51 protein-coding genes, 1 rRNA gene and 3 pseudogenes (1 of these 55 only partly in view) are annotated in these 57039 nt (G+C 71.2%); 42 read left to right on the top strand and 13 right to left on the bottom strand.

The window, feature by feature from the left end; translation table 11 throughout:
* The 3 genes from rrf to ACZ3TS_RS30345 form a co-directional block, all read left to right on the top strand.
* Nucleotides 1–92 (top strand): 5S ribosomal RNA (gene rrf, locus ACZ3TS_RS30335); the annotation flags it as partial.
* A gap of 220 nt (nucleotides 93–312) precedes the next feature.
* Nucleotides 313–1503 carry a hypothetical protein gene (locus ACZ3TS_RS30340; protein WP_467624291.1) on the top strand — a complete coding sequence of 397 codons (1191 nt, stop codon included), beginning with the start codon at nucleotides 313–315 and terminating at the stop codon, nucleotides 1501–1503.
* On the top strand, nucleotides 1395–2165 hold the full coding sequence (locus ACZ3TS_RS30345; RefSeq protein ID WP_467624276.1) for a tetratricopeptide repeat protein: 771 nt from the start codon (nucleotides 1395–1397) through the stop codon (nucleotides 2163–2165). The genes ACZ3TS_RS30340 and ACZ3TS_RS30345 overlap by 109 nt, the downstream gene beginning before the upstream one ends.
* Nucleotides 2166–2233: 68 nt before the next feature.
* Here ACZ3TS_RS30345 and ACZ3TS_RS30350 read toward each other — a convergent pair whose 3' ends face one another.
* The gene (locus ACZ3TS_RS30350; RefSeq protein ID WP_467624186.1) at nucleotides 2234–3535 is read right to left on the bottom strand and encodes a DUF1015 domain-containing protein; all 1302 of its coding nucleotides are present in this window, start codon (nucleotides 3533–3535) and stop codon (nucleotides 2234–2236) included.
* Nucleotides 3536–3606: 71 nt separating this feature from the next.
* On the opposite strand from ACZ3TS_RS30350, the gene ACZ3TS_RS30355 reads away from it, so the two are divergent.
* The 4 genes from ACZ3TS_RS30355 to ACZ3TS_RS30370 are packed head-to-tail and all read left to right on the top strand — an operon-like array spanning nucleotide 3607 to nucleotide 7622.
* Nucleotides 3607–4635: an HAD hydrolase-like protein gene (locus ACZ3TS_RS30355; protein ID WP_467624188.1), complete on the top strand. Its 1029-nt coding sequence runs from the start codon at nucleotides 3607–3609 to the stop codon at nucleotides 4633–4635.
* Between the two features lie 52 nt (nucleotides 4636–4687).
* Nucleotides 4688–5731, top strand: a complete 1044-nt coding sequence (locus ACZ3TS_RS30360) for a FecCD family ABC transporter permease (RefSeq protein WP_467624190.1) — start codon at nucleotides 4688–4690, stop codon at nucleotides 5729–5731.
* Entirely contained in the window at nucleotides 5728–6765 is a 1038-nt protein-coding gene (locus ACZ3TS_RS30365) for a FecCD family ABC transporter permease (protein WP_467624192.1), read from the top strand. The genes ACZ3TS_RS30360 and ACZ3TS_RS30365 overlap by 4 nt, the downstream gene beginning before the upstream one ends.
* Nucleotides 6762–7622 (top strand): ABC transporter ATP-binding protein, encoded by an 861-nt coding sequence (locus tag ACZ3TS_RS30370; RefSeq protein WP_467624194.1) that lies wholly within the window; start codon nucleotides 6762–6764, stop codon nucleotides 7620–7622. Before ACZ3TS_RS30365 ends, ACZ3TS_RS30370 begins: the two co-directional genes overlap by 4 nt.
* A 33-nt stretch (nucleotides 7623–7655) precedes the next feature.
* Here ACZ3TS_RS30370 and ACZ3TS_RS30375 read toward each other — a convergent pair whose 3' ends face one another.
* Nucleotides 7656–8003 carry an alkyl sulfatase C-terminal domain-containing protein gene (locus ACZ3TS_RS30375; RefSeq protein WP_467624196.1) on the bottom strand — a complete coding sequence of 116 codons (348 nt, stop codon included), beginning with the start codon at nucleotides 8001–8003 and terminating at the stop codon, nucleotides 7656–7658.
* Between the two features lie 42 nt (nucleotides 8004–8045).
* Here ACZ3TS_RS30375 and ACZ3TS_RS30380 point away from each other — a divergent pair, with 42 nt between their 5' ends.
* From ACZ3TS_RS30380 to ACZ3TS_RS30405, 6 genes are all read left to right on the top strand, one after another.
* Nucleotides 8046–8420, top strand: a complete 375-nt coding sequence (locus ACZ3TS_RS30380; protein ID WP_467624197.1) for a hypothetical protein — start codon at nucleotides 8046–8048, stop codon at nucleotides 8418–8420.
* Between the two features lie 7 nt (nucleotides 8421–8427).
* Nucleotides 8428–9243 carry a TlyA family RNA methyltransferase gene (locus tag ACZ3TS_RS30385; RefSeq protein ID WP_467624199.1) on the top strand — a complete coding sequence of 272 codons (816 nt, stop codon included), beginning with the start codon at nucleotides 8428–8430 and terminating at the stop codon, nucleotides 9241–9243.
* The gene (locus ACZ3TS_RS30390) at nucleotides 9240–10145 is read left to right on the top strand and encodes an NAD kinase (RefSeq protein ID WP_467624201.1); all 906 of its coding nucleotides are present in this window, start codon (nucleotides 9240–9242) and stop codon (nucleotides 10143–10145) included. The genes ACZ3TS_RS30385 and ACZ3TS_RS30390 overlap by 4 nt, the downstream gene beginning before the upstream one ends.
* Nucleotides 10146–10298: 153 nt before the next feature.
* Complete coding sequence (gene recN / locus ACZ3TS_RS30395; protein WP_467624278.1) at nucleotides 10299–12017, top strand: DNA repair protein RecN; 1719 nt, start codon at nucleotides 10299–10301, stop codon at nucleotides 12015–12017.
* Between the two features lie 25 nt (nucleotides 12018–12042).
* Complete coding sequence (locus ACZ3TS_RS30400; protein WP_467624202.1) at nucleotides 12043–12903, top strand: hypothetical protein; 861 nt, start codon at nucleotides 12043–12045, stop codon at nucleotides 12901–12903.
* A 182-nt stretch (nucleotides 12904–13085) separates the two neighbouring features.
* On the top strand, nucleotides 13086–14228 hold the full coding sequence (locus tag ACZ3TS_RS30405; protein WP_467624203.1) for a glycosyltransferase family 4 protein: 1143 nt from the start codon (nucleotides 13086–13088) through the stop codon (nucleotides 14226–14228).
* A gap of 8 nt (nucleotides 14229–14236) precedes the next feature.
* Here ACZ3TS_RS30405 and ACZ3TS_RS30410 read toward each other — a convergent pair whose 3' ends face one another.
* The 3 genes from ACZ3TS_RS30410 to ACZ3TS_RS30420 all read right to left on the bottom strand — a co-directional run bounded on the left by ACZ3TS_RS30410 (nucleotide 14237) and on the right by ACZ3TS_RS30420 (nucleotide 19217).
* The gene (locus ACZ3TS_RS30410; protein WP_467624206.1) at nucleotides 14237–15883 is read right to left on the bottom strand and encodes a PucR family transcriptional regulator; all 1647 of its coding nucleotides are present in this window, start codon (nucleotides 15881–15883) and stop codon (nucleotides 14237–14239) included.
* A gap of 49 nt (nucleotides 15884–15932) precedes the next feature.
* Nucleotides 15933–17315 (bottom strand): FAD-binding oxidoreductase, encoded by a 1383-nt coding sequence (locus ACZ3TS_RS30415; protein WP_467624207.1) that lies wholly within the window; start codon nucleotides 17313–17315, stop codon nucleotides 15933–15935.
* A 99-nt stretch (nucleotides 17316–17414) separates the two neighbouring features.
* A complete protein-coding gene (locus ACZ3TS_RS30420) occupies nucleotides 17415–19217 on the bottom strand; it encodes a glycoside hydrolase family 15 protein (protein WP_467624209.1) in 1803 nt (600 codons plus the stop codon).
* 468 nt (nucleotides 19218–19685) lie between these two features.
* Between ACZ3TS_RS30420 and ACZ3TS_RS30425 the strand changes: the two genes are divergently transcribed.
* The 16 genes from ACZ3TS_RS30425 (at nucleotide 19686) to der (ending at nucleotide 37422) form a co-directional block, all read left to right on the top strand.
* Nucleotides 19686–21362, top strand: coding sequence for a CTP synthase (locus ACZ3TS_RS30425; protein ID WP_467624280.1), 1677 nt, complete (start codon nucleotides 19686–19688; stop codon nucleotides 21360–21362).
* A gap of 86 nt (nucleotides 21363–21448) precedes the next feature.
* Nucleotides 21449–22090 carry an NUDIX domain-containing protein gene (locus tag ACZ3TS_RS30430; RefSeq protein ID WP_467624212.1) on the top strand — a complete coding sequence of 214 codons (642 nt, stop codon included), beginning with the start codon at nucleotides 21449–21451 and terminating at the stop codon, nucleotides 22088–22090.
* Nucleotides 22091–22293: 203 nt separating this feature from the next.
* Nucleotides 22294–24363 (top strand): tetratricopeptide repeat protein, encoded by a 2070-nt coding sequence (locus tag ACZ3TS_RS30435; RefSeq protein WP_467624214.1) that lies wholly within the window; start codon nucleotides 22294–22296, stop codon nucleotides 24361–24363.
* A gap of 135 nt (nucleotides 24364–24498) precedes the next feature.
* Nucleotides 24499–25623, top strand: a complete 1125-nt coding sequence (gene ald / locus ACZ3TS_RS30440; RefSeq protein WP_467624215.1) for an alanine dehydrogenase — start codon at nucleotides 24499–24501, stop codon at nucleotides 25621–25623.
* Nucleotides 25624–26031: 408 nt separating this feature from the next.
* Nucleotides 26032–27165 (top strand): ParA family protein, encoded by a 1134-nt coding sequence (locus ACZ3TS_RS30445; RefSeq protein ID WP_467624218.1) that lies wholly within the window; start codon nucleotides 26032–26034, stop codon nucleotides 27163–27165.
* Complete coding sequence (locus ACZ3TS_RS30450) at nucleotides 27150–27716, top strand: hypothetical protein (RefSeq protein WP_467624219.1); 567 nt, start codon at nucleotides 27150–27152, stop codon at nucleotides 27714–27716. The genes ACZ3TS_RS30445 and ACZ3TS_RS30450 overlap by 16 nt, the downstream gene beginning before the upstream one ends.
* 434 nt (nucleotides 27717–28150) lie before the next feature.
* Entirely contained in the window at nucleotides 28151–29239 is a 1089-nt protein-coding gene (locus ACZ3TS_RS30455) for a segregation and condensation protein A (protein WP_467624283.1), read from the top strand.
* Nucleotides 29236–29907, top strand: a complete 672-nt coding sequence (gene scpB / locus ACZ3TS_RS30460) for an SMC-Scp complex subunit ScpB (RefSeq protein ID WP_467624220.1) — start codon at nucleotides 29236–29238, stop codon at nucleotides 29905–29907. The genes ACZ3TS_RS30455 and scpB overlap by 4 nt, the downstream gene beginning before the upstream one ends.
* Entirely contained in the window at nucleotides 29907–30974 is a 1068-nt protein-coding gene (locus ACZ3TS_RS30465; RefSeq protein WP_467624222.1) for a pseudouridine synthase, read from the top strand. The genes scpB and ACZ3TS_RS30465 overlap by 1 nt, the downstream gene beginning before the upstream one ends.
* 131 nt (nucleotides 30975–31105) lie before the next feature.
* Nucleotides 31106–31834, top strand: coding sequence for an NUDIX hydrolase (locus ACZ3TS_RS30470; protein WP_467624223.1), 729 nt, complete (start codon nucleotides 31106–31108; stop codon nucleotides 31832–31834).
* On the top strand, nucleotides 31831–32853 hold the full coding sequence (locus ACZ3TS_RS30475) for an ADP-ribosylglycohydrolase family protein (protein ID WP_467624225.1): 1023 nt from the start codon (nucleotides 31831–31833) through the stop codon (nucleotides 32851–32853). The genes ACZ3TS_RS30470 and ACZ3TS_RS30475 overlap by 4 nt, the downstream gene beginning before the upstream one ends.
* 114 nt (nucleotides 32854–32967) lie before the next feature.
* Nucleotides 32968–33330, top strand: coding sequence for a chorismate mutase (aroH, locus tag ACZ3TS_RS30480; RefSeq protein ID WP_467624227.1), 363 nt, complete (start codon nucleotides 32968–32970; stop codon nucleotides 33328–33330).
* Nucleotides 33327–34421 (top strand): prephenate dehydrogenase, encoded by a 1095-nt coding sequence (locus ACZ3TS_RS30485; protein ID WP_467624228.1) that lies wholly within the window; start codon nucleotides 33327–33329, stop codon nucleotides 34419–34421. The genes aroH and ACZ3TS_RS30485 overlap by 4 nt, the downstream gene beginning before the upstream one ends.
* A 109-nt stretch (nucleotides 34422–34530) precedes the next feature.
* Entirely contained in the window at nucleotides 34531–35226 is a 696-nt protein-coding gene (gene cmk, locus ACZ3TS_RS30490) for a (d)CMP kinase (RefSeq protein ID WP_467624229.1), read from the top strand.
* Between the two features lie 56 nt (nucleotides 35227–35282).
* Nucleotides 35283–35870, top strand: coding sequence for a lysophospholipid acyltransferase family protein (locus tag ACZ3TS_RS30495; protein ID WP_467624285.1), 588 nt, complete (start codon nucleotides 35283–35285; stop codon nucleotides 35868–35870).
* Nucleotides 35871–35943: 73 nt separating this feature from the next.
* Nucleotides 35944–37422, top strand: a complete 1479-nt coding sequence (der, locus tag ACZ3TS_RS30500) for a ribosome biogenesis GTPase Der (protein ID WP_467624231.1) — start codon at nucleotides 35944–35946, stop codon at nucleotides 37420–37422.
* Between the two features lie 65 nt (nucleotides 37423–37487).
* On the opposite strand, the gene ACZ3TS_RS30505 is transcribed toward der, so the two are convergent.
* Entirely contained in the window at nucleotides 37488–37880 is a 393-nt protein-coding gene (locus tag ACZ3TS_RS30505) for a hypothetical protein (protein WP_467624233.1), read from the bottom strand.
* A 195-nt stretch (nucleotides 37881–38075) separates the two neighbouring features.
* A complete protein-coding gene (locus tag ACZ3TS_RS30510; RefSeq protein WP_467624234.1) occupies nucleotides 38076–38849 on the bottom strand; it encodes a hypothetical protein in 774 nt (257 codons plus the stop codon).
* Between the two features lie 541 nt (nucleotides 38850–39390).
* Between ACZ3TS_RS30510 and ACZ3TS_RS30515 the strand changes: the two genes are divergently transcribed.
* The 3 genes from ACZ3TS_RS30515 to ACZ3TS_RS30525 all read left to right on the top strand — a co-directional run bounded on the left by ACZ3TS_RS30515 (nucleotide 39391) and on the right by ACZ3TS_RS30525 (nucleotide 42216).
* Complete coding sequence (locus ACZ3TS_RS30515) at nucleotides 39391–40047, top strand: transglycosylase family protein (protein WP_467624236.1); 657 nt, start codon at nucleotides 39391–39393, stop codon at nucleotides 40045–40047.
* Between the two features lie 630 nt (nucleotides 40048–40677).
* Nucleotides 40678–41685, top strand: coding sequence for a helix-turn-helix transcriptional regulator (locus ACZ3TS_RS30520; RefSeq protein WP_467624237.1), 1008 nt, complete (start codon nucleotides 40678–40680; stop codon nucleotides 41683–41685).
* 315 nt (nucleotides 41686–42000) lie between these two features.
* A complete protein-coding gene (locus tag ACZ3TS_RS30525; RefSeq protein ID WP_467624239.1) occupies nucleotides 42001–42216 on the top strand; it encodes an I78 family peptidase inhibitor in 216 nt (71 codons plus the stop codon).
* A 110-nt stretch (nucleotides 42217–42326) separates the two neighbouring features.
* On the opposite strand, the gene ACZ3TS_RS30530 is transcribed toward ACZ3TS_RS30525, so the two are convergent.
* Nucleotides 42327–43349 (bottom strand): phosphatase PAP2 family protein, encoded by a 1023-nt coding sequence (locus ACZ3TS_RS30530; protein ID WP_467624241.1) that lies wholly within the window; start codon nucleotides 43347–43349, stop codon nucleotides 42327–42329.
* A 238-nt stretch (nucleotides 43350–43587) separates the two neighbouring features.
* On the bottom strand, nucleotides 43588–44802 hold the full coding sequence (locus ACZ3TS_RS30535; protein ID WP_467624243.1) for a hypothetical protein: 1215 nt from the start codon (nucleotides 44800–44802) through the stop codon (nucleotides 43588–43590).
* Between the two features lie 259 nt (nucleotides 44803–45061).
* Between ACZ3TS_RS30535 and ACZ3TS_RS30540 the strand changes: the two genes are divergently transcribed.
* Together ACZ3TS_RS30540 and ACZ3TS_RS30545 are read left to right on the top strand one after the other, a co-directional pair.
* Nucleotides 45062–46675: an MFS transporter gene (locus tag ACZ3TS_RS30540; protein WP_467624245.1), complete on the top strand. Its 1614-nt coding sequence runs from the start codon at nucleotides 45062–45064 to the stop codon at nucleotides 46673–46675.
* Nucleotides 46676–46798: 123 nt separating this feature from the next.
* Complete coding sequence (locus ACZ3TS_RS30545; RefSeq protein ID WP_467624246.1) at nucleotides 46799–47989, top strand: acyl-CoA dehydrogenase family protein; 1191 nt, start codon at nucleotides 46799–46801, stop codon at nucleotides 47987–47989.
* Nucleotides 47990–48029: 40 nt separating this feature from the next.
* Here the strand turns inward: ACZ3TS_RS30545 and ACZ3TS_RS30550 are convergent, their stop codons facing one another.
* Nucleotides 48030–48467, bottom strand: a complete 438-nt coding sequence (locus tag ACZ3TS_RS30550; protein ID WP_467624247.1) for a cell division protein SepF — start codon at nucleotides 48465–48467, stop codon at nucleotides 48030–48032.
* A 465-nt stretch (nucleotides 48468–48932) separates the two neighbouring features.
* On the opposite strand from ACZ3TS_RS30550, the gene ACZ3TS_RS30555 reads away from it, so the two are divergent.
* The gene (locus ACZ3TS_RS30555; RefSeq protein ID WP_467624286.1) at nucleotides 48933–50225 is read left to right on the top strand and encodes a nitrate- and nitrite sensing domain-containing protein; all 1293 of its coding nucleotides are present in this window, start codon (nucleotides 48933–48935) and stop codon (nucleotides 50223–50225) included.
* On the opposite strand, the pseudogene ACZ3TS_RS30560 reads toward ACZ3TS_RS30555, so the two are convergent.
* A pseudogene (locus ACZ3TS_RS30560) lies at nucleotides 50158–50304 on the bottom strand (ABC transporter substrate-binding protein); the annotation flags it as partial. The gene ACZ3TS_RS30555 and the pseudogene ACZ3TS_RS30560 sit on opposite strands and share 68 nt — an antisense overlap.
* 3 nt (nucleotides 50305–50307) lie before the next feature.
* On the opposite strand from ACZ3TS_RS30560, the pseudogene ACZ3TS_RS30565 reads away from it, so the two are divergent.
* The 7 genes and pseudogenes from ACZ3TS_RS30565 to ACZ3TS_RS30595 all read left to right on the top strand — a co-directional run.
* Nucleotides 50308–50484, top strand: a pseudogene (locus tag ACZ3TS_RS30565) (FAD/NAD(P)-binding protein); the annotation flags it as partial.
* Nucleotides 50456–50638 (top strand): annotated as a pseudogene (locus tag ACZ3TS_RS30570) (F420-dependent methylene-tetrahydromethanopterin reductase); the annotation flags it as partial. The pseudogenes ACZ3TS_RS30565 and ACZ3TS_RS30570, both read left to right, overlap by 29 nt.
* Nucleotides 50639–50642: 4 nt before the next feature.
* The gene (locus ACZ3TS_RS30575; protein WP_467624249.1) at nucleotides 50643–51425 is read left to right on the top strand and encodes a DUF1684 domain-containing protein; all 783 of its coding nucleotides are present in this window, start codon (nucleotides 50643–50645) and stop codon (nucleotides 51423–51425) included.
* Nucleotides 51426–51635: 210 nt separating this feature from the next.
* The gene (locus ACZ3TS_RS30580) at nucleotides 51636–52538 is read left to right on the top strand and encodes a S1 family peptidase (protein WP_467624250.1); all 903 of its coding nucleotides are present in this window, start codon (nucleotides 51636–51638) and stop codon (nucleotides 52536–52538) included.
* Nucleotides 52539–52717: 179 nt separating this feature from the next.
* A complete protein-coding gene (locus ACZ3TS_RS30585) occupies nucleotides 52718–53632 on the top strand; it encodes a slipin family protein (protein ID WP_467624253.1) in 915 nt (304 codons plus the stop codon).
* Nucleotides 53633–53908: 276 nt separating this feature from the next.
* Nucleotides 53909–54988: a S1 family peptidase gene (locus tag ACZ3TS_RS30590; RefSeq protein ID WP_467624256.1), complete on the top strand. Its 1080-nt coding sequence runs from the start codon at nucleotides 53909–53911 to the stop codon at nucleotides 54986–54988.
* Between the two features lie 359 nt (nucleotides 54989–55347).
* On the top strand, nucleotides 55348–55950 hold the full coding sequence (locus ACZ3TS_RS30595) for a nucleotidyltransferase family protein (protein WP_467624258.1): 603 nt from the start codon (nucleotides 55348–55350) through the stop codon (nucleotides 55948–55950).
* Between the two features lie 82 nt (nucleotides 55951–56032).
* Here ACZ3TS_RS30595 and ACZ3TS_RS30600 read toward each other — a convergent pair whose 3' ends face one another.
* Nucleotides 56033–56569: a GNAT family N-acetyltransferase gene (locus ACZ3TS_RS30600; RefSeq protein WP_467624260.1), complete on the bottom strand. Its 537-nt coding sequence runs from the start codon at nucleotides 56567–56569 to the stop codon at nucleotides 56033–56035.
* Nucleotides 56570–56821: 252 nt separating this feature from the next.
* On the bottom strand, nucleotides 56822–57039 hold the 3' portion of the coding sequence (locus tag ACZ3TS_RS30605; RefSeq protein WP_467624262.1) for a hypothetical protein. Its footprint extends 661 nt past the window's final position; only the last 218 of its 879 coding nucleotides appear in the window; its start codon lies off the right edge, out of view; the stop codon is at nucleotides 56822–56824.

The following is a 57039-nucleotide window of genomic DNA, read 5'->3' on the forward strand; positions in this document are numbered from 1 at the left end:
CGCCCGGTTACATTCCGAACCCGGAAGCTAAGCCTTACAGCGCCGATGGTACTGCAGGGGGGACCCTGTGGGAGAGTAGGACACCGCCGAACAATCTTTGGAGGACCCCTGGTCCCAGCGACTCGCTGGGGCCAGGGGTCCTTTTCGTTTTTCCGAAGCGCGTCGGGTACCCCGCTGCGCGAGAATGACTTGCAGTACCGAAGACAGGAGTCACCATGTCCACCAACTCTCCCGACGAGCGTCCTGAGCGCGACCAACGCCGCCGGGACAGTGGTGACCGGGGCGGCTACCGCGGAGGGACGCGCCGCGGTGATGAGCGCGGTGGCCACGGCCGGCGCGACGACGACCGCGGTGGCCACGGCCGCCGTGACGAAAACCGTGGCGGGTACGGTCGCCGCGACGACCGACGTGGCGACGACCGTGGTTTCCGCCACGACGACCGCCGCGACGACCGCCGCGACGACCGCCGTGATGAGCGTCGCGACGATCGGCGCGAGGACCGGCGCGACGGCGACCGCGGCGATCGTGGCGGCTTCCGCCGGGACGACCGCGACCGCGGCGGACGTCCGCCCTTCCGCCGTGACGACCGTTCTGGCGGCCCGCGCCAGGACGACCGCGACCGCGGCTTCCGGCGCGAGAGTGACCGCCCCGCCCACCGGCGCGACGATGACCGCGGTGGCTACGGCCGCCGTGATGACGACCGCGGTGGCTACGGCCGCCGGGACGATGACCGGGGCGGTTACGGCCGCCGCGAGGAAGCCCGTGGCGAGCGTCGTGACGACCGCGACCGCGGTTTCCGGCGCGATGACCAGCGTGGTGGGTACGGTCGGCGTGACGACCGCCGTGGCGACGACCGCGGCGGCTTCCGGCGTGACGACAGGCGCGACGACCGCGGCGGTTACGGCGACCGTGGCGGATACGCCCGCCGTGAGGATCGCCGTGACGACCGCCGTGACGGCGACCGGGGCGACCGGGGCGACCGGGGTGGCTACGCCCGCCGTGAGGATCGCCGTGACGACCGCCGTGACGGCGACCGGGGCGACCGGGGTGGCTACGCCCGCCGTGAGGATCGCCGTGACGGCGACCGGGGCGACCGGGGTGGCTACGCCCGCCGTGAGGATCGTCGCGACGACCGCCGTGACGGCGACAGGGGCGACCGCGGTGGCTACGTCCGTCGCGACGACCGCCGTGAGGATCGCCGTGACGACCGCGGCGGCTTCCGAGGCCGTGACGACCGCGGCGCGCGTGGCCCCCGTCGTGACGACCGCGGCGGCCGCCCGGGCGGCTTCCGTGGACGCGATGACCGGCGTGGCGACGACCGGCGTGGCGACGACCGGCGCGGTGGCGGCCGGTTCCGTGAGGAGCGGGACCGCGACCGCGAGCCCATCAAGCGGCTGCCGATTCCCGAGGATGTCACCGGCGAGGAGATCGACAAGGACGTACGGCAGGAGCTGCAGAGCCTGCCGAAGACTCTCGCCGAGGACGTCGCCAAGAACCTGGTGATGGTCGCCAGGCTCATCGACGAGGACCCGGAGGGCGCCTACGGGTACTCCAAGGTGGCGCTGCGCCTCGCGTCCCGTGTCGCCGCGGTGCGCGAGGCTGCCGGCTTCGCCGCGTATGCCAACCAGAGGTACGGCGAGGCGCTCGCCGAGTTCCGGGCCGCCCGGCGCATGACAGGGAACATCGACCTGTGGCCCGTGATGGCCGACTGCGAGCGTGGTCTCGGCAGGCCCGAGAAGGCGCTGGACATGGCGGGTGCGCCTGAGGTGCACAAGCTCGACAAGGCGGGTCAGGTCGAGATGCGGCTCGTCGCGGCGGGTGCGCGCCGGGACATGGGGCAGCTGGACGCCGCGATCGTCACGCTGCAGAGCCCGGAGCTGGCCTCCAACGCCGTACAGCCGTGGACCGCGCGCCTGCGCTACGCGTACGCCGACGCGCTCCTCGCGGCCGGGCGACAGAGCGAGGCGCGGGAGTGGTTCGCCAAGGCCGTGGAGGCCGACAGGGATGGCAGCACGGACGCCTCCGACCGGCTTGCCGAGCTGGACGGAGTGGAGTTCGTCGACGTGCTCGACGAAGGGGCGGGCGACGAGGGCGAGAACGACACGTCCTCGTCGGAAGTGGTCGCCGAGGACGGCAAGGACGGTGGCTCCGACGACGAGAGCTGACTCGCGTGCCTGACTGACGGGGCGGGATTCCTCGAGGGATCCCGCCCCGCCGCGTGTCGGAGCGTCTTTCAGAGCGCCTCAGGTGGCGCCAGTGCTCGCAGTACCAGCCCCGACGCCGGCTTGGGACCGAACGACGTCGACTTGCGCGGCATCGTCACACCCTGCCGGGCCAGCTCCCGTACGACCTCCTCGCGGACCGGATGCATCAGTACGGCCGTGCCGCCGTCGCGCTCGGCCTTCTCGACAGTGGCGGCAGTGTCGTGGATGTACGCGATGTGCTCGGGCGAGTCCTCGGGGATGTGCCAGACGTGTTCGAGGAGCGCGGCGTGCAGGACCGTCGCGTCCAGGGTCCGCCAGGCCTGCGGACGGTCCGCCGGGACCGTGCGCGCAAGGAGGTCGGGGGACGGCCGGTCGACCAGATGGAAGGCGCCGTCGCCCGCCAGCAGGAACGCGTTGCCGGCGCAGGCCGCCTCGGCCAGCGTCTCCAGGGCCTCGGCCGGCGGGACGTGCAGGTCGCGCACGCGGAACAGGCCCGTGAGGGCGGCCAGTGCGTCGGCGACCGGGAGGCGGTGCAGGAGGCGGTGGATCGCGCGCACCCGGAGCGGATAGCGGGCGGTGTCCACCAGGAGGACCAGGCCGTAGTCCCAGGGGCTGGGAGAGACGTGCTCCGCGCGCAGACGAAGATATGTGGCCCAGCGGTGGTGGCCGTCGGCGATCAGAGCCTGGTGCCGGGCCAGGTCCGTCTGGATCTCGGTGAGGTCGGCCGGATCCGTGACCGTCCAGAGGCGGTGGCTGAAACCGTCCTCGGTGGTGGTGCACAACAGCGGTAGGCGTTCGACGGTGCGTTCGATGACGGCCGTCGCGCCGGCCGCGGAGTCGTTGCCGCGGTAAGTGAGCAGCAGGGGTTCGAGATTGGCGGAGGTCGCGCGCATCAGGGCCGCACGGTCGGCGATCACATGCGGCATGACGTCCTCGTGGGGGAGAACCACACCGTCCGACGGCTGCGACACGCGCAGGGCGCCGATGAGGCCGCGCTGCAGCAGACCGCCGCCACGCTGTTCGTATACGTACAGGCCCGGTTCGGCGTCGGTCGTCAGAATGCCCTCGGCGAGCCAGCGGCGCAGTGTCTGTGCCGCCTGCTTGTTGCGTGCCGCCGGTGTGGACGCCTGGGGGAGGATCAGCCGGACGATGTTGTGCGGATCCGACGATTCGAGGTGGAGCAGCCCGTCCGGGCGTACGACGACGTCGTACGGCGGCGAGGTGACCGCAGCGAGGCTCCCGACGCGGTCGGGGTCGTAGCGCAGGCCCCGGAAGGGGGTCAGCTCAAGGCCCATGTGCGCCGGTACGTCCCCGGGACCTGCAGTGTTCATTGTTGCATCGTAAGTGTGCCGGAGCCATGCGGGATGATCGGGGAAAGCGAACGAACGAGGAGCGATGCGTAATGAGCCAGACCGTCAGGACGCGGCCCGAGGGCAGTGCGCGACCCCTGAGCAAGGCGTATGACACGGCGCTGCTCGACCTGGACGGGGTGGTGTACGCGGGCGGGAACGCGATCGCGTATGCCGTGGAGTCGCTCGGTACCGCCCGTTCGGGGGGAATGCATCTGGCGTACGTCACGAACAACGCGCTGCGCACGCCGGACGCGGTGGCCGCGCACCTCACGGAACTGGGGATACCGACGGGGGCCTCGGACGTCATCACGTCGGCGCAGGCGGTCGCCCGGCTCATCAGTGAGCAGGTGCCCGCCGGGTCGCGTGTGCTGGTCGTCGGCGGCGAGGGGCTGCGCGTCGCACTGCGGGAGCGGGGACTCGTTCCCGTCGAGTCGGCCGACGACGATCCGTCGGCCGTGGTGCAGGGGTACGGCGGCCCGGAGCTGCAGTGGGGCCGGTTCGCGGAGGCCTGTTACGCGGTCGCCCGCGGGGTGCCGTGGTTCGCGTCGAACACGGATCTGACGATCCCGAGCGCGCGCGGGATCGCGCCGGGCAACGGAGCGGCCGTCGAGGTCGTCCGGATCGCGACGGGTGCCGAGCCGCAGGTGGCGGGCAAGCCGCTGCCGCCGATGCACCGGGAGACGATCCTGCGTACCGGCGCGGAGCGGCCGCTGGTGGTCGGGGACCGGCTGGACACGGACATCGAGGGCGCGTTCAACGGCGGGGTCGACTCGTTGCTCGTCCTTACGGGTGTGACGGACGGCGCCCGGTTGCTCGCCGCGCCGCCGCAGCACCGGCCGACGTACGTCGATGCGGACCTGCGGGGGCTGCTGACCGGGCAGCCGGAGGTCGTCGTGGCGGGCGACGGCTTCCGCTGCGGCGGCTGGACGGCGACGGCGGGTCAGGAGCGGCTGGAGCTGGTGGGCGAGGGGGAGACGCCGGACGGGTTGCGGGCGCTGTGTGCGGCGGCCTGGACGGCGTCCGGCGAGGGTTCGTGCGAGCTGGACGGCGGGAAGGCGCTGGCGCGGCTGGGGCTGTGAGTCGGGACGGCGGTCTTCACACAGTTTAGCGAGGGTAGGCTAACCTAACCGGGTGTTGGTCGACAGTCCTCCCGAACCGCGCGCGGAGACCGCCCCCGCGCCCCCGCCCCGCCGGGCGATACGGGCCTTCGGGCTCCTTGTCTCCGTCGTGATCCTGGCGCTCGTCGCGCTGGCGAGCATCGCGATCGGGGCGAAGGGCCTGGCGGCGTCCCAGGTCTGGCACGGCCTGTTCCACGACTCGGGGACGTACGCCGACGTCGTGGTCGGTGACCGGCTCTCGCGTACGGTCCTCGGGCTGCTCGCCGGTGCCGCGCTCGGGCTTTCCGGCGCCGTGCTCCAGGCGCTCACGCGCAATCCGCTGGCCGACCCGGGACTGCTCGGCATCAACGCGGGCGCGTCCGCCGCGGTCGTCACCGCCATCACGTACTTCGGCGTCACGAGCCTGAGCGGCTATGTGTGGTTCGCCTTCCTCGGCGCGGCAGCCGTCGGGGCCCTGGTGTGGTTCCTCGGCGGCAGCCGGGGCGCCACCCCGGTGCGGCTCGCGCTCGCCGGCACCGCGATCAGCGCCGCGCTCTACGGATATCTCCAGGCCGTGATGATCATGGACGATGCCGCGCTCGGCAAGATGCGCTTCTGGACCGTCGGTTCGCTCGCGTCGGCCACCGACGCGACCATCACCCAGGTCCTGCCGTTCCTCGTGGCCGGCACGGTCCTCGCCCTGGTCCTCGCCCGTCCGCTGAACGCCGTGGCGATGGGCGACGACACCGCCCGCGCGCTCGGCGCGAACCTCAACCGCACCCGCGCCCTGTCCATGGCCGCGGCCACCGTGCTGTGCGGGGCTGCGACCGCCGCCTGCGGACCGATCGTGTTCGTCGGGCTGATGGTCCCGCACGTCGTGCGGTCCTTCACCGGCCCCGACCTGCGCTGGATCCTTCCGTACGCGACCGTCCTGGCGCCCGTGCTGCTGCTCGGCGCCGACGTCATCGGCCGCATCGTCGCCCGGCCCGCCGAGCTCCAGGTCGGCATCGTGACCGCGGTCCTCGGCGGCCCGGTCTTCATCTTCCTCGTACGACGGCGGAGGACGGCGCAGCTGTGAAGACCACTCGCACCCTTCGCACCCCCGGCGGGCTCTCTGTGCGCCTGGACGTCCGGGCGGTCACCGTCGTCGTCCTGCTCCTGGTCACCGCGCTCGCCGCGAGCGTCGTGCTGATCGGCACCGGCGACTTCCCGATCCCGGCCGGGGACGTCCTCAGGACGTTGCTGGGCAACGGCAACCCGGGGCAGGAGTTCATCGTCACCGAGCTGCGCCTGCCGCGCGTTCTCGTCGGTCTGCTGGTGGGCGCCTCGCTCGGGCTCGGCGGTGCGCTGTTCCAATCCATCTCCCGCAATCCGCTGGGCAGTCCGGACGTGCTCGGCCTCGGGCAGGGTTCGACGGCCGGGGCGCTCGTGGTGATCGTCCTGTTCTCGGGGAGCGCCACACAGGTCGCCGTGGGCGCGCTCGTCGGCGGTCTGGCGACCGGGCTCGCCATCTACTTGCTCGCCTGGAAGCAGGGCGTGCACGGGTACCGGCTGGTCCTGGTCGGCATCGGCGTCTCCGCGGTCGTCACGGCGGTCAACGGCTATCTGCTCACCAAGGCCGACATCGTCGACGCGGCCCGCGCGGTCGTGTGGATGACCGGCTCCCTCAACGGCCGCGGCTGGGACCAGGTGTGGCCGCTGCTCGTGCTGTGCGCCGTCCTCGTACCGCTCGTCCTCGGCCAGGCGCGGGGCCTGCGGATGACGGAGATGGGCGACGACGTCTCGTACGCCCTCGGGGTGCGCGTCGAGCGCGTACGACTGGTGCTGATGGTGTCCGCGGTGCTGCTCACCGCCGGTGCAACCGCCGCCGCGGGTCCTGTCGGTTTCGTGGCGCTGACCGCGCCTCAGCTCGCCCGCAGGCTGACCCGCTCACCCGGACCGAACCTGCTGCCCTCCATGGTCATGGGCGCCACGCTGCTGATCGTCGCCGACTTTGCCTCACAGCGGGTCTTCGGAGCGGACCAGTTGCCCGTGGGCGTGGTCACCGGGGTCCTCGGCGGTGTCTACCTGCTGTGGCTGCTGGTCACGGAGCGCCGGGCGGGACGCATATGAGTGCCACGAGCGGACCGGACAAGAACGACAGAAGGAGCACCGTGAATCGCCTCTCCGCAGACAACGTCACCCTCGCATACGACCAGCGTGTCATCGCCGAGCAGCTGTCCGTGGAGATCCCCGACAACTCCTTCACCGTGATCGTCGGCCCGAACGCCTGCGGCAAGTCCACGCTGCTGCGCGCCCTGTCCCGGATGCTCAAGCCGTCCCAGGGGCGGGTGCTGATCGACGGGCAGGTCATCCAGTCGATGCCCGCGAAGAAGCTGGCGCGGACCCTGGGCCTGCTGCCGCAGTCCTCGATCGCTCCCGACGGGATCACCGTCGGGGACCTCGTGGGCCGCGGCCGCTATCCGCACCAGGGGATCCTGCGCCAGTGGTCGGCCGAGGACGAGCGGGTCGTACAGGAGTCGATGTCACAGACCGGCGTCGCCGAACTCGCCGACCGCTATGTCGACGAACTCTCCGGCGGCCAGCGGCAGCGCGTGTGGATCGCCATGGCGCTCGCCCAGCAGACCCCGCTGCTGCTGCTCGACGAGCCGACCACGTATCTCGACATCCAGCACCAGATCGATGTGCTCGACCTGTGCGCCCAGCTGCACGAGGAGCAGGGGCGCACACTGGTCGCGGTGCTGCACGACCTCAACCACGCCGCCCGGTACGCGACCCACCTCATCGCCCTGCGCAGCGGAAAGGTGATCGCCGAGGGCGCTCCGAACGACATCGTCACGGCCGAGCTGGTCGAGGAGGTCTTCGGGCTGCGCTGCCGGATCATCGACGACCCGGAGACGGGAACGCCGCTGGTGGTGCCGGCGGCACGCAAGGCGCGCGCCCGTGTCGTGGCCGAGGATGCCCCCTGACCCGGGAGGGTCGCGCCCGAGCCCTCCCGAGGTCTACAGGAGCTTCCTGAGGCGAAACAGGTCGAGCAGGGCCGCCTCAACCTTCACCCGGCCCGAGCCCCAGGCCTTCGCGAAGTTCAGCTCACCGTCGACCATCGCCACCAGGTCGTCGCCGGTCATCGTCAGTCTGATCTGGGCCTTGTCGGGCGGAGGCCCCTGCACCGTGTCGAGCACCTCGATCCGGCCGTCCCTGAGGCGCCCGACGAAGGTGATGTCCAGGTCGGTGATACGGCAGCTGAGCGAGCGGTCCAGGGCCGCGGCCGCGCGGACGTCGCCTTCGGCGCCCGCCATGTTGTCCGAGAGCTTGTCCAGTGCGCTGCGGCACTCCTCAATCGTCGCCATCGTGAGCGACGGTACCTCAGCGCTTCGGGGTAGCGTCGGGGCATGAGCGACTCTGTGCCCGGGGCCGAGGTCCCTGCGGAAGCGGCGGTACCGGACCCGGACGTTCCGGACGGCTCCGTGTACGAGCCGGAGGACGTGCCGCAGGACGACCCGGCCGCGCCCGCCCCGCTGGACGTGCCCAGGACCCTCACCGGCGACGCCGACGTCGACGCCCAGCTGGAGCGGCTGGCCGACGCCGACCACCTCGCCACGGACGGCCACGTGGAGGTGTACGAGGATGTGCACCGGGGGCTGCGTGACGCGCTCACCGCGCTCGACGCCCGACCTGGACCTCAGGCGCCCCCGCCCACCCGTCACCCCACCTTCAACGAGGCCCTTCGGGCCACACCTTCCAGTCGGTACGAGAACAGGAGCTGAACGGAACGTGGCAGGAGTCGCACGCCGTCGTCTGGACGCGGAGCTGGTCCGCCGGAAGCTGGCGCGCTCGCGCGAGCACGCCGGCCAGCTGATCGCCGCGGGCCGGGTCACCGTCGGCAAGGCCGTCGCCACCAAGCCCGCCACACAGGTGGAGACCGCGGCGGCCATCGTCGTCGCGCGGGACGACAGCGACCCCGACTACGTGTCGCGGGGCGGCCACAAGCTCGCGGGCGCCCTCGAGGCGTTCGTGCCGCAGGGCCTGGAGGTGGAGGGCCGGCGGGCGCTGGACGCCGGTGCCTCCACCGGCGGCTTCACCGATGTCCTGCTGCGCGCGGGGGCCGCACATGTCGTCGCCGTCGACGTCGGGTACGGACAACTGGCCTGGTCTCTGCGGAGCGATGAACGCGTCACCGTCAAGGACCGTACGAACGTACGCGAATTGACGCTCGAAGCGATCGATGGGGAGCCTGTGGAGCTTGTCGTGGGGGATCTGTCCTTCATCCCGCTCGGACTGGTGCTGCCCGCCCTGGTGCGGTGCGCGAAGCCCGACGCCGATCTGGTGATGATGGTCAAGCCGCAGTTCGAGGTGGGGAAGGAACGGCTGGGCAGCGGCGGTGTCGTCCGCAGCCCCGAGCTGCGCGCGGAGGCGGTGCGCTCAGTGGCCGAACGGGCCGCGGAACTGGGCCTCGGCGTGAAGGGCGTGACGGCCAGCCCGCTGCCCGGACCGTCGGGCAATGTCGAGTACTTTCTGTGGCTGCGAGCCGGAGCACCCGCACTGGACCCGGCCGACGTTGACCGTGCAGTGGCGGAGGGGCCGCGTTGACACAGAACCGAGCTCGTACTGTTTTCCTGCTTGCCCACACCGGGCGGCCCGCGGCCATCCGCAGTGCCGAGCTGGTGGTCAAGGGGCTGCTGCGCTGCGGGATCGGGGTACGCGTCCTTCAGGCGGAGGCGGAAGACCTGCCCCTGCCGGAAGAGGTGGAGCTCGTCAAGGAGGCCACTCCCCAGTGCCTCGACGGGTGCGAGCTGCTCATCGTGCTCGGCGGTGACGGCACCCTGCTGCGCGGCGCGGAGTTCGCCCGCGCCTCGGGGGTGCCGATGCTCGGCGTGAACCTCGGCCGGGTCGGCTTCCTCGCCGAGGCCGAACGCGACGACCTCGACCGGGTCGTCGACCGGGTGGTGATGAAGGCGTACGAGGTCGAGGAGCGCATGACCGTCGACGTCGTCGTGCTCAAGAACGGCGACATCGTCCACACCGACTGGGCGCTGAACGAGGCGGCCGTACAGAAGGTCTCCGCCGAGAAGCTTCTGGAGGTCGTCCTGGAGATCGACGGGCGGCCGGTGACCGGGTTCGGCTGCGACGGCATCGTGTGCGCCACCCCCACCGGCTCGACCGCGTATGCCTTCTCCGCTGGTGGGCCCGTGGTGTGGCCGGAGGTGGAGGCGCTGCTCCTGGTGCCGATCAGTGCGCACGCGCTGTTCGCCAAGCCACTGGTGACCTCGCCCGACTCCGTGCTCGCCGTGGAGGTGCAGCCGGACACGCCGCACGGGGTGCTGTGGTGCGACGGACGGCGGATGGTGGAGCTGCCGCAGGGCGCGCGGGTGGAGGTGCGGCGGGGGGCCGTGCCCGTGCGGCTGGCTCGGCTGCACCACGCCTCCTTCACGGACCGGTTGGTGGCCAAGTTCGCGCTTCCGGTGTCGGGGTGGCGAGGTCGGCCTCACTGACCGCCTGTGGGTCGTTCGTCGGGTGCGGGTTGTCTGTGGTGCTCGCGCCGTTCCCCGCGCCCCTTCCAGGGGCGCGGTTACCCCGCCAGGGTGACAAGGGCCGCTCGCACATCCCCCGCCCGACCTCGTAAGGTCTTCTCCGTGTTGGAGGAGATGCGGATACGGTCGCTCGGAGTCATCGACGACGCGGTCGTCGAGCTGTCGCCCGGCTTCACCGCCGTGACCGGTGAGACGGGTGCGGGCAAGACCATGGTCGTCACCAGCCTCGGCCTGCTGCTCGGTGGGCGCGCCGACCCGGCGCTCGTACGGATCGGGGCGAAGAACGCGGTCGTGGAGGGGCGGATCACCATGCCCGAGGGCGCCTCCGCCGCCGTACGCGCAGAAGAGGCCGGGGCGGAGCTCGACGACGGGGCGCTCCTGATCAGCCGTACCGTTTCCGCCGAGGGACGCTCACGGGCGCACCTGGGCGGGCGTTCCGTGCCCGTCGGCGTGCTCGCGGAGCTGGCCGACGAACTGGTCGCCGTGCACGGGCAGACCGACCAGCAGGGCCTGCTCAAGCTGTCCCGGCAGCGGCAGGCGCTGGACCGGTACGCCGGCGACGCGGTTGCGGTGCCCCTCGCCAAGTACGCGGGGGCCCACCGGCGGCTGCGGTCCGTCTCCGCCGAGCTGGAGGAGATCACCACCCGTGCCCGTGAGCGGGCCCAGGAAGCCGACATGCTGCGCTTCGGGCTCGACGAGATCGCGGCCGTGGAGCCACGGGCCGGCGAGGACGCGGAGCTGGCCGAGGAGGCGGAGCGGCTCGGACACGCGGAGGCGCTCGCGTCGGCGGCGACCGCCGCGCACGCGGCGCTGGCGGGCAATCCGGAGGATCCCGAGGGCGTCGACGCGGCCACCCTGGTCGCGGGCGGGCACCGGGCCCTGGAAGCCGTGCGGTCGCACGATCCGGCGCTGGCGGGGCTCGCCGACCGGATCGGGGAGATCGGGATCCTGCTCGGCGATGTGGCCGGTGAGCTGGCCGGATACGCCGACGACCTGGACGCCGACCCGTTGCGGCTGGCCGCGGTCGAGGAACGGCGGGCCGCGCTGGGCGCGCTGACACGCAAATACGGCGAGGACATCAACACCGTCCTCGCGTGGGCCGAACAGAGTGCCGCACGGCTGACCGAACTCGACGGCGACGACGAGCGGATCGAGGAACTGACCGCCGAGCGGGACGCTCTTCGCACCGAACTGGGCGGGCTCGCACAGGCGTTGACGGACGCGCGTACGGAGGCCGCCGAGCGGTTCGCCGCCGCCGTGACCGCCGAGCTGGCCTCGCTCGCCATGCCGCACGCGCGCGTGTCGTTCGAGATCCGGCAGACGGACGACCCCGACGGCGTCGAGGTCGGCGGGCGTACGGTCGCGTACGGGCCGTCGGGCGTCGACGAGGTCGAGCTGCTGCTCGCCCCCCACCCGGGTGCGCCGCCGCGGCCCATCGCCAAGGGTGCGTCCGGTGGTGAGCTCTCACGCGTGATGCTCGCGGTGGAGGTCGTCTTCGCGGGGACGGATCCCGTGCCGACGTACCTCTTCGACGAGGTCGACGCGGGCGTCGGAGGCAAGGCTGCGGTGGAGATCGGGCGGCGCCTCGCCCGGCTCGCGAAGACCGCGCAGGTCGTGGTCGTCACCCACCTGCCGCAGGTGGCCGCGTTCGCCGACCGGCAGCTGCTGGTGGAGAAGACGAACGACGGGTCGGTGACCCGCTCCGGCGTGAAGGTTCTGGAGGGCGAGGACCGCATTCGCGAACTGTCCCGGATGCTGGCCGGCCAGGAGGACTCGCAGACGGCGCGGGCGCACGCGGAGGAGTTGCTTGCGACGGCCCGATCCGATGCGTAGCGGGCGGGACTCGTAGGGTGGCGGGATGATCACCCGCATGCGCAGGAGCGTCTCGTTCGGGCTCGCCGCATTCGTCACCCGTGCCGGCACCGCCGCCCTGCGCGCCACGGTGCCGGGCGGGCGAGGCCGCTGGGAGCGGAAGAACTACGCCGGACGGACCGTCGAGTTGTACGCGGGACCCGCGTCGGCCGTGGCGGCCGTGCTCGGGGCCGGGCGCGTTCATCCGGCCGCCGGACTCGCGGTGCTCGCCGCCGGCGCCTGTGGGGCCTACGACGACGTCGCCGGAGCCGGTGACCCCCGGCGTGGGTTCCGTGCGCATCTGTCCGCCCTCCGGGACGGTGAGGTCACCAGCGGTGCGGTGAAGCTGTTCGGGATCTCCACCGCCGCCCTCGCCGCGGGGACAGTGCTCAAGGAGCGGCCGCTCGACAAGGTGCTCGCCGGTGTCGTCATCGCCGGGTTCGCGCACTTCGTCAACCTCGTGGACGTACGGCCGGGATGTGCCGCCGGGGCCGTACTCGCCCTGGGGGCTCCGGGCTTGCTCCGGCAGGGGCCCGCAGGGGAGCTGTCCGCCGCCGCGACGGGGGCCGCGGCCGCCGTCCTTCCCGACGACCTCGGGGAGCGCGCGATGATCGGTGACGCGGGGGCGCACGCCCTCGGCGCCGCGCTCGGCACCGCCGTCGTCGCCGGATGGGGGTCCTCCCGTTCGGGCGGAGCCGGGAACGGGGGAGGCCGGGTGGGACTCCTGGCCCACGCGGTGGCGTTGGTGGCCGCGGCGGCGTACGGGGAGAAGGTGACCGAGGCCGCGAAGTCCTGGGGGTCGGGTAACCGCCGGTCAACCCTCCCGCACGCCACCCGAACCCGCCGCCCTGCTCACCCATGTGAGTGACAGCGTCCGCGCCCGGCCACCGGGTCCGCCGTCGTCGCACGCAGCGGTCGGTGCCGCAACACGCCCGCGCCCTGGCATCCTTGAGTCATCCGCGGAGCACCTCGCGCGGTCCACCCCCACCGCGCGATCCTTCTGTACGTTTCTTCGTGACCGTCCGATGCCGAACCAGGAGCCCCGGCCACGTGAGCCTTGCGAGCAGCCACTCACCGCACGGCCGGTCGCCGCTGCGCACCGTGCAGGTGCTGGGCGGAGGCAGCGCGGGCAGCAGCGCGCACGTGCACATGCTGACCTCGGGTCTGGTCGCCCGCGGCGTGGGCGTGACCGTGTGCGCTCCTGTTGAGGCCGAACGCACCTACGACTTCACCGGCGTCGGTGGCCGGCACGTCCCCGTGCCCCGGAGTACGGACCCCGCCGCCCTGGCCGCGCTCCGCATCGCCTGCGCCGAGGCGGACCTGGTGCACGCGCACGGGCTGAACGCGGGCCTGCGCGCCGCGCTCGCGCTCAGCGGTCGCCGCATCCGCACCCCGCTCGTCGTCACCTGGCACACCCGGGCGTACGCCGAAGGCGCCCGCGCCCATCTGCTGCGCCTGCTCGAACGGCGCGTGGCCAGAGCCGCGTCCGTCGTCCTCGGCACCTCGTCCGACCTCGTCGACCGGGCCCGCCGCCGTGGCGCCCGCGACGCCCGGCTCGCCGCCGTCGCCCTGCCCGCACCCCGCAAACCCGTCGAGCACGACGACCCCGACCGGCTGCACCCCAAGATCCGCGCCGAACTCGGCGCCACGGGCCGCCCCTTGCTCATGGCCGTCGGCGCCCTGGAGCGGCACCGCGGGTACGACGTGCTGCTCGACGCCTCACGCGTCTGGCGCCGCCTCGACCCGGTGCCCCTGGTCGTCGTCGCGGGGGAGGGACCGCTGCGGACCGTGCTCCAGCGGCGGATCGAGGACGAAGGGCTGCCGGTGCGGCTGGTCGGGCGGCGTGAGGACGTCGGAGAACTGCTCGCCGCGGCCGATCTGGCACTTCTGCCCAGCAGTTGGGAGTCCCGGTCCGTCCTGGCCCAGGAGGCCCTGCACGCCCGCGTTCCCCTGGTCGCCACCGACGTCGGCGGCATCCGCGAACTCGTCGGCGACGCGGCCGACCTCGTGCCGTACGGAGACGCGGAGGCGCTCGCCGCCGCCGTCGTACGGCTTCTCGCTGATCCCGCGCGCCGTGAGCTGCTCAAGGAGAAGGGCGCCCGGCAGGCCGCCACCTGGCCCACCGAGGACGAGACGGTCGCTCAAGTGCTCAGTGTCTACGACGAGCTGACACAGGTTCTGCCCTTCGCCTAGGGCGCACGTCACGCCTGGGGCACGTGTCTGCGCGCCCGCAGTGCCAGGCTCAGGGCGAGGACCGTCTGCGGGTCGTCGAGGTCCGTGCCCAGCAACTCCCCGATCCGGCCCAGCCGGTTGTAGAGCGTCTGCCGGTTCAGATGCAGCTCGCGGGCCGTCTCCGCCTTGCGGCCCGCATGCGCCAGATATGTCTCCAGCGTGGGCAGCAGCGGCGGCTTGGAGCGGTGGTCGTGGTCGCGCAGGGGACCGATTGCTCGGTCCACGAAGGCCGCCAGATCCGGGTGGTCGCGCAACCGCCACAGCAGCAGGTCGATGTCGAGGCGGCGCGCGTCGTACCAGGGGTGCTCCGGCAGACCCTGCGCCGCCGTCGCCGTCTCCGCAGCGTGCCGCAGTCCCGCCGACGCCGCGGCCCAGCCGCCCGCGACGCCGACCACCACGACCGGCGGCCGCACGCCCGGCCGCTGTATGCCGGCCCGCTCCACACCCGCACGCAGCGCCGCGGCCACCCGGTCGGCGACCGCCGAGCGCTCCGACTCCGAGCGCAGAGCCAGTAGCAGCGGCACCCGGCCCTCAACCGGCCGTACGCCCAGCAGGACCGGTACGCCCACCGAGGCGAGCTCCTCCGCGACCGCCCGCGCCAGGACCGCCCAGCCCCCGCCGCCCGGCGCGAGGCCGTCCGCGAGCCGCATCACCACCGGCAGCAGGGGGCCGGCGCCCGGCTTGAAGCCCAGCACCCGGGCCTGCGCGGGCGCGCCCTCGGCGGCGATACGGCCCTCGGCGAGGTCGGTGAGGAAGTCGCCGCGCCCCCGAGCCGCCAGCTCCTCCTCCTGCCGGGCCTGCATCAGGACCACGGCGAGGATGCCTGCGGCCCGCTCGGCGGCGATCCGGTGCACCGGCGCCACCGGCGCGCTCACCGGCAGCAACACCAGCCGGGCCCGTACGGAACCCGTGCCGGGGCCGCCGCCCGGCACGTCGACGAGGGTCGTCCCGGCCGGGGGCTCGTCCTTGTGCTGGCCGCGCAGACCCTCCCACACCTGGAGCGGGTCGGTGTCCGCGGGCCCGGTCCCGGCGGCGTACAGCAGCTGTCCGTCGGCGGTCTCCAGGAACACCGGATTGCCGCTGAAGTCGGCCAGGATGCCCAGGACCTGGGGCACCCCGCCCCCGCCGAGCAGCGCCTCGGTGCAGCGGCGGTGCACTTCCTCGGCCTGCTGGAGCAGCGCGTAGTGGCCGTTGACGATCTCGGTGTGGATCTCCTCGGTGACCGCCACGAACGGCACCTCGCGGTGCAGCTGGACGAGCGGAAGCCCGGCCGTGCGGGCCGTCTCGACGAGGGCGGCGGGCAGCCGGGTGAAGCGCGGTCCCAGCTCCACCACCAGGGCCGCGATACCGCGCTCGGCCAGGGTGCGGACGAACGCGCGCTGGTCGGCGGGGCGCGTGCCCAGACCGTAGCCCGTGGTCAGCAGCAGCTCGCCGCCCTTGAGCAGCGAGGCGATGTTCGGTACCTCACCCGCGTGCACCCAGCGCACCGTGCGCTGCAGCCGGTCCGAGCCGGCCAGCACCTCCGGCAGCCCACTGCGCAGCCCGGGCAGCTCCAGCGCCCGCTGTACGGTGATCCCGGCGCCCTGGGTGCCCTGGGGGTCGAAACGGCTGTCCATGCGGTGACGCTACCTGCGCGGACGCCCGGGGCGCACCGCCGGAGCCCGGTCAGGCGGGCGGGATGTTGTGGTTGTACCGGAACACGTTGTCCGGGTCGTACTGCCGCTTGATCCGCGCCAGCCGGTTGAAGTTCTCGGTGCCGAGGCCGGCCACCACCCGGTCCCTGCCCTCGTCCCCGATGAAGTTGAGGTAGACCGCGCCCGTGCGCCAGGGCCTGACGTCGGCGCGCACGTCCCCGACCCACTGCAGGGCCTGCTCGTCGTCCGCCGGATCCGCCCAGACGCCGAAGGGGTACACGGTCCAGGACGCGTCCCGGTAGGGGACGGGGTACCCGGCGGGCCCGGAGGCGATCGCGCCGCCCTGCGGGAACAGCACGTGCTGACACGAGCTGGGGACGGGCATCGAGGGAGCGCGGGCGCAGAAGATGTCGACCAGTTCGTCGGGCAGGGCGGTCAGATACTCGGCCGACCAGTAGTTCCGTAGCCCGGGTGGGTCGTCGAGCATGCACTGGACGTCGGCGTACGGCATCGCGGACACGACCTCGCACTCGTGCGGCAGCGCCAGCAGCGGTCGGGCGAGCTTGCGCAGGTCCTCCTCACCGCCCGTGTACGTGACCAGCGCGGCGCACAGCAGCGTCCCGACCAGATGTCGGGGGACGAACGGTTCGGGTGGGCCGGTCAGGTACAGCACGGCTCCGCCCATCTCCGGAGGGCCGGTGGCGATGATGTCGCGGTAGGTCCGAACCGCCTCCGGGCCCCTCTCGGGCAGGAACATGAGCAGGGCGATGGAGAACTCGGGCAGCTCGTGCAGTTTGAGCGTGAGCGCGGTGGCGACGCCGAAGTTCCCCCCGCCGCCGTGCAGCGCCCAGAACAGTTCGGGGTTCTCCTCGGCGGTCGCGAGCACCGTGGTGCCGTCCGCGGTCACCAGCTCGACATCGAGCAGGTTGTCGACGGCGAGACCGAAGGCCCGGTCCAGCCAGCCGTTGCCGCCGCCGAGCACGAAGCCGCCGACGCCGGTCGTGGAGACCCGGCCGCCGGTGGTGGCCAGACCGTGGAGCTGCGTGGCGCGGTCCAGATGGCTCATCACGGCGCCGCCCCCCACCCGTACCGACGCCGACCCGGGATGGACCGTGACCTCGTGCATCCGGCGCAGGTCCACCACCAGGCCGTTGTCGTTGAGCGCCATGCCCGCGACGCTGTGGCCGCCTCCACGGACGGCGATCCTGAGATCCAGGTCCCGGGCGAAGCGCACCGCCCGGACGACGTCGGCCTGCCCCTCGCACTGCGCGATCACCGCCGGGTGGCGGTCGATCAGCGCGTTGAAGACGGTGCGGGCCTCGTCATAGCCCGGGTCGCGGGGGGCGAAGACGTCGCCGGCCAGATCGGCGCGGAGCGCGTCGAGCGCCGCGCCCGCCTTCCCAAGGGGAGCCATGGCAGCCGCCCCCTTCCAGCGAGGGGACACCTCACGCCTCAGCCTAGGCGGGCACGGTGCACCGGTCCTGTTCGGCGGCGGTGCGCGGCAGGACCGGACTCAGCCGCCGTACGCGCCGGACGCCGTCAGACGCAGGGCGGTGTCGATCAGCGGGACGTGGCTGAACGCCTGCGGGAAGTTCCCGACCTGGCGCTGCAGACGCGGGTCCCACTCCTCTGCGAGCAGGCCCAGGTCGTTGCGTAGGGCGAGCAGCTTCTCGAAGAGCTTGCGGGCCTCGTCCACGCGGCCGATCATCGCCAGGTCGTCGGCCATCCAGAAGGAACAGGCGAGGAACGCGCCCTCGTCACCCGGCAGCCCGTCGACGCCCTCCTCCTCGCCCGAGGTCGGGTAACGCAGGATGAAGCCGTCGGTCGTGGACAGCTCGCGCTGGATCGCCTCGATCGTGCCGATCACCCGCTTGTCGTCCGGCGGCAGGAAGCCCATCTGCGGAATCAGCAGCAGCGAGGCGTCCAGCTCCCTGGAGCCGTACGACTGCGTGAAGGTGTTGCGCTCCTTGTCGTAGCCCTTCTCGCACACGTCCCGGTGGATGTCGTCGCGCAGCTCGCGCCACTTCTCCAGCGGGCCGTCCGCGTCCCCGGACTCGATTAGCTTGATGGTGCGGTCGACCGCGACCCAGGCCATGACCTTGGAGTGCACGAAGTGGCGGCGGGGGCCGCGCACCTCCCAGATGCCCTCGTCCGGCTCGTCCCAGTGCTGCTCCAGGTAGCGGATCAGCTTCAGCTGGAGCAGGGACGCGTAGTCGTTGCGCGCCAGGCCCGTCATGTGGGCCAGGTGCAGGGCCTCGGTGACCTCTCCGTACACGTCGAGCTGCAGCTGGTGCGCGGCGCCGTTGCCGACGCGCACCGGAGCCGAGTTCTCGTAGCCGGGCAGCCAGTCCAGCTCGGCCTCGCCCAGCTCCCGTTCCCCCGCGATGCCGTACATGATCTGGAGGTTCTCGGGATCGCCTGCGACGGCTCGCAGCAGCCACTCGCGCCAGGCGCGGGCCTCCTCGCGGTAACCGGTGCGCAGCAGCGAGGAGAGGGTGATCGCGGCGTCGCGCAGCCAGGTGTAGCGGTAGTCCCAGTTGCGCACGCCGCCGATCTCCTCCGGCAGGGAGGTCGTGGGCGCGGCCACGATGCCGCCCGTCGGCGCGTAGGTCAGGGCCTTGAGGGTGATCAACGAGCGGATGACGGCCTCGCGGTAGGGGCCGTGGTACGTACAGTGCTCCACCCACTCGCGCCAGAAGTCCTCGGTCGCCTCCAGCGACTGCTCGGGCTCCGGCATCGGAGGCGGCTCCTTGTGCGAGGGCTGCCACGAGATCGTGAACGCGATCCGGTCACCCGGTGCGACCGTGAAGTCCGCGTACGTGGTGAGTGCCCTGCCGTAGGTCTCGGCCTGTGTGTCGAACCACACGGAGTCGGGTCCGGCCACGGCCACCGTGCGGCCCTCGTGCTTGTGCACCCAGGGCACGACCCGCCCGTAGGAGAACCGCATGCGCAGCGCCGAGCGCATGGGTACCCGGCCCGTGACGCCTTCCACGATGCGGATGAGCTGAGGGGCGCCGTCACGCGGCGGCATGAAGTCGGTGATGCGGACCGTGCCGCGCGGAGTGTCCCACTCGGACTCGAGGATCAGCGACTCGCCGCGGTAGGACCGCCGGGTCGCCGTAGGCGGCTGGGCGTCCGACGCGTGGGCCGGGCCCAGGCGCCAGAAGCCGTGCTCCTCCGTGCCGAGCAGCCCTGCGAAGACGGCATGGGAGTCGAAACGGGGCAGACACAGCCAGTCCACGGTGCCGTCCCGGCAGACCAGCGCCGCGGTCTGCATGTCTCCGATGAGTGCGTAGTCTTCGATGCGCCCGGCCAATTGAACTCCAGTCGAACGGCCACGTCGCCCTCGGGGGGCGGTCGCTCTTGCGGTCATGGGGTCGGTGAGAAAGGCGTTGTTCACCGACCGATTCGAAAAAGAAGTAGTCGATGTTCAACGAACTGACGAGCTGTTGTTGTTCCGGTGACGGGCGGGGGTGGGCCCGTTTTCCGGTGTGCTCGGCAGCGAGTGTCCGAGCAGGATACGACGCACCTCCATGATCCGCGTGCCCCCCGGGACAACGCGAGTGCGCCGAACGAGTGGGGCACGGGTGACGGTCGCGCGTCCATGGTGACACGTGTGCGGAGCGTGGCCGGAAGCAGTCCCGTCCGGGCGCTGATACGCTGGTAGCCCGTGGACCGGTGGGCACGAAACCCCCGAACCGCAGCGACGGCAACCCCCGGAAACCCTTCGGAGGACCAGCCGCTCCGCACCCCAGACCGCGACCACGGGAGCCCCCTCTTGGCCATGCCGCCCGCTGCTTTTCGAAATAGCACAGCCACGACGACCAAGCACATCTTCGTCACCGGGGGTGTCGCCTCCTCGCTCGGCAAGGGCCTGACGGCGTCCAGCCTCGGCATGCTGCTCAAGGCGCGGGGCCTGCGCGTCGTCATGCAGAAGCTCGACCCGTATCTCAACGTGGATCCGGGCACCATGAACCCCTTCCAGCACGGTGAGGTCTTCGTCACCAATGACGGCGCCGAGACCGACCTGGACATCGGCCACTACGAGCGCTTCCTGGACCGCGATCTGGACGGCTCCGCCAACGTCACCACCGGGCAGGTCTACTCGACGGTGATCGCCAAGGAGCGGCGCGGCGAGTACCTGGGCGACACGGTGCAGGTCATCCCGCACATCACCAACGAGATCAAGCACCGCATCCGGCGCATGGCCACCGACGAGGTGGACGTCGTGATCACCGAGGTCGGCGGCACGGTCGGCGACATCGAGTCGCTGCCGTTCCTGGAGACCGTCCGCCAGGTCCGCCACGAGGTCGGCCGCGACAACGTCTTCGTGGTGCACATCTCACTGTTGCCGTACATCGGTCCCTCCGGCGAGCTGAAGACCAAGCCGACCCAGCACTCGGTCGCCGCCCTGCGCAACATCGGCATCCAGCCGGACGCGATCGTCCTGCGTTGCGACCGGGAGGTGCCGACCGCGATCAAGCGCAAGATCTCCCTGATGTGCGACGTCGACGAGGCCGCGGTCGTGGCCTGCCCCGATGCCCGCTCGATCTACGACATCCCGAAGGTCGTGCACTCCGAGGGCCTGGACGCCTACGTGGTCCGCAAGCTGGACCTGCCGTTCCGGGATGTGGACTGGACGACCTGGGACGACCTGCTCGACCGTGTCCACAACCCCGGGGACGAGGTCACCCTCGCCCTGGTCGGCAAGTACATCGACCTGCCCGACGCCTATCTCTCGGTGACCGAGGCGCTGCGCGCGGGCGGCTTCGCCAACAAGGCCCGGGTGAAGATCAAGTGGGTCACGTCCGACGACTGCAAGACCCCGGCGGGCGCCCAGAAACAGCTGTCCGACGTGGACGCGATCTGCATTCCCGGCGGCTTCGGCGACCGCGGTGTCTCCGGCAAGGTCGGCGCCATCCAGTACGCCCGCGAGAACAAGATCCCGCTGCTCGGCCTCTGTCTCGGCCTGCAGTGCATCGTGATCGAGGCGGCGCGCAACCTCGCCGACATCGCCGACGCGAACTCCACCGAGTTCGACGCGGCCACCGCCCATCCGGTCATCTCCACCATGGCCGAGCAGCTGGACATCGTGGCGGGTGAGGGCGACATGGGCGGAACGATGCGCCTGGGCATGTACCCCGCCAAGCTGGCCGACGGCTCGATCGTGCGTGAGGTGTACGACGGCAAGGAGTACGTCGAGGAACGCCACCGCCACCGCTACGAGGTGAACAACGCCTACCGCGCCGAGCTGGAGAAGAAGGCGGGCATCGTGTTCTCCGGCACGTCGCCGGACGGCAAGCTCGTGGAGTACGTCGAGTACCCGCGCGAAGTGCACCCTTACCTGGTGGCGACGCAGGCGCACCCGGAGCTGCGCTCCCGCCCGACCCGGCCGCACCCGTTGTTCGCCGGTCTGGTGAAGGCGGCCGTGGAGCGCAAGAACGGCCAGAACGGCAAGTAACACAAGAGCTGTACGGTGGCCGGGGTACGCGTCCTGAAGGAGGCGTACCCCGGTTTTGTGCAAGGGCGTGGGAGGAACAGGGCGACATGACGATCAAGGCCGCGAATCTGGTCGACATCCCCGAGGCGTGGGAGGTCAGGGCGAGCGAGACCCCGTTCGTCGGCAAGAAGACCTCGGTCCGCGCCGAGGACGTGGTCATGCCCGACGGCTCGGTCGCACGCCGCGACTACCAGGTCCACCCCGGTTCGGTGGCCGTCCTCGCCCTCGACGACGAGGGCCGGGTCCTTGTCCTGCGCCAGTACCGCCATCCGGTGCGTCACAAGCTCTGGGAGATCCCTGCCGGGCTCCTCGACGTCCCCGGCGAGAACCCGCTGCACGCCGCCCAGCGTGAGCTGTACGAGGAGGCGCACGTCAAGGCCGAGGACTGGCGGGTGCTGACCGACGTCTACACCACGCCCGGAGGCTGCGACGAGGCGGTGCGCGTCTTCCTCGCCCGCGATCTGTCCGAGGCCGAGGGGCAGCGCTTCGAGGTGGAGGACGAGGAGGCCGACATGGAGCTGGCCCGGGTGCCGGTCGAGGAGCTCGTACGGGGTGTGCTGGCCGGCGACCTGCACAACAACTGCCTCGTCGTCGGCGTCCTCTCGCTGGTCGCCGCGCGCAGCGGCGACGGTCTGGACGCCCTGCGCCCGGCCGAGGCGCCCTGGCCGGCGCGGCCGTTCGAGGCCTGAACGAAGCGTGACCACGGGTGAGGCGCGCTCGCTCGCGGGCCTCACGCCCCTCCGATACTCCCGGTCGTACCATCGGCTGATCCGATCGGGGGATGTGTCCGCCGTGCTCCACCGGGATCGTCGCAGAGCGTGAACTAGGCTCTGGGAACGACCCGCCCAAGGCCCGGCGGGCCCGTGTGCGCAGTGGGACGGGAGCGTGGCCCGTGGCGGATCAGGCGGTGGACACACACGGCGTCGAGCTGTCGGAGGACAACCGGCTTCCCGTCGCCGCAGCCGGTCAGTTCCTCGGCCGCACACGGGAGTTGAAGGAACTCCTGCTCGACATCGAGCGCGCGGGCCTCGACACCCTCTCCGGCCGCAAGGCGCCCCGCGCCCGTGTGCTGCTCATCGCGGGCCGACCCGGTTTCGGCCGAACGGCGCTCGCCGAGGAGCTGGTGCGCCAGGTCGCACACCGTTACGAGAACGGCGTGCTCCGCGCCCGCCTGAGCGAGCCCGACGGCACACCCGTACCGACCGGGACCACCGCCCGCGAGCTGCTGACCGCCCTCGACCTGCCCACCCCGGCCGGCGCCGCCGAGGACGAGCTGGGCCAGGCGGTGCGCGAGGGTCTGGCGGGACGTCGCGCGCTGCTCGTGCTGGACGACGCAGTGTCGGCCGAGCAGGTCGACGCGCTGCTGCCCGACACGCCGGACTGCCTCGTCGTCGCCGTCTCCGAGGGCCCGTTGACCGGAATCGCGGACGTGCGCCCCTGCACCCTGGGCGGCCTCGACACCAAGTCCGCCCTGGAACTGCTCACCCGGTACACCGGATCGGTGCGCGTCACCGTCGATCCGCTCGCCGCCGAGGCGCTCGTCGAGGAGTGCGCCGGCCAGCCCGCCGCGCTGGTCCTGGCCGGCGGCTGGCTGGCCGCCCGCCCCAAGGCCGGCGTGGCCGACCTCGTCAAGCAGCTGCGCACCAGGGGTGACGACGGGCCGCCGCCGGCCCGGGTCTTCCGGCTGGCGTACGCGGGGCTGCCGGGCGCCGCCCAGCGGATGCTGCGCCTGCTCTCCCTGGCACCCGCCGGCCTCGTGGACCCGCACACCGCCTCGGCGCTGGCCGGCTGCTCGGTGGAGGAGGCCGGCACCGTCCTCGACGACTTCGCGGCCTTCGGCTTCCTGCGGCGCCTCGCCTCGTCCCCGCCGCAGTACGGAGTACCCGGCTGTCTGCTGCCGCTGCTGCGTACCCTCACCCAGAGCCAGGACCGCCCGGCCGAGCTGCAGCTGGCCCGCGCGCGGATGCTGGAGCGGACCGTACGGCTGCTCCAGTCCTGCCGTGCGATCACCGAGACCGACAGTTCGCAGGCCCGGGAGAAGCTGGCCGGGCTGCCCAAGGCCCTGCGCTTCCCGAGTCCCCGGGCGGCCGAGGACTGGCTGCGCACCCGGCAGCCGGCTCTGCTGGCCGCCGCCCGGCTCGCCGTCGCCGACGGTGAGCTGGACACGCTGGCCCGGCGTCTCATGGCCGCGCTGGTGAGGGCCATGGTCGCGCATTTCGGCACCCGGGCGGCCGCGCCCGAGCTGTACGGCATCCACGGTCTCGTCCTCGACATCGCCGAGCGCCGCGACCTGCCCCGCGAGCAGGCGGCGGCCCTGCTGAACCTCGCGGACCTGGACGCGCAGACCGGCCGTACGACAGAGGCGCTGGCGCGCTACCGGGCCGCGCTGGACGCCGGACGGCGGGCGGAGGACCCGTATGCGACGGGCCGCGCGATGGAATCCGTAGGCGGCGCCCACCAGGAGCTGGGTGACTACGACCGGGCCGCCGACTGGTTCGGCCGGGCGCTCGCCCAGCGGCTCGCCCGCGACGAGAGCGCGGACGCCGCGCGGCTCTACGGCCGCATCGCCACCGTCCACACGTACGCCGGCCGCTACGGCGAGGCGCTGCGCAACTGGCGCGCGGCGGTGGCGGGCCACCGCAGGAACGGCGATGTGGCCGCCCACGCACGGGCCTTGAGCGAGCTGGCCCGGGTCCAGGAGTACGCCGGCCGTCCCGAGGAATCCCTGCGCACCTGCCAGGAGGCGGTCGAGTGGGCGCGGCGCGCGGAGGATGCGCGGCTGCAGGCGGCACTACAGCTCAGGCTGGCCGACACGCTGGACCACCTCGGCGACCCGGCGGCCGCGCGACTGCACCGCGGGGCGGCCGAGCGCATGCTGGGTGATGAGCGCCAGGAGAACGCAGAGACGCCGGAACAAGGTGCTAACACCTGCGAAATCCGCAGTACGTCCGCTGAAGATTGATGCAATGAAAGGCTAGACAGCGGGAACGCCTTCATTAGACTGGCTCTGCCGCACGTTCTCCTGCGGTGTCCCCCGATGTGCCCCTGCACGTCCGGGTATGTAGCTCAATGCCCCACATTCTCTGAGTCAAGGACCGTGATCGACGTGAAGGTCGGCATCCCCCGCGAGGTCAAGAACAACGAGTTCCGGGTGGCCATCACCCCCGCCGGCGTGCACGAGCTGGTGCGCAACGGCCACCAGGTCGTCGTCGAGCGGAACGCCGGTGTCGGCTCCTCGATCCCGGACGACGAGTACATCGCCGCCGGCGCGCGGATCCTTGAGACCGCCGACGAGGTCTGGGCCACGGCCGACCTGCTGCTGAAGGTCAAGGAGCCCGTGGCCGAGGAGTACCACCGCCTCCGCAAGGACCAGATCCTCTTCACCTACCTGCACCTGGCCGCCTCCAAGGAGTGCACGGACGCCCTCCTGGAGTCCGGCACCACGGCCATCGCGTACGAGACGGTCGAGCTGCCGAACCGCGCGCTCCCGCTGCTCGCCCCCATGTCGGAGGTCGCGGGCCGGTTGGCCCCGCAGGTCGGCGCCTACCATCTGATGGCCGCGAACGGCGGTCGCGGTGTGCTGCCGGGCGGTGTCCCGGGCGTGCCGGCCGGCAAGGCCGTCATCATCGGCGGTGGCGTCTCGGGCTGGAACGCCGCGCAGATCGCGATCGGCCTGGGCTTCCACGTCACCCTCCTCGACAGGGACATCAACAAGCTCAAGGAGGCGGACAAGATCTTCGGCACGAAGATCCAGACCGTCGTCTCCAACGCCTTCGAGCTGGAGAAGGCGTGCCTCGACGCCGACCTCGTCGTCGGCGCCGTCCTCATCCCGGGCGCCAAGGCCCCGAAGCTGGTCACCAACGAGCTGGTCTCCCGGATGAAGGCGGGAAGTGTCCTTGTCGACATTGCGATCGACCAGGGCGGCTGCTTCGAGGACTCCCGTCCGACCACGCACGCCCAGCCGACCTTCAAGGTCCACGAGTCGGTCTTCTACTGCGTCGCCAACATGCCCGGCGCCGTCCCCAACACCTCGACCTACGCGCTGACCAACGCCACGCTGCCCTACATCGTGGAGCTCGCCAACCGTGGCTGGGTCGAGGCGCTGCGCCGCGACGCCGCGCTGGCCAAGGGCCTCAACACCCATGACGGCAAGGTGGTTTACAAGGAGGTCGCCGAGGCGCACGGCCTGGAGCACGTGGAGCTGGAGTCCCTGCTCGGCTGAGCCGGCCCAGGTCCGGGTCCGATTTCCCGGCGCCACAAGGCGATAGGTCAACTCACTCGTCAACAGCGAACACCTGGCCGGACCTTGCCCGACAAGGTCCGGCCGGGTGTGTGTATGGTCACTTTGCGACACTCGTTCAACTCGCCTCGAACGCAACCCTTCAACCGTTTCGCACACCGGTGAAACCTGGCGAACGGTGCCCGGACACCCTTGACAGCGGGATGTTTCATTGCCGACACATCGGGCCGGGTCCGGCGGATTGTGTTGCTGCGGACCGCCGACACGCCATAGAGTCGCCAACCGTCGGCATGGTGCCACGCTGACCTATCTAGAAGTTTCCTGGTCACCAAGGAGGTAAGACGACTTGTGAATGAGTCGACATTTACTCCCGGGGGTGGTCAACCAGGAATGCCTGCGCGGGGCACGGGCCCCACGGGGCTCGAGGCTGTCGGCTCCGTCGCTGTCCGTACCTTCGCAGCCCACCAGAGCCAGAGTCCCCATCTGGCTCCGACAGCACACCAGAGCATGGATGGCCAACACGTGAACGCCATGGCCGGCAACGGGAGGGGCGAGGTTCACAACCACTTCGCCGACTACGACGAACTGCCCGAGGGGCACTTCTACGATCCCGACGCCGAATACGAGCCCGACCCCGAGTACGCGGCCACGCTCGCGCCCGACGCGGCCCGCCAGCGTCGTGAACGCATCGGCCCGACCGGCCGGCCGCTGCCGTACTTCCCGATCCCGGGCCCGCTGACCGACCACGGCCCCGCGAAGATCATCGCGATGTGCAACCAGAAGGGCGGCGTCGGCAAGACGACGTCGACCATCAACCTGGGCGCCGCGCTCGCGGAGTACGGGCGCAGGGTGCTCCTTGTCGACTTCGACCCGCAGGGCGCGCTGTCCGTGGGCCTCGGTGTCAACCCCATGGAGCTCGACCTCACCGTGTACAACCTGCTCATGGAGCGGGGCATGTCCGCGGACGAGGTCCTGCTGAAGACCGCGGTCCCCAACATGGACCTGCTGCCGAGCAACATCGACCTGTCGGCGGCCGAGGTCCAGCTGGTGTCCGAGGTCGCGCGCGAGTCGACGCTCCAGCGGGCCCTCAAGCCGCTGATGCCCGACTACGACTACATCGTGATCGACTGTCAGCCCTCGCTCGGTCTGCTCACCGTGAACGCGCTCACCGCCGCGCACAAGGTGATCGTGCCGCTGGAGTGCGAGTTCTTCGCGTTGCGCGGTGTCGCGCTGCTCACCGAGACCATCGAGAAGGTCCAGGAGCGGCTCAACCCGGAGCTGGAGCTCGACGGCATCCTCGCCACGATGTACGACTCACGGACCGTGCACAGCCGTGAGGTCCTCGCGCGTGTCGTCGAGGCGTTCGACGACCACGTCTACCACACGGTGATCGGCCGGACCGTGCGCTTCCCGGAGACCACGGTCGCCGGTGAGCCGATCACCACGTACGCCTCCAACTCCGTCGGCGCCGCCGCCTATCGCCAGCTCGCCAGGGAGGTGCTCGCCCGGTGTCACGCCGAGTGAGTCTGCCGGGGGCCGACGAGCTGTTCCGTACCACCGGGGGAATGGCGCTCCAGGCGTCCACTCCCAGGCGCCAGGCCAACGGCGAGGCCCGGGTGCCGGCTCCCGCGGGCGAGAGCGACGCGACGGCAGCGGGGGAGGACGCACCGCCGTCGGTGCCCGTGCAGGGCGGCGACGGGGAGGGCGACGAGCACGTCGCGGCCGACGTGACCGAGGCGGAGGCGGGGGAGTCCCGCACGCGGTCCACGACCGCGGAGCGGTCTGGGCGGCGCCAGGCTCCGCAGGAAGGTTCTGCCGCGGCCCAGCCGCGCAAGCGGGGGCGTGCGGGCGGGCGGCGGCCCAGCGGGCGCGAGCGGCACGACGAGAAGATCACCGTGTATGTGTCCGCGGAGGAGCTGATGGACCTCGAGCACGCGCGTCTCGTGCTCCGGGGTGAGCACGGGCTCGCGGTCGACCGTGGGCGGATCGTGCGTGAGGCGGTGGCCGTGGTGCTCGCGGATCTGGAGTCCCGGGGGGACGCCAGCATCCTCGTGCGTCGGCTGCGGGGGCGGTAAGCAGGTAGCCTGCGACGGCTATGACCTCGTACGACGGCACCGCTCCCGCCACCGGCTCGGCCGGCCGTCGGCGTGCGCTGGGGCGCGGGCCCCGGGCCGCGCCGATTGCTCCGACCGCGCCTCCCACCGAGGCGGAGCCCCCGGAAGAGCCACCGCTCGTAGCCGAGCCCGAGCCCACTCCCGCGGTCACGCCCGAGCCGGAGTCCGAGGCCACTCCCGCGGTCACGCCCGAGCCGGAGTCCGCGTCCGAATCCGCGTCTGAGCCCGAGCTCGCGTACGCGTCCACGCCCGTGCCCGCGGTGGCGCCTGCGTCCAAGCCCGCGGCCAGGCCTGTGCCTGAGCCCGTGGCCACGCCCGCGTCCGATCCTGTGGCGATGCCCAGGCATGTGCCCGCGTCCAAGCCCGCGGTCAGGCCCGCGTCCGATTCCGTGGCGATGCCCGCGTCCAAGCCCGCGCGTGAGCCCGCGGTCAGGCCCGCGCCTGGGCACGCGGTCACGCCCGCGTCCAAGCCCGCGCGTGAGCCCGCGGTCAGGCCCGCGCCCGCCCCCGTGGGCATGCCTGAGCCTGAGCCCGCGGCCATGTCCCACACCGCGGCCGCGCTCGAGCCGGCAGCTGCCCCGGAATCCGCGTCCGAGCCCGGCGCCGCGGTCGAGGAGCGCGAGGTCGGGGTGGAACCCGTGGCCGGGGAATCCGGAGTTCCGGCCGAGCCCGGTGACGGTGTCTTCAAGGTCCGGCTCGCCAACTTCGAGGGTCCCTTCGACCTCCTCCTCCAGCTGATCTCGAAGCACAAACTCGACGTCACCGAGGTCGCGTTGTCCAAGGTGACCGATGAGTTCATGGCACACATCCGGGCCATGGGGCCGGACTGGGACCTCGACCAGACGACCGAGTTCCTCGTCGTCGCCGCGACCCTGCTCGACCTCAAGGCGGCGCGGCTGCTGCCCGCCGCGGAGGTCGAGGACGAGGCGGACCTCGCGCTGCTGGAAGCCCGGGACCTGCTGTTCGCACGGCTCCTCCAGTACCGCGCCTACAAGCAGATCGCCGATATCTTCAACCGGCGCACCGACGACGAGGCCCGGCGTTATCCCCGTACCGTCGGCCTCGAACCCCATCACGCCGAGCTGCTGCCCGAGGTGGTCATCAGCATCGGACCCGAGGGGTTCGCCCGGCTCGCGGTCAAGGCGATGCAGCCCAAGCCCAAGCCGCAGGTGTACGTCGACCACATCCACGCCCCGCTGGTCTCCGTGCAGGAGCAGGCCGGAATCGTGGTCGCGCGGCTGCGGGAACTCGGCGAGGCCAGCTTCCGTGTGCTCGTGGCGGACACCGACGACACCCTCACGGTCGTGGCGCGGTTCCTCGCGCTGCTGGAGCTGTACCGAGAGAAGGCCGTGGCGCTGGAGCAGGAAGCCGCCCTCGGCGAGCTGATGGTGCGCTGGACCGGCGGGTACGGGAACGAGGAGCCCGTGGTGACGGACGAGTTCGACCGGCCGCCCGAGGAGCCCAAGGAGGAGAAGAAGGCATGAGCGAGGACACCATCGACGTACCGGCGGGGCTGAGCACCGTCGCCGACCTCGACCTCAAGCCCGCCCTGGAGGCCGTCCTCATGGTCGTGGACGAGCCCGCCACCGAGGAGCACCTGGCGAAGATCCTGGAGCGGCCCCGGCGGCAGATCGGCGACGCACTGCGCGAGCTCGCCGACGAGTACACCGTGCAGGGCCGTGGCTTCGAGCTGCGGTTCGTGGCGGGCGGCTGGCGCTTCTACACGCGGGCCGCCTATGCCTCCGCCGTCGAGCGCTTCGTGCTCGACGGCCAGCAGGCCCGGCTCACCCAGGCCGCCCTGGAGACCCTGGCCGTGGTCGCGTACCGTCAGCCGGTCAGCCGCAGCCGCGTCTCGGCGGTCCGCGGAGTCAACTGCGACGGGGTCATGCGCACCCTCCTCCAGCGCGGTCTGGTCGAGGAGGCGGGCACGGAACCCGAAACAGGTGCGATCCTGTACAGGACGACGAACTACTTCCTGGAGCGGATGGGCCTGCGTGGCCTGGACGAGCTTCCGGAACTCGCGCCCTTCCTCCCGGAGGCGGAGGCGATCGAGGCCGAGACCCAGGAGGGCGTTCCGTCGTTCGACCCGGACGCTCCCGATGCTCCGGGCGCGGACGACGATCACACGACGAACACGACGACGGAACTTTGATGCGAAGCAGCGGCAGCGGCAAGAGCGGCGGGCGCGGTAACTACCGCGGTGCCGGCAACAACAGGGACGACCGGCAGGGCCAGGGTCGCCCCCGCAAGCCCCGCCCCGAGGAGCGCCGCTACGACGTGGGCCCCGGCGCCTCGCAGGACGGCCCCAAGTCCGGGCGCGGCACGAGCGCGCGCGGTGGCGCCAAGGGCGGCCCCAAGCAGTCCCAGCAGGGTGGTCGCGGGCGTACGGCGCCCGCGCGCTCCCGTGAGTACGAGGCCCGGGCCGAGGAGCGCAACCGCGAGCGGTACGCCGGCAAGAAGGACCTCAAGCTGCCGAAGACCTTTCCGGGGGCCGAGCAGGAGGGCGAGCGGCTGCAGAAGGTGCTCGCGCGTGCGGGCTACGGCTCCCGGAGGGCCTGCGAGGAGCTGATCGAGCAGGCCAGGGTCGAGGTCAACGGTGAGATCGTGACCGAGCAGGGGACGCGGGTCGACCCGGAGAAGGACGAGATCCGGGTCGACGGGCTGACCGTGGCCACGCAGTCGTACCAGTTCTTCTCGCTCAACAAGCCGGCCGGTGTCGTCTCCACCATGGAGGACCCGGAGGGGCGCCAGTGCCTCGGTGACTACGTCACCAACCGCGAGACCCGCCTGTTCCACGTCGGCCGGCTCGACACCGAGACCGAGGGCGTCATCCTGCTCACCAACCACGGCGAGCTGGCGCACCGGCTGACCCACCCCAAGTACGGCGTGAAGAAGACCTACCTCGCGCACATCGTGGGCCCGATCCCGCGTGACCTCGGCAAGAAGCTCAAGGACGGCATCCAGCTGGAGGACGGGTACGCGCGCGCGGACCACTTCCGGGTGGTCGAGCAGACCGGCAAGAACTACCTCGTCGAGGTGACCCTGCACGAGGGCCGCAAGCACATCGTGCGCCGCATGCTCGCCGAGGCCGGCTTCCCCGTCGACAAGCTGGTGCGCACCGCCTTCGGCCCGATCACCCTCGGCGACCAGAAGTCGGGCTGGCTGCGCCGGCTGTCGAACACCGAGGTCGGGATGCTGATGAAGGAGGTCGACCTCTAGGCGCTCCCTCTCCGGGCGCGCCTCTGGCTCGTCGAGGCGGCCGGTTCCCGTGGTGACGGGAGCCGGTCGTCTTCTTGTGCGCTGCCACCGCCGCCGTTTATAGTCACAACGACTATTAAGGGGGTGGGGACATGGGGAGCGCGCAGGGCTACGACAAGTACGCCTTCGAACCCTTCGCCGTCACCGTCGACCTGGCCGTCCTCACCGTTCGGGCCGGCGCGCTGCACGTGCTGCTCGTCGAGCGCGGCCAAGACCCCTACGCGGGCCGCTGGGCGCTCCCTGGCGGCTTCGTGCGGCCCGAGGAGTCCGCGGAGGAGGCGGCCCGGCGGGAACTCGGCGAGGAGACCGGTCTGACGGACGTCTCCGGACTCCACCTGGAGCAGCTGCGGACCTACAGCGCCCCCGACCGCGACCCACGTATGCGGGTCGTCTCCGTCGCCTTCGCCGCGCTCCTCCCCGACCCTCCCGAGCCGCACGGCGGCGGTGACGCGGCGCAGGCCCGCTGGCTGCCCTACGACACCGCCGAGCCGCTCGCCTTCGACCACGACCGGATCCTCGCCGACGCCCATGAACGCGTCGGCGCCAAGCTCGAGTACACCTGTCTCGCCACGGCCTTCTGCCCGCCGGAGTTCACGCTGGGCGAGCTGCAGCAGGTCTACGAGACCGTGTGGGGCACCGCACTCGACCGTCCCAACTTCCGGCGCAAGGTCCTCGCCACCCCCGGCTTCGTCGAACCGGTCACGGGCGCCGCCCGGCTGACCGGCGGTCGCGGCAAGCCCGCCGCGCTCTACCGCGCGGGCGGCGCCACCGCCCTGCACCCGCCCCTGCTTCGCCCCGCCACGGAAGGACGGCCCTCATGACCACCACGGCCCTCGCCAAGCACGCCGCCACCGGATCCCTGATCGGGCTCGCCCTCGGCGACGCGCTCGGTTTCCCGACCGAGTTCAACGACGTGCCGTCGATCCTGGCCAAGTTCGGGCCGTGGCGGGAGATGGAGCTGCCGAGGCCGGCGATCGTCACCGACGACACCCAGATGACGCTGGCGCTCGGGCGCGGGCTGCGCACGGCCATGGACCGTGGTGTGCTGGCGCCGAAGCGGATGGAACGGCCGGTGCGCGAGGAGTTCGTCGACTGGTACCACTCACCGGACAACAACCGGGCGCCCGGCCGGACCTGCCTGGTCGCCTGCAACCTGCTGAAGGACGAGGACCGTCCCTGGCAGCAGGCCAGCCAGATCGACTCCAAGGGCTGCGGGGCCAACATGCGGGTCGCGCCCGTCGGGCTGGTGCCGGGGCTGAGCGACGAACAGCGGGCCGGTGCCGCCCAGTTGCAGGCCGCGCTCACGCACGGACACCCCACGGCGCTCGCCGCCTCCGATCTCACGGCCCACGCGATACGCCTTCTGATGCAGGGCGCCGAGCCGACCGGCCTGGTGGGACTGCTGCGCTCGTACGCCCACGAGAACCGCAGCCGCTACCACGACGAGTGGCTCGGCGATCTGTGGACCCACGCACAGGACCCCACGCCGGAGCACTTCATCGCGCGCGGCTGGGACGAGTGCCTTGAGATCCTCGAACGCCTCCGGACGGCCGAACGGACCGTCTCGCCCGAGACCGACCCATGTCTGGCGACCGGTGAGGGATGGATCGCGGAGGAGGCCCTCGCCACCGGTCTGCTGTGCTTCCTGCTCTTCCCGAACGAGCCCGTCACCGCCCTGCGCCGGGCCGCCTGCACCTCCGGGGACTCCGACTCGATCGCCTGCCTCACGGGCGCCTTCGCGGGCGCTCACCTCGGCGCCGACGCCTGGCCTCGGGAGTGGGCGGACCGCATCGAGTACGGGAGCGAGCTGCAGGCGCTCGGGGCGCTCTGGGACGTGTGAGCCCCGCTCACGTCGGGTGCTGCCGTCTCGCCAGACGGGCGACGCGCACCCGCGCGTTCCGGGCTGACTACCCTGGTGTGACCAGACGTTTCCGTGCATCAGAGGAGCATCACCGTGGCGGTACGAGCGGTCCGGGGCGCCGTCCAACTCGAACGGGACGAGGCCGGGCACATGAGCGAGCAGGTCGGCGCCCTGCTCACCGCCGTCCTGGAGCGGAACGGCCTCACCACCGACGACCTGATCAGCATCTGGTTCACCGCCACGCCCGACCTGCACAGCGACTTCCCGGCGGCCGCCGCCCGCAAGCTCGGCATCGTCGACGTGCCGCTGATCTGCGCCCAGGAGCTGGACGTCGAGGGTGCGATGCCTCGGGTGGTCCGCGTCCTCGCCCACATCGAGTCCGACAAGCCGCGCGCCGACATCGTGCACGTCTACCTCGGTGCCGCCGCCTCCCTCCGCAAGGACATCGCCCAGTGAGGTCCGCACTCGTCATCGGTACGGGGTTGATCGGTACGTCGGCGGCCCTGGCGCTCGCCGCGCGCGGGGTCGTCGTGCACCTCGTCGACCAGGACCCCGAGCAGGCCCGTACGGCCGCCGTGCTCGGCGCCGGCACCGACGAGGCCCCAGAGGGGCCCGTCGACCTGGTGATCGTCGCGGCCCCGCCCGCGCACGTGGCCGCCGCGCTCGCCGACGCCATGCGGCGTGGTCTCGGGCGCGGCTACCTGGATGTGGCCAGCGTCAAGGGCGGCCCGCGCCGCGAGCTGGAGGCGCTCGGCCTCGACCAGGCACTCCTGTCGAAGTACATCGGCACCCACCCCATGTCGGGCCGCGAGAAGTCCGGACCACTGGCGGCCACAGGCGACCTCTTCGAGGGCCGCCCCTGGGTGCTCACCCCGATCCGGGACACCGACACGGAGGTGCTGAACCTCGCCCTGGAACTGGTCTCGCACTGCCGCGCGGTGCCGGTCGTGATGGACGCCGACGCCCACGACCGGGCCGTCGCGCTCGTCTCACACATGCCCCACCTGGTCTCCAACATGGTCGCCGCGCGCCTGGAACACGCCGAGGACGCCGCCGTACGGCTGTGCGGGCAGGGCATCCGCGATGTGACCCGGATCGCGGCCTCCGACCCGCGGATGTGGATCGACATCCTGTCCGCGAACCCTGGGCCGGTCGCCGACCTGCTCTCCGAGGTCGCCGCCGACCTCGACGAGACCGTACAGGCCCTGCGCGCCCTCCAGTCCTCGGACGAGGCGAAGCGGCGCGAGGGCGTCGACGGGATCCACGACGTGCTGCGCCGCGGCAACGCCGGCCAGGTCCGGGTGCCCGGCAAGCACGGCAGCGCTCCGCGGGCGTACGAGACCGTGGCCGTCCTCATCAGCGACCAGCCCGGACAGCTGGCCCGCATCTTCGCGGACGCCGGCATGGCCGGGGTCAACATCGAGGACGTCCGCATCGAGCACGCGACGGGTCAGCAGGCGGGTCTGGTCCAGCTGATGGTGGAGCAGAAGGCGGCCCCGGTGCTCAGCGCGGCGCTGCGGGAGCGGGGCTGGACGATCCGCCAGTAGGGCGACGGGAAGGGCAGTCATACCGGGTCCGGCGAGCCAGTAACCTTGTGCGGGGCGCCCTCGCGTCCCGTCCGCACCCACCACCCCGCACCAGGAAGGTGTCCTCACCGTGGAAAACGGCGCCGCCCGGACCGTCCCGGCAGTGATTGTCGCCATCGACGGCCCCTCCGGCACGGGCAAGTCGAGCACCTCGAAGGCCGTGGCCGCGCAGCTCGGGCTGAACTACCTGGACACCGGCGCCCAGTACCGGGCGATCACGTGGTGGATGGTCAGCAACGGCATCGACATAACGGACGCCTCGGCGGTCGCGGCGGTGGTGGGCAAGCCGGAGATCGTCTCCGGCACCGACCCGACGGCGCCCTCCATCACCGTGGACGGCACGGACGTCTCCGGCCCGATCCGCACTCAGGAGGTCACCTCCAAGGTCAGCGCGGTCAGCGCGGTGCCCGAGGTGCGGGCCCGGATCACCGAGCTGCAGCGTTCCCTCGCCGCGGCCGCGGAGACCGGCATCGTCGTCGAGGGCCGCGACATCGGCACGACCGTGCTGCCCGACGCCGACCTGAAGATCTTCCTCACCGCCTCTCCGGAGGCGCGTGCCGCCCGCCGCAGCGGTGAGCTCAAGGGCGTCGACATCCACGCCACCCGTGAGGCGCTGATCAAGCGGGACGCGGCCGACTCCAACCGCAAGACGTCCCCGCTCGCGAAGGCGGACGACGCGGTCGAGGTGGACACCACCGACCTCACCCTCCAGCAGGTCATCGAGTGCGTCGTCACGCTCGTCGAGGAGAAGCGGGCGGCCAAGTGAGCGATGCTCCCACCGAGCGGGGCGCCGAGGTCGGGCGGCGCATCGGCGTCCCCCTGATGCACGGGCTGTGGAAGCCGCGCGTCCTGGGCGCCTGGAAGGTCCCCGCGGCCGGCCCGGCGATCTTCGCGGTCAACCACTCCCACAACATCGACGGGCCGATGGTCATGGGTGTGGCGCCCCGGCCGACGCACTTCCTGATCAAGAAGGAGGCGTTCATCGGCCCGCTCGGCTCCTTCCTGACCGGGATCGGTCAGCTCAAGGTGGACCGTTCGACCACCGATCGCGCGGCGATCACCCGGGCGCTGGCCGTGCTGGACAACGGCGGTGTCCTCGGCATCTTCCCCGAGGGCACCCGGGGCGAGGGCGACTTCGCCTCGCTGCGCGCCGGGCTCGCCTACTTCGCGGTCCGCAGCGGGGCGCCGATCGTGCCGGTCGCGGTGCTGGGAAGTTCCGAGCGGCGCGGCCGGTTGATAAAGGGGCTGCCTCCGCTGCGCAGCCGTATCGATGTCGTCTTCGGCGACCCGTTCGAGGCGGGCGACGGCACCGGACGGCGCACGCGCAAGGCGCTGGACGAGGCGACCGTGCGGATCCAGAAGCAGCTCTCCGAGCACCTGGAAAGCGCCAGGCGCCTCACCGGGCGCTAGGAGACACTTGAGTAGTGGATCACCGTAGGTGCGGTGTTCCACCGATCACCACGATGAACGAGGTACGGACTTCATGAACGACCAGATCCAGCCCGACGGCTCGGCCGAGCACGAGTACGAGCACGGGGCTCTCGGCGACGCCGAGTACGCGGAGTTCATGGAGCTCGCCGCGGAAGAGGGCTTCGACCTCGAGGACGTCGAGGGCGCCATCGAGGAGGCAGGACACGGCCCGCTGCCGGTGCTCGCCGTCGTCGGCCGTCCCAATGTCGGCAAGTCGACCCTGGTGAACCGGATCATCGGCCGCCGCGAGGCGGTCGTCGAGGACAAGCCCGGCGTCACCCGCGACCGCGTCACCTACGAGGCCGAGTGGGCGGGTCGCCGCTTCAAGGTCGTCGACACCGGCGGCTGGGAGCAGGACGTCCTCGGCATCGACGCCTCCGTGGCCGCCCAGGCCGAGTACGCGATCGAGGCGGCCGACGCGGTCGTCTTCGTCGTCGACGCCAAGGTGGGTGCGACCGACACCGACGAGGCGGTCGTACGACTGCTGCGCAAAGCCGGCAAGCCCGTGGTGCTGTGTGCCAACAAGGTCGACGGCCCGAGCGGCGAGGCCGACGCGGCGTACCTGTGGAACCTCGGCCTCGGCGAGCCCCACCCCGTCTCGGCCCTCCACGGCCGCGGCACCGGCGACATGCTGGACGCCGTCCTGGAGGCGCTTCCCGAGGCTCCGGCCCAGACCTTCACCGCCGCGATCGGCGGGCCGCGCCGCATCGCTCTGATCGGCCGCCCGAACGTGGGCAAGTCCTCCCTGCTGAACAAGGTCGCGGGCGAGGAGCGTGTCGTCGTCAACGAACTCGCGGGCACCACGCGCGACCCGGTGGACGAGCTGATCGAACTCGGCGGCAAGACCTGGAAGTTCGTCGACACGGCCGGTATCCGCAAGCGGGTCCACCTCCAGCAGGGCGCGGACTACTACGCCTCGCTGCGCACCGCGGCCGCCGTCGAGAAGGCCGAGGTCGCCGTCGTGCTCATCGACGCCACCGAGAGCATCTCCGTCCAGGACCAGCGCATCGTCACCATGGCGGTGGAGGCCGGCCGCGCGCTCGTCCTCGCCTACAACAAGTGGGACACCCTGGACGAGGAGCGCCGCTACTACCTGGAGCGGGAGATCGAGACCGAGCTCGGCCAGGTCGCCTGGGCGCCGCGTGTGAACGTCTCGGCGCGCACCGGGCGGCACATGGAGAAGCTGGTGCCGGCCATCGAGACCGCCCTCGAGGGGTGGGAGACCCGGGTTCCGACGGGCCGCCTCAACGCCTTCCTCGGCGAGCTGGTCTCCGCCCATCCGCACCCGGTCCGCGGCGGCAAGCAGCCGCGCATCCTCTTCGGCACGCAGGCGGGCACCAAGCCCCCGCGGTTCGTGCTCTTCGCCTCGGGCTTCATCGAGGCGGGCTACCGCCGGTTCATCGAGCGGCGGCTGCGGGAGGAGTTCGGCTTCGAGGGTGCGCCGATCCACATCTCGGTGCGTGTGCGCGAGAAGCGCGGCAAGAAGAAGTGACGTAGGAGAGACGGCGACACACGAAAGAGGCGGCTCCGTGGCGGAGCCGCCCTTTTCGTGTCCGCTCAGAGCCCCCTGCGCGGTGCGGGCGGAAGGGCCGGGACATGGTGCATGCCCCTGGCGTGCCGTGCCACCTGCTGCCAGACGTCGCCGGCCGTGGCCGAGTGGCCGTGCTGGGCGGCCAGGTGCCCGGTCGCGTGCTGGGGGGTGCCGTGGCGTGTCCCATACGTCCCGGTGCCGTACGAACCCGTGTCGCGCGGGGAGTTGGAGAAAGCGGTGAAGCCCATGTCCTCCTCGCCACTGCGGTCGCCCGGGATCGCCCGGAAGGACCTGACGTACTCGGCGTAGAGCGCGTCGTAGATCGGCGTGGCCGATGAGCCGCCCGAGGGGTCCTGGCCCGCTCGCCCGGAAGGGATCGGCGGATAGGACTGGCGGCGGGGGACGTCATATGCGTGCACGTAGGTGCCAACGACCCCGCCGCCCAAGGGATGCGGTCGATTAGTCCGCTTCGTCAGGTGCGGTGCCTCGGCATGGGCACGGGACTGTGACGTGGTGCGGCTCCGCCGGAGTGCGCGATCAAGCACAGCGCACCTGAGGAGCGGCTTGCGGTCCGTGAATGACTCGCACCCCGCGAACCAACCCCTCCCCGAGCCTCAGGTCCCCGCCAGAGGCAACGCCGCAGCGACCAGCTTGCCGTTCGCCGCCGCCTTGTCCAGCGCGTCGCGCAGCAGATCCTCGCGCGGCTGGCGCCCGATCGAGCCCACCGGCGCCGCGAACATCAGCACCTGCTGGTGCTTGTTGGCGGCCGCCCGCCACCCCTCCGTGACCTGGAGCGGCTGGTGCGCCTGCCACCAGGCGACCGGCTGCCCGCCGTTCGTACCGGGCTGCAGGACGGCGTGCAGTTGGCCCACCGCGAGCAGCACCGACCAGCCGTGCAGCACGGGCGGCACCGACTCGATCACGGTCAGCGGCATGAAGCCCTGCTCGATGAGCAGGGGCAGGAAGTCGTCGCCCACGCCCATCGAGCCCGGGCGCACGATGGGCGCGGTCGGCTCGACGACGAGCGCCGGGTGCAACTCCCCGGCGATCAGGACGAGTCCGCTGGTGACGCCCAGCACCGCCTGCTCGGGGGCGGCCGTGCCGTATCCCTCTTCGGCGGTGAAGGAGCGCACGGCACCCTGCAACTGCTCCTCGGTGACCTGGACGACCTGGGAGGGCAGGCAGGTGGCGTGGGCGAAGGCGAGGACGGCGGTCTCCTCGCCGATGAACAGGACGGTGCTGGTGCGCTCCTGTTCGGAGTCGCCCGGAGTGCGGCAGGAGGTGCAGTCGTAACTGCCCGGGGCGTTGTCTCCGGCGAGCAGCCGGTCGGCTTCTTCGTCGCCGATCTCGGCGCGTACGTCGTCGCTGACGTCGAGCATGCGCGGCACGGGTGGCTCCCTCGGGATGCGGTGCGTGACGGTGCCGGGTGGCTCCCGGCCCATGAGCCCGGCGGTCCCCGGCTCATGAAGAAGACAACGGGCGATCTGTGGCCGGAGTCACGCCCGGGAGCGAACGGAATCGAACCATCCGATGCGCTGGGTGAGCTTGTCCCCGGAATCGGCTACTCCGCGTCAACTGCGTGGATGGGGAAGGAAGTTGCTTTCGTGATGTGGCTCACAGATCGTCGGAGGGGGTGGTCGACAAATCCGGAAATCGGCGAATGAAGTGGGTGGCCGAAAATCGCCGATACCTCGGGTAACGGCGAACTGGCCTGGAATGACAAGGAGTTGGTTGATACCGGGCGGTCGATCTCCCTACATTCCTCCGCCGTGTGCAACGAGCACCGCCCGGGTACGTCCACCGGCCGCGCCGCACAGCCGGCGCGCAGCACCAACTCCGGCGGACGGGGACGGCGTGCGGCGACCGCGATCCATGCGCGGGCGACGCGCCCCGCCCTGGGGGACCCCGGGTCTGCGGAGAGGGAATTACATGTCTGAATGTGCCGATAACACCCGTAAGACTCGTACGACCCGTACGACGGCGGTCCTCGCCGGCGCGGCTCTGCTCGCCCCGCTCGGACTGCTCGCCGCGACCGGCAACGCCGCCGCGGCCGACGGTGGAGTGTGGGACCGCATCGCCCAGTGCGAGAGCGGCGGGAACTGGCACATCAACACCGGCAACGGCTACTACGGAGGACTGCAGTTCTCCGCCGGCACCTGGCGCGCGTACGGCGGCACGGCCTACGCCCCGACCGCCGACCAGGCATCGAGGGAGGCGCAGATCGCCGTGGCCAGCAAGGTCCAGCACGCTCAGGGATGGGGCGCATGGCCCGTCTGCTCGGCGCGTGCCGGAGCTTACGGAAGCGCGCCCGCCGCGTCGGGTGCCAAGACGGCCACGAACTCGTCCTCGGGTTCCGCCGCCACCAAGTCCGCCCCGTCGAAGCGGCCGTCGAAGGCGCCGGAGCGTTCGACGGGACACACCGCTCGCGGCTCGTCCCGCGGCGACTACACCGTCCGCAGCGGCGACACCCTCAGCGGCATCGCCCAGCGGCACGGGACCGGCTGGCAGGAGCTGTACGCGCGCAACAAGGCGGTCATCGGCGGTGACCCCGACCTGATCGTTCCCGGGCAGCGGCTCGAACTCTGACCGCGCCCGGTCATCGGGCCCTGGCGTCGTGACAGGACGTCAGGGCCCCGGATCGTTCCGGCCACCCACGGGTCCTCGCAGGTGACCTGTCCGCACCCCAAGGTCTTCTCCTGCCGGACGAGCTCCGCGGCCTCGCCGCTGAACACGAGCGCGCCTTGGCGCAGTTCGTGGACCAGGGACGGTACTTCCCTCCGGCGCCGACAGGGGGGAGGCAGCCGCTGTTCGGCCAGGACGACGCAGGCGTCGAGCCCGGCGAGCAGTTCGTACGTAGGGGTCGCGACCGCGGGTGACATGCCTGGGCCGGCTCGCCCACGAGCACCACACGCGCGCGTGCCGCGACGGCGCGAGCTTGCGCCGGCCGCCGCCGGAGAGCGTGCCGGCACGGCAGAGGGGAGCGGCTGCCGCAGCTGCGGATGGGCGTCGAGTGCCGGAGCGACGTCCGGCGCGGCCGGCTCGAGGTTCTCGCGGACCGCGCCGGCAGCCCCGACCGCGGACACCCCCAGCTGGAGAAGCCCGCGCGGATCTTTCCGCGCGCACAGGGCCGCTACCGCAGTACGGCGACCGTCAGCGCCGTGGGCCGACCGCCCTCGCGGACAGTCGCTGTCCGCAGGGGCTGGCAGACTCGGGAGCATGCTGGAGACCTCGGCACGACTGCTGCGCCTGTTGTCCTTGCTCCAGGCCCACCGCGAATGGTCCGGAGCCGACCTCGCCGAACGCCTGGGTGTCAGCCCCCGCACCGTGCGCCGGGACGTCGACCGCCTGCGCGAGCTGGGTTACCCCGTCAACGCCAGCCCGGGCACCGGCGGCGGATATCAGCTCGGCGCCGGTGCCGAGCTGCCACCGCTGCTCCTGGACGACGACGAGGCGGTCGCGGTGGCGGTCGGGCTGCGCACGGCCGCCGGGCAGGGCATCGAGGGGATCGGTGAGACCTCCGTGCGCGCCCTCGCCAAGCTCGAACAGGTCCTGCCGAACCGGCTGCGGCGCCGGGTGAGCGCCCTCAATGCCTTCACCGTGCCGATGCTGCGCAGCCCCCGGCCTTCCGCAGTCGACCCGGTCCTCCTCACCGAACTCGCCCACCTGTGCCGGGACGCGGAGCGGCTGCGCTTCGAGTACCGCGATCACGGCGGCGCCCCGACCCGCCGTACGGTGGAGCCGCACCGCCTGGTGTGCACCGAGCGCCGCTGGTACCTGGTCGCCTGGGACGTCGACCGCGACGACTGGCGCACGTTCCGCGTCGACCGCATCACCCCGAAGCCGCCGCACGGACCGCGCTTCACGCCGCGAACGCCACCGGCCGACGACCTGGCCGCGTATGTGTCGAAGGGGGTCTCCACGCGCGCGTACGCCGCACAGGCCGTCGTACGGCTGCTGGCGCCCCTGCACGAGGCGACCGAGCGGATCTCGCCGTCGGCGGGGACCCTGGAGGCCGAGACCGACGGCAGCTGCCTGCTGCGCACGGGAGCCACGAACCTAGACGTGATGGTGATTCACGTGATGATGATGGGCTTCGAGTTCGAGGTGCTGGAGCCCGCGGAACTGACCGAGAGGATCAATGCGGCGCGGGACCTGCTGTCCCGGGCTCTCGAACGGGCGTCGTACCGCGACGGCGGGCCGCAGGCGGCCCGGCAGGGAGCGTAGGGGGATTCTGTGCTGAAGCCGTGTGCTTCTTATGCGGAGTCAGGCGTACGGCCCCGATGAATGGGAATGCATAGTGCTTCTGGGAACTGCGTACCACTCTTTTCGCGGTTATTCAGAGCTCTTCTGTGAGATCGAACCGGATCCGAATTACGTTCGAAGGGTGCCCGGCAGATGCGGAACCCCTCGTACGTGTGACGCTGTTGGGGCGAAACGAGTGTCGTGATTCTGTGACACAAGCGTGACAGGGGACGGATATGTGGCCTGAGAGGCGACTGTGGACTTCCCCGCCCGGGACCCACGGCCTACCGTGGCGACATGGCACCGATTCCCACCCATGGAACTGAACCCGACGACTCCCCGGAGGCGTACGTCGGCCTGGAGGGCGAACGCGCCGAGCGGCTCGCCCGTGAGCGCGGCTGGAGCACGGTCCGCTCGCTGCCGCCGGGCGCGATCATCACCATGGAGTACCGCGTCGGACGGCTGAACTTCGAGGTCGTGGACGGCAGGGTCAGGCGCTGCTGGAAGGGCTGACGCGCTCAACGCCCTGTGACGCCCGTGGCGAAGGCCCCGGCTCGCACCGAGCCGGGGCCTTCGCCGTGCGGGGAGGTCGTGCGTACCGGTCCCCGCGATTCCGCTGCTGCTCAGCCGCCCGCCACGGGCCGCGCCGAGGTGGTGCCGCGCGGCACCCGGTCGGAGTGCGGCGGGCGGCGGCTGCCCACCGGGGTGACCGGAGTGCGCTCCCCGCGGCTCGTGTGCGGGCCGGGGGCGAGATAGACCGGGGCGCGGGACGTCCAGGTGACGCCCGCGGGCTCCCGGACCTGCGCCTCCTCCTGTGTGGACACGCGCGGGGTGGCGACGACGAGCGGGCGCGCTCCGACCGGGGTCGGAGCGGCCGCCGGGACGGCACCACCGCTGCGACGGCGGTCGCGCACCGCGAGAATGGCCGTCTCCGCACGCGCGATCAACGGCTCGAACCAGGGCAGCGCCAGCAGGATCAGCAGCCCCGCGGCCCAGCCGAGGAGCACGTCGCTGAGCCAGTGCGTACCGAGATAGACCGTGGTCAGGCCGACGCCGAGCGAGGTCACCGCCGAGAGCGCGGACAGCCAGCGTCTGGCCCGCGGAGTCGAGGCCAGATAGGCCAGGATCCCCCAGGTCACCACGGCGTTCGCGGTGTGCCCCGAGGGAAATATATCGCCGCCGCGCCACATCTCGTTCGACCCGATGACGGTCGCGTAGTGCGGTCCGAGGCGGCCCATCCCGTACTTGGCCGCGCCCACCGTGATGTTGAGCAGGAGCAGAGCGGCGCCCAGCGTGAGCAGCGGGCGCAGGGTGTGCTGCCGCCAGGAGCGCCAGCCCAGCCAGGCCGCGACCATCACCGCGGTGGGGCCGCGCTGGCCCAGCACCACGTAGTAGTCGAGAAAGGCGTGGATCTGCGGCCACTGCTGGTACGGCCGGAAGAACATGACCTGCCAGTCGAGCCGGACCAGCCATGAGGAGACGACGACGGCCCACACGATCGCCGTGTAGAAGGCCAGAGTTGCCGAGAAGAGAACCACTCGGTGCCGGCTCATCCTGGGCACGTCAATGTGGGCCGGACGTTCCGGCTCACGGTCCAACCGGGCGAAGACCCGGTCCGGACGCCTCAGCTTTCGTTCGGTACGCACTCAATCGACGTTACAGCGAGTGAGCTGCGTACCCACGCGATTCACCGGGTTTGTGATGACGATGTGATGTGGGATTCCTCTCAACAGGGCGATTATTTCTGCGGATTCCGCAATCCTGACCGTACTCGGCCTTCAATTCCATTGATCGACAACGGTCTCCGTTTTACGGCCCTTATCTATTCGTTCACCGAATGCTGGGCTGGATTTACCCGGCTGCTCACCGTTCGTCGTCGAGGGTTCATGGCGGACCGGAGCCGTTCAGCCAGAACGCTCCGTAGACGGCCGATGCCACTGCGACACCGCCGAGGACCGCCGCCGACCTCGACGTACGCACCCGGGCGAGGGACTGGGCCAGTGGCAGCAACAGGGGGAAGGCGGGCAGCAGGAGACGCGGTTTCGAGCCGAAGTAGCTCGACGCGCACAGGGCGAGAGCCGTGACGACCCCCGCGTACACGAGCAGGGGCAGCGGCTGGCCCTGCCGTACGCACACCACGTACAGCCAGACGATCAGTGCGACCCCGATGATCAGCCCGACGCCGGCCAGGGCCGAGGGGAAGGAGGTGAACTTGTCGGCGATGAATCGGGCGAAGGCGTAGCCCCCGTCGAAGCCGTTGCGCCAGCCGGCCTGGACGTCGAGGTAGCCGAGAGGGCCTTTGCCGGTGCGGTGGCCGACCCACAGGAGGTAGCCGACGGCGCCGAGGGGGGCGAGGAGCATGCCGACGGCCCGGCGCGTGAACGGCACCGAGTCGGCCGGGAGCGCGCGCCGGTCCCGTACGTACGAGGCGATCGCCGCCACCCACACGGCCGCCACGACGGCCGCCCCCACCGGCCGGGTCAGCCCTGCCAGGGAGGCGAGCACGCCCGCCGTCACCCAGCGGCCCGTCAGTATCGCGAACAGCGACCAGGCGGCGAGCGCCGTGAAGAGGGACTCGCTGTACGCCATCGACTGCACGACGCCGACCGGAAGCACCGCCCACAGCAGGACCGCGCAGACGCCCACCCGTCTCCCGCCGCCGCCCTTCCAAGGCAGCGCCTCGCGCCTTCCCTTCTGGTGCTCGTACGCATGGTCGGCGACGGCGAAGATCCCCCAGGCCGCGGCGAGCGAGGCGAGCGTCGAGACGAGCAGACCCGCATCGGCGTACGACAGAGGAGTCAGCGCCGCGCCGAGCCGCTCCAGCCACGGCAGCAGCGGGAAGAACGCGAGGTTGGAGTGGACGTCGCCGTTCGGGAGGCGGACCTCGTAGCCGTAGCCCAGAGCGGCGACCCGGGTGTACCAGAGGGAGTCCCAGCGGGCGGTCAGCAGGGTGTGGGGGCTCGTGCCGCGCGTCGCGCTCCACAGCGCGAGCGCGACGAGGCCCAGGGCACGGACGGCCACGTATCCCGCCAGTGCGGGGGCGGCCCGGCGCACGGCGCCGGTGAGGGGCGGCGCCGTGCGCGTTCCAAGATCGGTCACGCGCTCGATTATCGACGTCAGACGGCACCGAGGGCCCGCTGGGCGTCGTGATGGACGCAGGGAGGGGTGGCGTACGCCACACCCTCTCCCGGAAAACGTGAGAGGTCCGCCACGCGACGGCCGCGGGAACTCGCGTACGCTGACGACTCACTCGCTTGGTTGCGTGGACCCAGGGAGTACCGCTCCTCCCTGCCGCAGCCGCGGGGAAGTCCCCACCCCGTGGATCCGCCGAAGCGAGGGACATCTGGGAGGTACGTACATGTCCGGGACGACCACGGCCGCCGCTGCGCTGCGCCGTCGGGCGGCCGGGGCCGGTGCAAACCGCTGGGTCGTCCTCGTCGTCCTCTGTGTGAGTCTGCTGCTCGTCGCCGTCGACGCCACCGTGCTGCATGTCGCGATGCCGGCCGTCACCGAGGACCTCAGGCCCGGCGCCATGGAACTGCTCTGGATCGTCGACACCTATCCACTCGTCTGCGCCTCACTGCTGATCCTCTTCGGCACACTGGGCGACCGGATCGGCCGCAGACGGGTCCTGCTGCTCGGATACGGCCTCTTCGGCATCGCCTCCGGTCTCGCGGCTCTCGCCCAGGACGCGCAGGTGCTCATCGCGGCGCGGGCGCTGCTCGGCGTGGGCGGAGCCATGATCATGCCCGCGACGCTGTCCATCCTGCGCCAGGTCTTCCCCGACCGGCGCGAGCGGGCGCTGGCGATCGGCATCTGGAGCGCCGTGGCCGCGGTGGGCGCGGCGGTCGGTCCGCTGCTGGGCGGCTTCCTGCTGGAGCACTTCTGGTGGGGTTCGGTCTTTCTGATCAACATCCCGCTGATGCTGGTCAGTCTGCCGGTCGGGCGGCTGCTGCTGCCGGAGTCGACGGGCGACCGCGACGGCCCCTGGGACGTGGCCGGCGCACTCATGGCGGCCGCCGGTCTCTTCGGACTGGTCCTGAGCGTCAAGCGGCTCGGCGGCGGGGCGCCGCCGCTGAACCCGTACACGGTGCTCCCGCTGGTGGCGGGCGCGGCCCTGCTGGTGGCCTTCGTACGGCGACAGCGGCGCCGCGCCCATCCGCTGGTGGATCTGCGGATGTTCGCGCGTCCGGCGTTCAGTACGTCGGTCGGTTGCATCGTTCTGGCGATGCTCGCGCTGGTCGGGCTCGAGCTGATCGCGGCCCAGTATCTGCAGTTGGTACTGCACCTCTCGCCACTGGCGACGGGCCTTCGGCTGCTTCCGCTGACGTTCGCGGCGATGGCGGCGGGCCTCGTCGGCTCCAACATGCTCCACCGCTTCGGCCCGCGGCGCATGGTCGTCTTCGGCTTCTGCCTCACGGCCGTGGCGGTGATCGCGCTGACGGCGATGGGCGAGCGGGACAACCCGGCGCTGCTGCTGTCCGGTTTCGTCCTGCTCGGCTTCGGCCTTGAGATGACGCTCTTCGGCGCGTACGAGTCGATGCTGAGCGAGGTGCCCCAGGCCCAGTCCGGTGGCGCGGCGGCGATCGGCGAGACGTCGTACCAGCTCGGCGCGGGCATCGGCATCGCGCTGCTGGGCAGCGTGATGAACGCGGCGTACGCCCCGGGGCCGTCGTCGGTGCCGGGGGTACCGGCGGCGGAGTCCAGGGCCGCCGGGCATTCGCTGGGGGAGGCGTACGAGGTGGCCGACCGGCTGGGCGGCGCGCGGGGCGAGGCTCTGCGCCACACGGCGCGCGACTCCTTCGTCCATGGCCTGCATGTGACGCTCCTGGTCAGCGCCGGGCTGTTGCTGCTGGGCGTGGTGATGGCGCTGCGCCTGCCGCGAATCATGAACTGCGAGCCGCCGTCCGAGGCGGGCCCGGCCGCGGTACCCGCGCCGCGGGAGGTCGCGGACTCCCGCGTCTCGGCGTGACGGGGGACCCTGGGAACGCACAGCGCGGTCCCCGGTACTGGACGCGCGGCGCGGTGCGTCGTAGCGTCGGGCCGTCCGCTTCGACTAGCGCTGCTAGTTTTCAGTGTCACGGAGGCTGTTCCCATGTCCGCGTCCTCGACCTTGCCGCCCCTCGACCCCGCCGACCCGCTCGGGATCGACGACCTGCTGGACGCCGAGGACCTCGCCATCCGGGACACCGTGCGTACCTGGGCGGCGGAACGCGTGCTGCCGTACGTCGCCGACTGGTACGAGAAGGGGGAACTGCCGGGGATCCGGGAACTCGCCCGGGAGCTGGGCTCCCTCGGCGCCCTCGGCATGTCGCTCAGCGGGTACGGGTGCGCCGGGGCGAGTGCCGTGCAGTACGGGCTCGCCTGCCTGGAGCTGGAGGCCGCCGACTCCGGCATTCGGTCCCTCGTCTCCGTACAGGGATCCCTCGCCATGTACGCGATGCACCGATTCGGGAGCGAGGAGCAGAAGCAGCAGTGGCTGCCCCTGATGGCCGCCGGTGAGGTCATCGGATGCTTCGGTCTCACCGAACCCGACCACGGCTCCGACCCCGCCTCGATGCGGACCCACGCCAAGCGCGACGGCGGGGACTGGGTTCTCAACGGCCGCAAGATGTGGATCACCAACGGGTCCGTCGCCGACGTCGCCGTCGTGTGGGCACGGACCGACGAAGGGATCCGCGGCTTCGTCGTCCCGACCGACAGCCCCGGCTTCTCCGCCCCCGAGATCAAGCACAAGTGGTCCCTGCGGGCCTCCGTCACCAGCGAACTCGTCCTCGACGACGTGCGGCTGCCCGCCGACGCCGTACTGCCCGGTGTCGTCGGACTCAAGGGACCGCTCAGCTGTCTCTCCCACGCCCGGTACGGGATCGTGTGGGGCGCCATGGGGGCGGCGCGGTCGTGTTTCGAGACCGCCGTCGAGTACGCGAAGAGCAGGGAACAGTTCGGCAGGCCCATCGGCGGGTTCCAGCTCACCCAGGCCAAGCTCGCCGACATGGCGGTCGAACTGCACAAGGGGATTCTGCTCGCCCACCATCTGGGGCGGCGTATGGAGGCGGGACGGCTCCGCCCCGAACAGGTCAGCTTCGGCAAGCTCAACAACGTGCGCGAGGCCATCGAGATCTGCCGCACCGCGCGGACGATCCTCGGCGCCAACGGGATCTCGCTCGAGTACCCCGTGATGCGGCACGCCACCAACCTGGAGTCGGTGCTCACCTACGAGGGCACGGTCGAGATGCACCAGCTCGTGCTGGGCAAGGCGCTCACCGGACTCGACGCCTTCCGGTGACCCGGGCCCGAAGCGGGCAGGGCCGGTGAGCGGCCCTGCCTCAGCTCTGGTTGAAGAAGCCGTCGTGGTGCCGACTCGCGGCGTCGCCGCTGACGATCTCCGTGTTCGCGGGGGTCAGCAGGAAGACACGGTTGGAGACACGGTCGATCGAGCCGCGCAGGCCGAAGATCAGGCCGGCCGCGAAGTCCACCACACGCTTGGCGTCGGCGGCCTCCATGTTGGTGAGGTTGATGATGACCGGGACGCCTTCCCGGAACAGCTCACCGATGGCGCGGGCGTCCCGGAAGCTGTCCGGGGTGACCGTGCCGATCCGGCGGCCTTTCTCCTCCGCCGTGTCGGAGGCGACCTTCACCCGCGGGTCGGTGACCCAGGCGTCGCCGTGCTCCTGGCCCTCGGCGTAGTCGTCGTCGTAGTAGCGCTCGTCATCGTTGTCGTCGACGAGGCCGAGCCAGGCACTCGCCTTGCGTACCGATCCCATGGACGCCTCCTCTCACAGCGGTCTTTCAAGCGTTTCGCAGTCCCATGGTCGTCCATGATGCGGATGTAGCGCCAAGTGGATAGACGCCGCGCGGGGGTTTCGTGACGGTACTGGTGCACAGCGAATACGTCGAGAGCCCCCGTGCCCCAAGGGCCATGACACGTACGGCTGCTGACTGAGAGTGAAATACGATGTTCGGCGGCGTTCGGGTGACGGTCGGAGCGTACGGGTGAACGAAGGGGCAGATCGTCTGCTGCGGCTCAACGTTTCTGACGGGGGATCAGGGCTGGCGGACCGAGCCGTGAGCCATAAGCCCCTGGGTGGAAATCGTGTTTCCGCTCCGTAAAACAAGCACATGATCTGGTGACCGGTGCGCGCGGGGGTCGTTGGCATGCAGTGCACGTCACACCGCCTTCCCCCACTCTCGGCGTCAGGCTGCTGAGGGTCGTCGTCCTCGCGCTCGCCGTGCTGCTCGCCCTGCTCGGTGCGGTCGCCGCCGAGCAGGTCTCGGCCTACCGCGGTGCCGCCGTCACCGCCGACAACGCCCGGCTCGAGGTCACGCTCCAGGGGCTCGTCCACGAGTTGCAGAAGGAGCGCGGCCTGACCACCGGGTACGTCGGCGGCGTACGGCCGTTCGGTGCCAGGCTGCCCGCACAGCGCAGGGCCACCGACACCTCCCGCGCGCGGCTGGAGAGGGCGCTTGAGGGCCGCGGTGGCGCGGCCGCCGCCTCGGTGCGCGAATCCCTCGCGCGGCTCGACGGGCTCGCCCGGATCCGTCGGCGCGCCGACGACGGAACCGGTGCGGTCGCCGACACCTTCGAACGCTTCACCACCGCCATCACCGTCCTCGACAGGCTGGGACTCGGCCTCGACGACGTCCACGACGTCCGGCTCCGCGCCGCCTACCGGACGCTCCAGGTCCTCGGCAGCGCCAAGGAGTTCACCGGCCAGGAGCGCGCCCTCGTGCTCGGCTCGGTGCACGCCGGACGGTTCCGCGCCGACGACTACAACCGTTTCCTGCAGATCCGCGCGGGCAGGCTCGCCGCCCTGGAGGACTTCCCGCGCTCGGCGACCGGCGCCCAGGAACGGCACCTCGACGCGGCGCTCACCACACCCGACGCCCGACGCGCACTCGGATACGAGAGCGCCGTCGTGCACCGCGGCGGCCGGCTCGGCCGGCGCGGCGTTCCGCCGATGTCCTGGTGGGAGTCGACGACCTCCACCATCGACGGGCTGCGCGAGGTGCAGATCTCGCTCGGCCGGGATGTCCAGGGCCGCGCCACCGGCCTCGAGAGCGCCGCCGGGCGAGACCTGCTGCTGTTCATACTGTTCGCGCTCGGCACCGTCGCCGCGCTCGGCCACCTCACCCTCGACTGTGTGCGCACCGTTTCCACGCCGCTCGCCGTACTGGCCCAGCAGGCCCGGGAGGCGGCGCATACGCGGCTGCCGCGCGCCGTCGCCACCGTACGGAACGGCACGCTCGGCGAGTACCTGGCACCACCGGCACCGCTCGCCGTGCCCGGCCGGGCGGGGGCCGAAGTCCTCGACATCGCCGAGGCGTTCGACCGGGTGCAGCGCACCGCCTTCGAGCTCGCCACCGAGCAGGCCGCGCTGTGCCGTACCGCCGGCACCTCCGCCGCTGCCTCGTCGCCGAGGCCGCCCGGGGCCGGAGAAGGCCCCCTTCGCCTGAGTTCTTCAGTTCCGGCGGCGAGACCTGTGACTTCGGGATCGCCGAGCCCGTCGTGCTCCACTTCTTGAGGATCTTCGCGTACGTTCCGTCGGCGATCAGGTGGTTCACCGCGGCCTGGAAGGCCGGCGCCAGCTTCGCGTGCTTCTTTGTCTGCGGTCTCCTCTGACTCGACGGCACGATGCCGCTCACAGCCCGGACCTGGCGGTCTTCCTCGGCCTGCTCTCCGTCTACGGCCAGTTGGTGCGGCTCGGCGACATCGGGTCCTGGTGGCACGGCTTCTTCAGCCATCCGGCGTGGGTTCGTCCGGACGGACGCGGCCGACGGGTTCATCCTCGTGCCCCATCTCACCCCGGGCGGACTCGACGAGTTCGTGGACCCGGTCGTGCCGTTGTTCCAGGTGCGCGGTGCTTTCCGCACGGAATACACGGGAGCCACGCTGCGCTCGCACCTCGGACTGGCGGATCCCATATGGAAGGGTTGATCACATGACGACGGACGCACCCGACGAGTGGAAGCAGTGGCACGACCGCCGCACCGCGCAGGTGTCGGAGCCTTATGGGCCGCTCGCGCTGACCGGCACCTACTGGCTGGAGGACCATCCGGAGGGCCGAATCCCGGACATCCCGGGGCGGTGGACGGCCGACGGTGACGCGGTGGTGCTCACGGCCACCGAGGACGACGGTCTGACCGTTGACGAAAAGCCATTCTCGGGTGAGGTCCGACTCGGACCCGACCCAGGTCCCGTGACCTCGGCCCGCGTCGCGGATGGCGAGCGCCGTCTGGTCGTCCTCGTCCGCGAGGGCGTCTGGGGTGTGCGCGGCTACGACCCCGCCGCCCCGGCGCGCGAGGCCTTCAAGGGCATCGACGCCACGCCCTACGACCCGCGCTGGTCGCTCGAGGGGCACTTCACCCCGTACGGCGAGGACCGCACCGTACGCGTCGAGAACGCCGACGGGCGTCACCGTGGACTCGGCCTCGGCGGTGTACTCGCCTTCACGCTCGACGGGCAGGACCTCACGCTCCAGGTGTCGGTCGAGAGCGACGGCTCGCTGTGGGCCGTCTTCGCCGATGCCACCAGTGGGGACAGCAGTTACCGCTTCCGGTTCCTGCGGCCGTCGGCGCCCGACGCAGAGGGACGCACGACAGTGGACTTCAATCGCGCGCTGCTCCCGCCGTGCGCTTTCGCCGACCACTTCATCTGCCCCTTCCCGCCGCCCGGCAACACGCTGGGCGCCGCGATCGAGGCGGGGGAGCGGACCCTGGCGTAGAAGATCCGTCATCTCCCGTCGGTCTGCCCGTCAGTTGAAGGCTGCACGGCCGAAAGGCGCCCTTGCGCCGGTCGGTCGTGTGGCCGAATACTCCCCCACAGCGCTTGTCAGGGGCACGACCTATCCGGAATCCGGACGGGCTGTCTCTGGCTGCGCCTCACCGGCCCCAACCCCACGTGGGCCCCCGACTTCCCTTGGAGGGAACGAAAAGTGAGGATCAAGCGCACCACCCCCACCAGCGGTATCGCGAGACGGACCCGGCTGATCGCCGTGGCCACCGGCTTCGTGGCCGCTGCCGCGATCGCGGTCCCCAACGCGAACGCGAGCGACGCACAGACCTTCAGTGCGAACCAGCTGACCAAGGCGAGCGACTCGGTGCTCAAGTCCGATGTCGCGGGCACCGCCTGGGCCGTCGACCCCACGACGAACCGCGTCGTGGTCACCGTCGACAGCACGGTCTCCAAGGCCGAGATCGCGCAGATCAAGAAGGACGCCGGCAGCAACGCGAGCGCCCTCACCATCAAGCACACCCCGGGCAAGTTCAACAAGCTGATCTCCGGCGGCGACGCCATCTATGCGAGTAGCTGGCGCTGCTCGCTCGGCTTCAACGTCCAGGACTCCAGCGGGAACTACTACTTCCTGACAGCCGGTCACTGCACCGACGGCGCGGGCACCTGGTGGTCGAACTCCTCGCACACCACCACGCTCGGCACCACGGCCGGCTCCTCCTTCCCCGGCAACGACTACGGCATCGTGCGCTACACCAACAGCTCGGTGACCAAGTCGGGCGCCGTGGGCAGCCAGGACATCACCAGTGCGGCCACGCCCTCGGTCGGCACCACCGTCTACCGCCGCGGCTCCACGACCGGGACGCACAGCGGCCGTGTCACCGCGCTCAACGCGACGGTCAACTACGGCGGCGGCGACATCGTCTACGGCCTCATCCAGACCACGGTCTGCGCCGAGCCGGGCGACTCCGGCGGCCCGCTGTACGGCGGTTCCACCGCCTACGGTCTGACCTCCGGCGGCAGCGGCAACTGCACCTCCGGCGGTACGACCTTCTTCCAGCCGGTCACCGAGGCCCTGAGCGCCTACGGGGTGCACGTCTACTGACGCCGCCCACCGGCATCCGAGTACAGCCCGACCTGCAGCCGGCAGCAGGTGAGCCCCCGCACGCAACTGGTGTGCGGGGGCTCGCCCTTGTCCGTGTACCGGAGTTACCGTCGAAGGACCCGCGATACGTATGCGCGTACTCCCCTGAGCACGCCCACTTCGGACCCTGGGGGGCCGACATGGTCGAGGAACTGGTGGCGGCGGGAGTGACCCTCGCGTCCGCCGGGGCCGTCTATGCGATGGCGGCGGCCCGGGTCGTCAAACAGTACGAGCGGGGGGTGGTGTTCCGCCTCGGGCGGCTCAGGTCCGATGTGCGAGGGCCCGGCCTCACGATGATCGTTCCCTTCGTCGACCGGCTCCGCAAGGTCAACATGCAGATCGTGACGATGCCGGTGCCCGCGCAGGAGGGCATCACCCGGGACAACGTCACGGTGCGCGTGGACGCAGTCGTCTATTTCAAGGTGACCTCGCCCGCCGACGCGATCGTCCGGGTCGAGGACTACCGGTTCGCCGTCTCGCAGATGGCTCAGACCTCACTGAGGTCCATCATCGGCAAGAGCGAGCTGGACGATCTGCTCTCCAACCGCGAGAAGCTCAACCAGGGACTGGAGTTGATGATCGACAGTCCTGCCGTGGAGTGGGGCGTCACCATCGACCGCGTCGAGATCAAGGACGTGTCGCTGCCGGAGACCATGAAGCGGTCCATGGCCCGGCAGGCCGAGGCCGACCGGGAGCGGCGGGCCCGCGTCATCAACGCCGACGCGGAGCTCCAGGCCTCCAAGAAGCTGGCGGAGGCCGCCGGGGTGATGTCCGACCAGCCCGCCGCGCTGCAACTGCGGCTGCTGCAGACCGTGGTGGCGGTCGCCGCGGAGAAGAACTCCACGCTCGTCCTGCCCTTCCCGGTGGAGCTGCTGCGGTTCCTGGAGCGGGCTCAGCAGCCGGTGGCGTGGGCGCCCGGGCAGCAGTCCCCGGCGGTGCCGACCGGGCAGACGCCGACAACCCAGACGGCCGAGCAATCGGTGCAGGAGCAACTCCCGTCCGTTGTTCCCCTCCTGGACCCGGCACCCGAGGGGTCGAAATCCAGACAGGACTAGACCTCGCGGGCCGCACAGGGATAACCCTCACGCGGCATTTGCAGCGGAAATCATGCCGGAGGGACCAGGGGGAGCAAGCGGCAGGGGGCGCACGCCCGTTACCGTACGCGCGTCCTGAAGTCGACCTTGTGTGCTCCCGGTGGGCCTCGGAATAGTGGGCGCCGCACGGTGGGTACGGACGTGGCTTCTGTGGTGCGCCGCCTCCGTTCCCGTACGCCTTCCGGTCGCGGCGGTCCCCACAATCTCCGCGGCCGACCCCCCACAGGAGGACGTGAATTGAAGCACCGACGAATATCCAGGCGGCGGGCCGCCATGGCCGGCGCGGCTGTCGCCGCGCTGATCGCCGCGGGCGTCACCTTCCAGAATGCGAACGCGAGCGAGACCCCGCAGGCCGAGGCGCCCCACACGCTCTCGGCCGCCGCGGCCGGAAAGCTCGCCTCGACGCTCGGCCAGGACCTGGGCGCCGACGCGGCCGGAACGTATTACGACGCGAAGACGGAGCAGCTCGTCGTCAACGTGCTCGACGAGACGGCCGCGAAGGCCGTCCAGGCGGCCGGCGCCACGGCGAGAGTCGTCCAGAACTCCCTGGCCGAACTGGCGGGCGCCCGTACCACCCTCAAGAAGGACGCGACCCTGCCCGGCACCTCCTGGGCGACCGACCCCAGGACCAACAAGGTCGTCGTCACGGCCGACAGGACCGTCTCGAAGTCCGAGTGGGCCAAGCTCGGCGAGGTGGTCGACGGACTCGGCGGAACGGCCGTGCTCAAGCGCTCGAAGGGTGAGTTCAAGCCCTTCATCGCGGGCGGCGACGCCATCACCGGCTCCGGCGGGCGCTGCTCGCTCGGCTTCAACGTGGTCAAGGACGGCCAGCCGTACTTCATCACCGCCGGACACTGCACCGAGGCCATCTCCAGCTGGTCGGACTCCAGCGGCAACGTGATCGGCCAGAACGCGCAGTCCAGCTTCCCGGGCAACGACTTCGGCCTGGTGAAGTACACCGCTGAGGTCGACCACCCGAGCGCGGTCGACCTCTACGACGGCTCCACGCAGGCGATCACCAAGGCGGGCGACGCGACCGTCGGCGAGAAGGTGACCCGCAGCGGTTCGACGACCCAGGTCCACACCGGGACCGTCACCGGCCTGGACGCCACCGTGAACTACTCGGAGGGCACGGTCAGCGGCCTCATCCAGACCGACGTCTGCGCCGAGCCCGGTGACAGCGGCGGCTCGCTCTTCGACGGCGACACCGCCATCGGCCTCACCTCCGGCGGCAGCGGCGACTGCAGCTCGGGCGGCGAGACCTTCTTCCAGCCGGTCACCGAGGCGCTCTCGGCCTTCGGCGCCCAGATCGGCTGACCCTCCCGCCGGCCCGGCGGAGTCCCGCTCCCGCGCATCCGGGGGCGGGACTTCCGTATGCGCGCGTGCGCCGACGCCGTCCCGGCGCGCCGAGCCCGATCACCGCGCGGTCCGGCATCCTGTGACCGTTCGCGCTTGTTGGCGATTGAGGCGGGGCAGCTTCGCTGCTCGCGCGGTTTCTGCTCAGGCGGGTTGGCGGGCTTTGTCCGCGATAGCTGGCGGGAGAAGGGCTTCGTTGGTCACGAAGAATGCTTGGCCGGGTTGCTTCCCGTGGCTATGCAGACCCCGAGAGCCTGTCCGCGTGCGGGGCGGTCGCCCGGTCATCGTTTTGAGTGAACCCGTCGTGATAGTCAGAACCAATGATTGGTCGACTTCCCCTTGATGAGCAGTTGGACGTCTTGCAGACAGTCCTCTCCCGCAATGACGTCTTGACGGATGTGCTGGCCAGAACTGCGACGCTTGACTTGCCCGGTTGGTATGTGACCGCAGGCTGCCTATTCCAGACGGTGTGGAACGTCGTCACCGAGAAGCCGCCGACCAGCGGCATCAAGGACTACGACGTCTTCTACTTCGACAGCTCCGATCTGTCCTGGGAAGCGGAAGACGCGGTGATCAAAGCTGGGCAGGAGCTGTTCGACGGGGTGCCCGCCGAGGTGGAGATCCGCAACGAAGCGCGCGTGCACCTCTGGTATGAGGAGAAGTTCGGCGTGCCCTGCGCCCCGTACGAATCCACCGAGTCCGCGATCGATTCCTTCGCCGCGACGACGTGCTGCTTGGGGGTGCGGCTGGAGCCGGACGGACGATGGCGCGTCTATGCCCCCCACGGACTCTCCGACGTGTTCGACCTCGTTGTCCGTCCCAATCCGGCACTCGCCCCGCAGGCTGTCTATGAGGCCAAGGCACTGCGGTGGAGAAGCCAGTGGCCCGAGCTCTCCGTGCTGCCGTGGCCGACACCGAGCTGAGAACCCACCCTTGAACCTCGATTGATCTCCTCGCGCTCGCCCGGCGTCATCGCGATGAGTGCGGACACCGCCGAGCACGACCTCAGTCGGACAGCGCGACCGGGGACCACATGCCGAACCACTGCTCAGCGCTGTAAGCCTCGAACCGCTCTACCTCGATAAAGCCAAGCTTCGCCGCGAGGCGCATCGAGCGGACGTTGGCGGTCTGGGTGGCGAGTACCACTGGTTCGCCGGGAAGTGCGTCGGTGAACCAGCCCAGTGCCGCTGCGCAGGCCTCGGCGGCGTATCCGCGTCCCCAGGCCTCCGGCAGGAAGAGGTAGCCGAGCTCGGCCTTCCCGGCAGCCTGCCGAAGGTGCCCCGTGTCTCTGGTGAGCGTGATCTGGCCGATCATCGCTCCGTCGAGATCGATCACGAAGAAGCCAGGACGCCGTCCGGGTATCTCAGGCACCTCGCGTTCGAGCTCATCACGCGGTCGAGGACCACCGAGGTAGGTGTGCACGTCCGATGAGGCGAACAACTCGATGAACGCCGCACGGTCCCGGGCCTCGGACTCACGGAGCACGAGCCTCTTGGTCCTGATCGGGGCAGGCGGCCAGGTGACGGGTCCAAGATCAGTCATGCCGACCAGCCAATCAGCAGGCTTGGTAGCGATCAAGACTCGCCGACCGATCAACTCACCTGCCCGGGCCCGTCCTTCTTCTCTCACATCCCCTCCAACGAGCCACAAGCCGCGCTGCTTCACTCTGCGGGATTAAGGATGGGTTCTGATGCCCGGTCGATGACAAGGCTCCAACTGCCCGTAAAACCCGGCGACATCGCCTTCGCCGACACGATGGCGTCATCCGCGCTCAACGACAAACGAGATCACGGATCACGGACAGAGCCAGTGGCGAGGGAGTTGGCGATCGATCCCCAGTGCCTGCGGTGCCGGCAACGGTGTGGTGTCCAGGGCGACGACCTGGCCCGGGCGGTGCACCACCACCCGGGCGGAGGTGTCCCCGATGGCGTCCGCCGTGCGCAGGTAGCGCTGCCGGGCTCCGCCAGGGCCGAACCACTCCTCCCAGACCGCGGTCAGGGTGTCGTAGCCGG

It is taken from the genome of Streptomyces sp. NPDC022910 (genome assembly GCF_055561075.1).

Coding starts and splice junctions, on each gene's coding strand:
- ACZ3TS_RS30340 (WP_467624291.1), top strand. CDS start 313: ATGAGCGCGGTGGCCACGGCCGGCGCGACGACGACCGCGGTGGCCACG.
- ACZ3TS_RS30350 (WP_467624186.1), bottom strand. CDS start 3,535: ATGAACACTGCAGGTCCCGGGGACGTACCGGCGCACATGGGCCTTGAG.
- ACZ3TS_RS30355 (WP_467624188.1), top strand. CDS start 3,607: ATGAGCCAGACCGTCAGGACGCGGCCCGAGGGCAGTGCGCGACCCCTG.
- ACZ3TS_RS30370 (WP_467624194.1), top strand. CDS start 6,762: ATGAGTGCCACGAGCGGACCGGACAAGAACGACAGAAGGAGCACCGTG.
- ACZ3TS_RS30375 (WP_467624196.1), bottom strand. CDS start 8,003: ATGGCGACGATTGAGGAGTGCCGCAGCGCACTGGACAAGCTCTCGGAC.
- ACZ3TS_RS30380 (WP_467624197.1), top strand. CDS start 8,046: ATGAGCGACTCTGTGCCCGGGGCCGAGGTCCCTGCGGAAGCGGCGGTA.
- recN (WP_467624278.1), top strand. CDS start 10,299: ATGCGGATACGGTCGCTCGGAGTCATCGACGACGCGGTCGTCGAGCTG.
- ACZ3TS_RS30400 (WP_467624202.1), top strand. CDS start 12,043: ATGATCACCCGCATGCGCAGGAGCGTCTCGTTCGGGCTCGCCGCATTC.
- ACZ3TS_RS30410 (WP_467624206.1), bottom strand. CDS start 15,883: ATGGACAGCCGTTTCGACCCCCAGGGCACCCAGGGCGCCGGGATCACC.
- ACZ3TS_RS30415 (WP_467624207.1), bottom strand. CDS start 17,315: ATGGCTCCCCTTGGGAAGGCGGGCGCGGCGCTCGACGCGCTCCGCGCC.
- ACZ3TS_RS30425 (WP_467624280.1), top strand. CDS start 19,686: ATGCCGCCCGCTGCTTTTCGAAATAGCACAGCCACGACGACCAAGCAC.
- ACZ3TS_RS30430 (WP_467624212.1), top strand. CDS start 21,449: ATGACGATCAAGGCCGCGAATCTGGTCGACATCCCCGAGGCGTGGGAG.
- ACZ3TS_RS30445 (WP_467624218.1), top strand. CDS start 26,032: ATGCCTGCGCGGGGCACGGGCCCCACGGGGCTCGAGGCTGTCGGCTCC.
- ACZ3TS_RS30455 (WP_467624283.1), top strand. CDS start 28,151: ATGCCCGCGTCCAAGCCCGCGCGTGAGCCCGCGGTCAGGCCCGCGCCT.
- scpB (WP_467624220.1), top strand. CDS start 29,236: ATGAGCGAGGACACCATCGACGTACCGGCGGGGCTGAGCACCGTCGCC.
- ACZ3TS_RS30465 (WP_467624222.1), top strand. CDS start 29,907: ATGCGAAGCAGCGGCAGCGGCAAGAGCGGCGGGCGCGGTAACTACCGC.
- ACZ3TS_RS30470 (WP_467624223.1), top strand. CDS start 31,106: ATGGGGAGCGCGCAGGGCTACGACAAGTACGCCTTCGAACCCTTCGCC.
- ACZ3TS_RS30475 (WP_467624225.1), top strand. CDS start 31,831: ATGACCACCACGGCCCTCGCCAAGCACGCCGCCACCGGATCCCTGATC.
- ACZ3TS_RS30495 (WP_467624285.1), top strand. CDS start 35,283: ATGCACGGGCTGTGGAAGCCGCGCGTCCTGGGCGCCTGGAAGGTCCCC.
- der (WP_467624231.1), top strand. CDS start 35,944: ATGAACGACCAGATCCAGCCCGACGGCTCGGCCGAGCACGAGTACGAG.
- ACZ3TS_RS30515 (WP_467624236.1), top strand. CDS start 39,391: ATGTCTGAATGTGCCGATAACACCCGTAAGACTCGTACGACCCGTACG.
- ACZ3TS_RS30520 (WP_467624237.1), top strand. CDS start 40,678: ATGCTGGAGACCTCGGCACGACTGCTGCGCCTGTTGTCCTTGCTCCAG.
- ACZ3TS_RS30525 (WP_467624239.1), top strand. CDS start 42,001: ATGGCACCGATTCCCACCCATGGAACTGAACCCGACGACTCCCCGGAG.
- ACZ3TS_RS30540 (WP_467624245.1), top strand. CDS start 45,062: ATGTCCGGGACGACCACGGCCGCCGCTGCGCTGCGCCGTCGGGCGGCC.
- ACZ3TS_RS30545 (WP_467624246.1), top strand. CDS start 46,799: ATGTCCGCGTCCTCGACCTTGCCGCCCCTCGACCCCGCCGACCCGCTC.
- ACZ3TS_RS30550 (WP_467624247.1), bottom strand. CDS start 48,467: ATGGGATCGGTACGCAAGGCGAGTGCCTGGCTCGGCCTCGTCGACGAC.
- ACZ3TS_RS30575 (WP_467624249.1), top strand. CDS start 50,643: ATGACGACGGACGCACCCGACGAGTGGAAGCAGTGGCACGACCGCCGC.
- ACZ3TS_RS30585 (WP_467624253.1), top strand. CDS start 52,718: ATGGTCGAGGAACTGGTGGCGGCGGGAGTGACCCTCGCGTCCGCCGGG.
- ACZ3TS_RS30595 (WP_467624258.1), top strand. CDS start 55,348: ATGATTGGTCGACTTCCCCTTGATGAGCAGTTGGACGTCTTGCAGACA.
- ACZ3TS_RS30600 (WP_467624260.1), bottom strand. CDS start 56,569: ATGACTGATCTTGGACCCGTCACCTGGCCGCCTGCCCCGATCAGGACC.